This window comes from Kaistia granuli DSM 23481 (genome assembly GCF_000380505.1).
Lineage (GTDB): Bacteria > Pseudomonadota > Alphaproteobacteria > Rhizobiales > Kaistiaceae > Kaistia > Kaistia granuli.
The window spans coordinates 1-57,475 of sequence record NZ_AQYH01000004.1; the positions used below are offsets into that span (position 1 = coordinate 1).

Consider the following 57,475-nt stretch of genomic DNA (forward strand, 5'->3'; position numbering starts at 1 on the left):
CGGCTTCGGCCCTGTCGTCGCGCGCAGCCTACTGGCGCTGATGCCGGAACTCGGCACCCTCACCCGGCGACAGGCCGCGAGCCTGGCCGGCTTGGCCCCGCATCCGCGCGATTCCGGCAACACCAGCCGGCACCGCACCATGCGCGGCGGACGCACCGAACTCAGGCCTTTGCTGTTCATGGCCGCCCTCAGCGCGGCCAGGGCCAACCCCGGCCTGCGCGACTTCTACCGAAGCCTATGCGCCGCCGGAAAGCCAAAGCGCCTCGCGCTCGCAGCCGTCGCCAGAAAACTCGTCGTCCTTGCCAACGCCTTGCTCAAACCAGATGCAACAGAACTGACTTGATGACGACGAGCGCGTGGCTTGCATCGTTGCTCGCGTGCAGGCCCTCGCCCGCTAGCGGGAGAGGGCCTCGTGAGGAGCCTTACCCCGGGAACAGCGTCAGGCCGCCGTCGACGCGGATCACCTGGCCGTTGATGAACTTCGAGCCGGGGCCGGCAAGGAAGGCGACGGCGTCGGCGATCTCGGACGGCTCGGCATAGCGGTTGAACGATATTCCCGACGAATCCATCTTGGCCGGATCGACGACGCGGGTCGCCTGGAAGCGGGCCGACTTGGTCGGGCCGGGGCTCACCGCGTTGATCCGGACGCCCTGTTCGTAGAGCTCCTTGGCGAGACAGCGCGTGTAGTGCACGACGGCCGCCTTCAGGGTCGAATAGACCACTTCCGGCGAGCAGCCCATATGCGCCGCCGCCGAGGCAATGTTGATCACCGAGCCGCTGCCGGCCTTAACCATCGCCGGCACGAAGGCCTGGCAGACCAGCATGGTGCCGATCAGATTGTTGTTGGTGAGGACCTGGATGTCCTCGAACGAGATGTTGAGCGCATCGTTCGGCTTCGGCTTGTTGCCCGAGGCGCCGATGTCGCCGCCGGCGCAATTGACCAGCACGTTGACCGTGCCGAGCTTGGCCTCGATCTCCTGCTTCATCTTCTGCACGGCGGCCGGGTCGCCGATATTGCCGGTGACGGCGACGGTGCGCACGCCATGCTTGGCGATCTGCTCCGCCACTTCGCCCATGTCGGCGGCCTCGCCATATTTGGCGGGACCCGTCCATTCGAGATCGTGGATGGCGACATCGGCGCCGAGGCTCGCCAGCTTCTCGGCCATGGTGCGGCCGAGACCACGGCCGGAGCCGGTGACGAAGATGACCTTGCCGGAGAGTTCCTTGCTCATTGGCGAGCTCCTTGCTTGCCGGCCCCGAGGGGCCGCTGTGTTGAAAGGGAGGGAGGACGGATGGTGATGGTCAGGCCATGACGCCGATCGCCTTCATGTTGGCGACGCTGCGCCGGATCATGTCGAGCTCGTAGGAAACGAGCGCGCCGTCCTCGCCGCGTTCCCAGGGGGTGCGGTAGTCGGCGTCGTCGGCGAGGCGGTTGCGGCGGGCGGCCTGCAGACAGGCGGCAAGCGAGCGCGCCGAGCGCGGCGGATAGCCGTTCCACCAGTCCTGCGTCAGCAGGCGGACATGGCGGACGTCGAGCGCGCCGGGCTCCAGCACGGCGGTCAGCTTGTCGTGATGCTCCGCGAGGATGGCGAGCACCTCGCGGAACGGCACGAAACCGTCGCCGATGGCGCAGCGGACGAGACGAAAACCCTCGTCGGTGAACTGGACGTTGTAGTCCTTCAGATGCACGTGCCGGACCCAGGGCGCGATCCTTCGGGTGAAGTCGAGCGGCGCTTCGCCGACCGGCAGTGTGTTGCCGGTGTCGTAGCAGATGCCGACGCCGCCCTCGGTCTCCTCGCAGAGGCCGACCAGCTCGTCCGCGGTGAAATCCTGGTGGTTCTCGATCACCAGCGTCCGGCCTTCCGAGACCGCGCGCGGCGCACAGTCGGCGAGTGCTGCGTGCACGCCGCGCACCAGCTCGTGCCATGTCTCGCCGGCGGCGTTGCGGTCGCCGCAGAGCACCGGCGTCAGGCAGACGCGGATCAACTTGGCGTCGAGCCGCTCGGCCGAGCGAAAGGCGCCGTCGAGCGGCCCGTGGTTCAGCCCGCTGCTCACCACCGGCGTCATGCCGAGCGCGGCGAGCCTCGCTTTCAGCGCCGCCACCGCGTCGTCGTCGAGTGCCGCGATCCACGGCTCGAAGATCTCGATCGTCTTCGCGCCCAGTTCCTCGGCAAGCTGGATGAAGCCCTCGAGCCCGCGCCCGTCCGGATTGGCGCGCGGCGTGCCGTGGCCCTGCAGGCCGAGATGGTAGGTCAGTCCGTAGGGGTTCAGTCCGACTTGCAGCATGGCGCTTCCAATCTGGCGACGGGATGGCGGGGCGGGGCGAGGCTAGCTCAGCCCGCCATCGACGATGATGGATTGCTTGGTGATCATCCGGCTGTCGTCGGCGCCGAGGAACAGCGCCGTGCGGGCGATTTCCTCGCCGCGCAGCACGGTGCGGATGCATTGCCGGCTGACCAGCGCGTCGACGCTTTCCGGCGTCTTGTACCAGAGCGCATATTGCTTCTCGGTCATCACCGCGCCGGGCTCGATCGAATTGACGCGGATGTTGTCGGCGCCGAAGGCGCGCGCGAGGCTGCGTGTCAGGCCGAGCACCGCCGCCTTGGCCGTGGTGTAGGCCGGCATGTTGGGCGCGCCGCCGCGCCAGGCAATCGACGAGAAATTGATGATCGAACCGTAGCCGAGCTCTCGCATCTGCGGTCGGACGGCCTGGGCGGTGAAGAATTGCGGGCGCAGATTGATCGACTGCGACCAGTCCCAGTAATCCGGCGTGACGTCGTCGACCTCGCGGCGGTCGTCATTGGCGGCGTTGTTGACGAGGACGCCGATCGGGCCGAGCTCGCGGCCGATCTCGGCGATGACAGCCTGCGTCGCCTCGGTGTCGGTCAGGTCGCAGCGGCGGAAGATCGGCCGGTGCGCGGATCCCGCCAGTTCGTCGGCGAGCGCCTGCCCGACCTCGTCCTGGATGTCGACGAAGGCGACCTTCGAACCGGTTGCGGCAAAGGCGCGGACAATGTCGGCGCCGATGCCGGAGGCGCCGCCAGTCACAAAGACGACGCGCCCGGAAAGGCTGGGATATTGGGCAAAATTCATGGCATGCGGCCTGTGGGATTGCGTCGGGCGGGGAGGACGATCCGATCGTCAGATCAGGTTTCTGGTGGTCGGGTCGAACAGGCAGGCATGCGACATGTCGATGCCGAGCGTGATCGTCTCGCCCATGCGCGGCGCCTCGTCCGGATCGAAGCGGCCGGTCACTTCGAGATCGCCGAAGCGCATCAGGCCGATCGTTTCGGCGCCGGTCGGCTCGACCATCTCGACCGGGGCGTCGATGCTGGCGATGCTCTTCTTGGCCGCCTTCAATTCCGGCGAGTAGCGGAAGATGTGCTCCGGGCGGACGCCGAGAATGACGTCGCGGCCGGCAGCGCCGGGCGAGATGCCATCCTGCAGCGAAAGCACCGCGGTGCCGCCGGTTGCCTTGAACGAGACCGCCGGCTTGCCGTCGGGGCCTGTCGTCAGTTTCGCCGGAATGAAGTTCATGGCCGGCGAGCCCATGAAGCCGGCGACGAACATGTTGGCCGGCCGGTCATAGACCGCCTGCGGCTCGTCGAACTGCTGCACCTGGCCCTGGTGCATCACGGCGATGCGGGAGGCGAGCGTCATCGCCTCGACCTGGTCATGCGTGACATAGACGGTCGTCTTGCCGACGCGATGATGCAGCTTCTTGATCTCGGTGCGCATGTCGACGCGCAGCTTGGCGTCGAGGTTGGAGAGCGGTTCGTCGAACAGGAACAGTTTTGGATCGCGCACCAGGGCGCGGCCCATGGCGACGCGCTGGCGCTGGCCGCCGGAGAGCTGGCCGGGCTTGCGGCCGAGCAGCGGCTCGATCTGCAGCAGCGCGGCGACGCGCTTCACCGCCTCCTCGCGTTGCGGCTTCGGCACGCCGCGGCTTTCCATGCCGAAGGTGATGTTCTCGCGCACCGTCATGGTCGGGTAGAGCGCGTAGGACTGGAACACCATGGCGATGTCGCGGTCCTTCGGCGCCACCGAATTGACCAGTCGGTCGCCGATCCGGATCTCGCCCTCGGTCACCGTCTCGAGGCCGGCGATCATGGCGAGCAGGGTCGATTTTCCGCAGCCGGACGGGCCGACCAGGGCGATGAACTCACCGGTCCGCGCCTCGATGTTGATGCCCTTCAGCACCTCGACGGAACCGAAGCTCTTGCGCAGGTTGCGGATGGTCAGCGACGACATGAGAGCCTCATCGGATTGCAGCCATGGTCATGGGAGCGCGTCATCACTTGATCGCTCCCTGGGTGAGGCCCCGGACGAAATATTTGCCGCCGAGGAAGTAGACGAGCAGCGGCGGCAGCGCGCCGATCAGCACGGCCGCGCTCATCACGTCATAGGCGCGCACATTGGTGCCGCTCGCCGTCAGGGCGACGAGAGCGGCCGTGATCGGCTGCTCGCGTCCCGAGGTGAAGACGACGCCGAACAGATATTCGTTCCAGATGCCGGTGAACTGCCAGATCACGGTCACGATCAGGATCGGCGGCGACAGCGGCAGGATGATCTTGCGGAAGATGCGCCAGAAGCCGGCGCCGTCGATGCGCGCCGCCTTGATCAGATCGTCCGGGATCGAGACGTAGTAGTTGCGGCAGAACAGGGTGGTGAAGGAGATGCCCTGCACCACATGGATCAGGATCAGCCCGTAGGTCGAATTGGTCAGGCCGAGCTTGCCGAGCAGGAAGGCCCAGGGCATCAGCGCGATCTGGCCGGGCATGAAGACGCCGAGCAGCATCAGCGTGAACAACACTTCCGAGCCCTTGAAGCGCCATTTCGACAGCACGTAGCCGTTCATCGCGCCGAGCAGCGTCGACAGGATCGTCGCCGGGATCGCCATCCAGAGCGAGTTCAGGAAGTTGCGGCGCATGCCCTCGCAGGTGCCGCCGATGCAATAGGTGCTCCAGGCATCGGCCCAGGCATGGAAGGAAAAGCTGCGCGGGAAGGCGATCAGGCCGTTCTGGGCGATCTCCGGCTGCTCGCGGAACGAGTTGAAGACGACGACCAGCAGCGGCACGAGATAGATGATCGCGAAGATCGAAAGCAGGCCGTAGATCACCACCCGGCTCAGGAAGTGGCGGCGGAAGGCGGCCGAGGCTTCCCGGTCGTGGACGCGGGCGAGGGCTGCGTCAGCCATGATGGCTCTCCCTGCGATGGCGCCAGACGACGAAGAAGGAATAGGGCACCAGCACGACGGCGAGCGCCGCCAGCATCATGATGGCCGCGGCGGCGCCTTCGCCGATCTGGCCGCGCTGGAACATCAGATCGTAGACATAGATGGCCGGGAAGGTGGTCGAGATGCCCGGGCCGCCGCGCGTCAGCGCCGCGACGAGATCGAAGGTCTTGATGGCGAACTGGATCTGCACGACGGCGACCGCGAGGAAGATCGGCGCGATCACCGGCAGGATCACCCGCCGATAGGTGCGGAAGGTGGAGGCGCCGTCGATCTGTGCCGCCTTGACCAGATCGGGGTCGACCGATCGCAGGCCGGCGAGGAACAGCGCCATGGCGAAGCCGGAGCTCTGCCAGATGCCGGTGATGATGATCGCGTAGATCGCCGTGTTGCGGTCGGAGGCGAGGGCGAAGTTGAAATTGGTCCAGCCGAGGCTGCGGACCAGCATCTGGATGCCGTCGACGGGATTGTAGAGCCAGCTCCAGACCGTGCCGGTGACGATGAAGGATACGGCGAGCGGATAGAGGAAGATCGTCCGCCAGGCGGCCTCGCCGCGCACCTTCTGGTCGATCAGGATGGCGAGCAGCAGCCCGATCGCCATGGCGCCGACAATGTAGAAGGCGGAGAACAGGAACAGATTGCTGTAGGCGATGTTCCAGCGCCGGTTGCTCCAGAGCGAGGCGTAGTTGTCGAGGCCGACAAAGCCGTAGCTGGGCAGGAGCGAGGAATTCGACAGCGAGATGTAGAGGGTCCAGATTGTGAAGACGAAGACATAGATGAACGACGCCGCCAGCGATGGCGCGAGAACGAGAATGGGGGCGATCCGGGTCAGGCGCTCGCGCCAGGATGGTCCGGGGCTCGCCGGCCCGGGAACCCGGGCGGCATCCGCAGCGGTGGTCGACATGTCTGGCCCTGTCATGAAAACGAAGGATCGGGCGCGGCGCGGGGCACCGCGCCCGACAAGGCGGTTCGTTACATCTGGGCCTCGACGGCATCCGCGATCGCGGTCGCCGCCTGTTCCGGCGTCATCGAGGGCGTGTTCACGAACTCGGTGACCGTATCCATGATCGCGCCGCGATATTTCTGCGGGATGGTCATGTTGTGGGCCATCGAGCGGACCAGCGTGCCGCCTTCGATCGAGGCCTGCAGGTCCTTCTGCGCCAGCTGCTGGCAGGGGTTGAAGCCGGTCGACAGGTCAACGTCGAGCCGGGCCGGGATCGAACCCTTGGCCTGGTTGAACACCGTCTGGAATTCCGGCGACAGGATCGTCTTGGCCAGGAGCTCCTGGCCCGCGACGTAGTCCGGATCCTTCTGCTTGAAGAAGACGACGGAGTCGGCGTTCAGGATGAAGCCGGGCTTGCCCCAGTCGGTCGGCGCCTGGCTGCAGGTGTAGTCGGTGCCTTCCTTGAAGCCGGCGGCGGTGAGGAGACCGATGGTCCAGTCGCCCATGATGTGGAAGGCGGCGTCGCCGCGGCCGACCATCGCCGACATCGTATCCCAGTCACGGCCGACCATGCCGGGATCCATGTATTTCGACGTCATCAGGCGAAGCTGGGTCAGGGCCTTGACCATGCCGTCGCTGCGCAGGGCGTCGACGTCACCCTCGACGAAGGCCTTGCGGTAGAGGTCGATGTCCTGGCCGTAGACCACGACCTCGAAGACGGTCGAATCCGTCCAGTCGGCGGTCGAATGCGCGATGCAGATCTTGCCGGCGGCGACGACCTTCTCGCAGGCGGCGTTGAATTCTTCCCAGGTCTTCGGCACGGCGTCGACGCCGGCTTCCTTCATCACCTTCGGCGACGACCACAGCCAGTTGATGCGGTGGATGTTCATCGGCGCGGCAACCCAGTTGCCGGTCGGCTTCATCACCGGCAGCAATTCGGGCGCGACCACCTTCTCCCAGCCCTCGGCCGCGGCGAGTTCGTCGAGATTGGCGGTCATGCCGGTCTCGTTCCACTCGGCGATCTCGGGGCCCTTTAGCTGCACGGCGGGCGGCGCGTTGCCCGCGATCACGTCAGCGCGCAGCTTGGCCAGCGTGTTGGCAGTGTGGCCGGCGATCGAGGTCTGTTCCCACTTGCCGCCGGCCGCGGTGTACATCTCGCCGAGCTTGGCGATCGCCGCGGCGTCGGAGCCGGTGGCCCACTGGTGCAGCAAATTCGTCTTCGGTTCGGCTAGCGCCGTTCCGCTCAGGAGAGCAAAGGTCAAAAGACCAGCGCTCGCCTTCCAAGTGAAGGTCATGATTTCTCTCCCTGGGTGTACCGCCCGATACTTGCGACCGTTTTGCGCGGCGACTTGTTCTTGTGGTTTTCAGTGCGTCTCCCCGTGTTCTGACGCTCCTTTTTTTCTAGGACGAACATATTTCACTGTCAACGCAGCTAGGGCATTGGCAACGGTTACGCTGCACTGCCAAAATGACCGCTTGAATCGCCGATCAGAGGCGAGGATCTTCAAGATTAACATCTTGTCGATCCAACAAGATTGGCCGATGTTGCATTGCCCACTCGGTCGGGAGCGGTTCGGCCGAGCAGCGACAGGCTTCTTGCATTAAAAGAAGGCAGTGGACCGAACCATGGGACCACGCCGGATTTGGCCGCCTGCCTGGCCGTGGAAGAGGGGACAAGGATGTCGGATCGCATGACGCCATCGCGGCAGGGCCCGGTCGCCGAGACTTCCGTCGAACGCGCGGCCTACCAGCCGGCGGGGCAGAATCTGCTCCATGCCGCCGATCACAATCTGCGCGTCACGCTGGAGGCGTTGCGGCGCAAGGGGCCGATGAGCCGGCTGGATCTGGCGCGGGTCACCGGCCTGACCGTGCCTGGTATCACCAACATCGTCCGCCGCCTCGCCGCCGACGGGCTGGTGGCGGAGGAGGCCGGGCCGAGCGGCTCGCGCGCCAACCGCTTCGCCATAATGCCGGACGGCGCCGTCTCGCTCGGCGTTGATGTCGTCGGCGGGCGGGCGAACCTGGTCGCGATCGATCTCGACGGTCGCGTCGTGCTGCGCGACGCCTGCGAAGTCGATGTCGACGATCCCGCGCCGGCGGTCGTGCGCCTCGCCTCCGAGGCGCTGGCGCGTCTCGCCGCGCGATCCGCCGGCCGCGTCCTTGGCCTCGGGTTGACGGCGACGGACTGCGCCGAGGCTGTGCGTGCCGCGCTGGCGCCGCTGCCCGTCGTCGCCGAGCCCGACACCATCGCGGCGGCGCTCGGCGAACGCCAGTTCGGCGCGGCGACTGCCGATGACAGCTTCGTCTACATCCTGCTCGGCCCCTCGACACGGGCCGGCATGGTGATCGGCGGCGCCGTCTTCAATGGCGCCGAGCACAAGGCCGGCCGGGTCGGTTTGATGCGGACCGGCGAGGATGGCAGGCTGCTCGACGAGGCGCTGTCGACGACGGCTCTGGCCGGACTGGAGATCGACGATCCGGAGGTAGCGCGCTGGATCGAGGATGCCAGCGCGCATCTGATGGATTCGATCATTGCCATCTCGGCCTTCATCGCGCCGCGCGTCATCTTCATCGGCGGCCGGTTGCCGGTCACCTGGCTCGATGCGCTGATCCAGCGGCTCGGTGCGCGGCGGCAGGAGCGGATGATCGAACCGACCCAGCCCTACTGGCTGCCCGAGCTGGTGCGCGGCTCGCTGGCCGAGGACGCGGCGCTGGTCGGCATCGCCGCGATGCCGTTCCTGGAATTCTTGCTGCCCGACCCGCGCCGGCCGTTCCGGCCGCGTGCTATGGCGTCGGCGGATCCGGCGTCGTGATCCAGTGACGCGTCGTGGCCCGTCCGGGCCGGTCGGCATTGCCGCGCAGCGGCGCACGGGTCAATTGGGCGGGATCGGCGGATTCGAGCCTGAGCGCATGCGAGAGCGGCATCGTCGCCGCGCCGAGGGCCGCCGCGTCCTCGGAGCCGGCGGCGCGGTGGATGCGCGGCGTCGGCCGCGGATCGCGCGATAGCGCCTCGCGCACATAGAGCAGCAATTCGTCGAGGATGGTCACCGGGATTCGGCCGCCGATCAAAACCGCGTCCGGGTTGATCAAGAGGCCGATGTCGATGGCGGCCTCCGCGATGTGCCGGGCGGCCATGCGCAGCCAGGACGTCAGCAGAGCCTTGCCGCGCGCATCGAGGTTGAGCAGGTCCTGCGGCTTCGACACCAGGATGCCGTGGCTCGCCAGGAAATCATACAGGATGAACAGCGAGACGAGCTGGCCGAGCGGCTGCACGCGCTCGCCGGCCGGCGCCTCCGGCAGTGTCACCGGCAGCCAGCCGATCTCGCCGCTGATGCCGGTCGTGCCGTGATAGCAGGCGCCGTCGAGCACCAGGCCGCCGCCGAGGCCGGAGCCGAAGAAGATATAGAAGAAGCTGCGGATCTCGGCGCCGAGGCCGTAGGTCAATTCGCCGATCGCCGCCGCGGTGGCGTCGTTGTCGATCAGGATCGGATGGTCGGTGAAGCGGGCGAAGCGCGCCCGGATGTCGACGCTGCGCCATAGCCGGTAGGCATCGGGCATGCCGATGAACGGAATTTCGCCGAGCCAGTCGGGGATGGCGACGCCGATGCCGGCGAGCCGTGTCTCGTCGATGGCGCGGCGGCGGCGAAACGTCGACAGCGCCTCCTTCATCTCGGCGAAGAAGGCGTCCGGCAGCATGAAGCGCTCTTCGCGATGGATGCGGTCGCGCACGGTGCCGACGGCGTCGATGGCGACGATGGTCAGATGATCGCGGCCGATGCCAGCGCCGACGGCGAAGCAGCCCTCGGGGTTGATTTCCAGCTCGATCGCCGGCTGGCCACGCATGCCGTAGCGCCGGCGCGCTTCGACGACGAGGCCATCGTCGATCAGCTTGCCGGTGATGCGGGCGACGGCCTGCTTGCTGAGGCCGGAGCGCAGCGCGAGTTCGGTGCGCGAGATCGGCGCATGCCAACGGATCGTGCGCAGGATGACGGCCAGGTTGTGGGTCGCCGCCAGTTCGGAATTGGAGCCGGCGAGATCGCCTGGAGCCGTCAGGGATGAAGTCAAGATGTCGTTGCCGCCGGGGGAGATCATGGGTGATCCTCCGCCGGCGGATAGAGGGCAAGGGTTGCTATCTTGTCAAGGATGGGCGTCGCCTATCTCTGCTTGATGAGCCAGCTTCTCACTTCGAAGGGATGCAGGTCGGCGCCGGCCTTGCGGTCGTCCGCCTCCTCCAGGATGTTGACCGGTCCCGACAGCAGCCAGCCGTCCTTCGGCAGCACGTCGAAGCGACCGCGGCCGCCGGCCGGCTCGTAGACGCGCAGCACCAGCGCCTTGCCGTCCTCGCTCGCCTTCAGGCCGCCGAGGCCGGCCGGAATGCCGGAGATGGCGATCGGCGTTTCCACGCCCGGCCGCAGGTCCGAGGCGCGGGTGGCGAGCAGGGGCTGGTTCAGATCCAGCGCTTCCTCGCGCACGCCGCCCTCGTGCCAGGCGCCCTGATGCGGCATCAGCGCATAGACGAAGCTCTGTTCGCCCTCGTCGGCCAGCGGGTCCGGATAGATCGGCGCGCGCAGCAGGCTGAGGCCGAGCATGTTGCCCTTGATGCTGTGGCCGTATTTGCCGTTGTTGAGCAGCGCCACGCCGAAGCCCGGCTCCGACAGATCGGCGAAGCGATGCGCCGGCACCTCGAACTTCGCCTCGTCCCACGAGGTGTTGTTGTGGGTGGTGCGGCGGACGGCTCCGAAGGCGCATTCGAACGTGGCGAGGTCGGAGCGGACATCGACCGGTGTCTGGGTGCGAAGCAGGACGCGGCGGTCGTGCCAGTCGAGATCCGTCTTGATGTCGAGGCGCGGCGCGTTGGCGAGGAGCTGCAGCGTCTGCGTGATGGTCGAATCGCGGAATTTCCGGACGATCCGGATCGAGGCGCGATGCGGCCCCGTCTCGATCACCTCGAGGCTCTCGAACGAAGTCAGTTCCTGGCCGTTGGCGGTGTAGTCGTCTTCGAGGTCCCAGGCGTCCCAGTTGCGCGGCTTGTCCATGGGATAGACCCAGAGCTGGTTGCCGCGGCCGGCGAGCGCCTCGCGCCCGGCCCGCTTGTCATAGAGGCTGGCCAGCGTGCCGTCCGGATTGAGGATGACGCGGATCAGGCTGTTTTCCAGCTTGCTCTTCGAGACGCTGAGGCCGGATGAAGGCGCCAGGGCCTTGCCGTCCAGCACGACGATGCCCAGTGGCGGCACGGTGACGTCGAGTGCCAGTGGCTTGCCGTCGAGCTCGACCCGAACCGGACGGGCGTGCAGGTCGGGATTGACGACGACCAGCGCGTCCTTGGCGTCGCCCTTCGGCAATAGGCCTGCCAGGGCCTTGAGCCCGTCGCGCTGCGCGTCGAGGCCGGTGTCCAGCGCTTCGCCCAGCTCGCGCTCGGCATCGTCGTATATCTCGCGAATGCCGGAGCCGGGCAGGATGTCGTGGAACTCGTTCTTCAGCACCTTGCGCCAGGCGGGTTCCAGGCTCTGCGGCCGTGCGGCGCCCAGCATGTTGGCGAGCGAGGCGACCGTCTCGGCGGTGATCAGCGCGCGCTCGGCGTGGCGATGCAGCCGCTTGGTGTGGCTCTGCGTCGTCAGCGTGGCGCGGTGCAGCTCGAGATAGATCTCGCCCTGCCAGACCGGCACCTGGGCTGCGGGGATTTCGTGCATGCGGGCGAACACGTCCTCGACGCGCGCCGGCTTCAGCGACGGCACGGCCGGGAATTCGGCGAGCTGCGCCTGGCGCTCCAGCATCTCCGGGGTCACGCCGCCGCCGCCGTCGCCATAGCCGACGGCGAGCAGGCTTTCGTCGTGGATGGTCTTGCCGCGGAAATTGCCCCACGTGCCGAGGATCGCTTCGGGTTCGGTCGAGCCGTTATAGCCGCGCACCGGATTGTCGAAGGTGTGCGCCAGCACGCGGCTGCCGTCGAGGCCTTCCCAGTAGAACAGGTCATGCGGGAATTTGTTGGTCTCGGACCAGTTCACCTTGATGGTGAAGAACGAATCCATGCCGCCCTGCTGGAGGAGCTGCGGCAACGCCGGCGAGAAGCCGAAGCAGTCGGGCAGCCAGCAGACGCGATGGCGGACGCCGAACTTCTCCTGGAAGTAGCGCTGGCCGTAGAGGATCTGGCGCACGAAGCTCTCGCCGGTCGGCATGTTGGTGTCGGGCTCGACCCACATGCCGCCGATGGTCTCCCACTGGCCGCTCTTCACCGCTGCCTGGATTTCCTTGAACAACGCCGGATCGTCTTCCTCGATCTGCGCATAGTAGGCGGCTGTCGACTGGTTGAAGACGAAGTCCGGAAAACGCTCCATCAGGCGGAGCGCGGTATTGAAGGTGCGCCGCGCCTTGCGCCGCGTTTCGTCATAGGGCCAGAGCCAGGCGAGATCGATATGGGCGTGGCCGGTGATGCCGAGGCTACCCTGCTGCGGATAGCGTGCCTTCAGGCCCTTCAGCGTCTCGCGCAGGTACTCGAGCGCGCGCTGGACGCTGGCGCGGTGGTCCTGGCGCAGGCCTTCCGGGTCGGCCTTCAGCGGCGGCAATTGCCAGATCTTCTGCTGGCCGCGCTGCGGCGCCGTGCGGGCGACATAGTCCTGCGTCGCCGACGGCCAGTCGAGCGCGGCGAAGGTGTGCTCGGCCGCGGTGATCAGATGCGGCACCACGTCATGCGCGCCGAGCAAGCGGGCGGTCTCGGAAACCTGGCGCAGCAGCAGGGCGAGCTCATGCACCGGCTGGTCGATCCAGGCGAGATGGGCCCGCGTCAGGCGCGGCTCGCGCACCGGTTCGCCAAAGGGCAGGCGGGCGACGGCGTCGACATGGATCTTGAAGCGGCGGCCGGGGAGCGGGAATTCCTGGTGGAAGGGGTCGAGGCCGAAGCGGGTTTGCTCGCCCTTGCCCTGGGGCGTCAACGTGATCAGGCTCTCGCCGCCGACATCGATCAGGAGGCGCGCGTCGTCGAGCGACCAATGCTCCGGCACCGTCGCTTCCGCGTCGAGGGCGATGGCGCCGTCCTTCTTGGGCCAGAAGCCGCCCATGGCGAGCGGCGCGCTGTTGAACTGCCAGCCTTCGACGGCCACGGTCTCGCGCTCGCGCCAGAACCCCAGTTCCTCGACGCGCACGTCGATGCGGTCGAGCCGCTGCTGGAGGGTCAGGGACATTCCAATTCTCCGTCTCAAAAATAGCTCGATGAAAGCGATGGATGGGTTCGGTTCAGCCCTTTACGGCGCCGGCGGTCAGGGCTCCGACGATCATGCGCTGCAAAAGGAGGAAGGCGACGATGGCCGGCACCACGGCGACCAGACAGGCGGCCGCGAGCACTTGCGTCGACGAGGCGTTCGACGTGCCGGCGAAGTTGAAGATCGCCACCGAGATCGGCAGCTGCGCATCCTTGTTGAGCAGCAGGAACGGGATCAGGAACTGCGACCAGTTCAGGATGACGATCAGGATGAAGGCCGAGGCGAGGCCGGGGGCGGCGAGCGGCAGGGTGATGCGCCAGAAGGTGCCGAAGCGGCTGCAGCCGTCGATCGCGGCAGCTTCCTCGAGCGATTTCGGGATGCCGTCGATGGCGCCCTTCACCAGCCAGGTGCACATCGGCACGCTGATGGCGATGTAGACCATGGTGACGCCGAAATGGCTGTTGATGAGGCCGAGCGCGCTCATGTAGCGGTAGAGCGGCACCAGGATGACCAGCGGCGAGATCATCTGGAAGGCGAGGATCACCATCATCAGCGCCGACTTGCCGGAAAACCAGAAGCGCGAGAAGGCGTAGGCCGCGGGGGCCGCCACCAGCAGGCAGCCCAAACCGCCCAGTGCCGACAGCTTCAGCCCGTTCCACAGATAGAGCAGGAAGGTCGGGTCCGAGAGGATCTGGGCGAAATTGTCGAGCGTCGGCCGCTTCGGGATGAAGCGGCTGGCGCCGAGGAAGACTTCCTGTCGGGTCCTGAGCGACAGCGACAGCAGCCAGGCGAGCGGCGTCAGGAAGAAGGCGGCGATCAGGATCGCCATCAGATAGGTGAGGGCGTCGCCCCATTTCTCGCGGCGTTCGGCGGTCATTCGGAAGCCTCCCTGCGCGGCAGGAACGACGCATAGACCAGCGCCAGCACGAGGCTGATGGCGAGCATCAGCACGGAGAGCACGCTGCCGCCGGCGAGGTCGTAGTTGCGGAACACCGTGTTGAAGGTGAACAGCGACAGCACCTCGGTGGCGCGGCCGGGGCCGCCGCCGGTCAGCGAGATGATCGCGTCGAAGGTGTTGAGGGTCTGGATCGTCACGAGGATCGAATTGACGAGGATGGCGGCGCGCAATTGCGGCAGCGTGATGAAGCGCAGCTTCTGCGTGCCGCTGGCGCCGTCGACGCTCGCCGCCTCGTAGAGCGTCGGGTCGATCGCCTTCAGCGCCGCGTAGAAGACGATCATCGAGAAGGCGGTGCCGCGCCAGACATTCGAGAGGACGGCCGAGACCATGGCCATGTTGGGATCGGACAGCCAGGCGACCGGCGAGATGTGCATCAGCCGCAGCACGCTGTTGATGGCGCCGAACGGCGCCTCGCTGAACAGCATCTGCCAGATCAGGCCGTTGGCGATGCCGGGAATGACCCAGGCGATCAGCACGATGGTCCGGAGCGCGACCATGCCGGGCAGCTTGCGCCGCTCGCCGCGCATGACCAGCAGCGCGATGGCGAGACCGAAGACCTGCTGGCCGACGACGCTGCCGAAGGTGAAGAGGAAGGTGGTCCAGAGGATGTCGACGAGAGCGGGGTTCTCGAACATCGCCCGGATCGTGGCGAGCGTGTAGCGCTCCTCGTTGCCGACCAGGCTCGCATTGGTCAGGCCGAGACGGAACACGTCGATGATCGGGTAGAGGTAGAACACGCCGAGCATGACCGCGACGGGTACGAGCCATGTGAACGGATTGGCTTCGAGGCGTCGGCCAAGGCTAGGGCCGGCCACGCGCCGGCTTATTGCCATCGCGGCCGTCTGTGTCGTCTGCATGCTGTCGCTCCTGCCCAGACGCGGCGATCGGTATCCCCGGCCGATCTCGCTGGCCGGGGATGTCGCTGCGCTTTGCCTCAGAGCCGCGCGAAGGCGGCCTGGACAGCGGTGTTGGCGGCGTCGAGGGCGGCTTCCGGCGTCTTGGTGCCGGAGAGGACGTCGCCCATCATGATCTGGATCTGGTTGGAGATCTCAGGATAGATCGGCACGCCCGGACGGGCCTGGCCGTTGACCAGCGCCTTGGCGAAGGTCTCGTTGGCCGGCGTCTTGAATACGTCGTACTTGCCGTAGAGGGCTGCGGCCGTCGGCAGCTGCTGCTGCAGCGCGTTGCCGGGGCCGGCATAGATCTCCTTGATCACGGCCGCGCACATGGCGACCTTTTCCGGATCGCTGGAGAAGGCGCCGAAGGTCCAGCCGCCGGTGCCGGTCGAACGCTGGTCCGGCGTCGGCCCGGGGATCTCCGAGAAGGTCCACTTCTCGAACTCTTCCGGCTCCAGCGTGTTCTTCAGCTGGCCGTACTGCCAGTTGCCGCCGATGAAGAGCGCCGCCGTGCCGGCTGCTGCCGCCGCGTTGAACTCGTCATAATTGACGATGGTGGCGACGCGCTTCGGCGCAGCACCCGAATCGACGAGATCCTTGAAGTAGTTGACCGCCTTCAGGAACTTCTCGCGGTTTTCCCCCTCGGCGAAGATCGGCTTGCCCTTGTCGTCGACAAGCTTGCCGCCCTGCGCCCAGAAATTGGCGAGCCAGTCGAAGGTGGTGCCTTCCCAGCGGCCGCCATTGAACAGAACGCCTTCCATGCCCTTGTCCTTGGAGGCGATGGCGGCGGCCTTCAGCTCGTCCCAGGTCTTGGGAGCGTCCGGCACGATGTCTTTGTTGCGGTAGAGCACGCGCAGATCGGTGTTCCACCACCAGGCGTAGATCTTGCCGTCGGGGCCGGTGATGCCCTCACGGATGAACGGGAAGAGATCGGCCACTTCTTCCTTGGTGAAGTATTCGTCGAGCGGCTTCAGCACGTTGGCGCCCTTGAACAGCGCCAGCACGAAGCTGTCTACCGCCGCGCAATCCGGGCCCTGGCCGGACTTCGCCTGCTCGAGCATGCGGGCCTGTTCCTGGCCGATATTGTCGGACATGCGCTCGAGGTCGATGCGCCAGCCCGGATGGCGCTGGATGAACTCGCTGAACAGCTTCTGGTAGCCCTCTGCCCAGACCGGATCGGTGCTGGTCGGGCCATCATTGGTCAGGCGGAGCGTGAAGGATTTCGGGGCGTCGGCAGGACCGACGCGGTCCTTGGTGACGAGGTTCTGGGCTTGGGCAGAGACGGCGACGAACGCGGCGGCGGAAGCCAGCAGCGCGGTGACGAGACGCAAGCGCATCATGAAATCTCCCGTGGGGTGTTTCCTCGAATGGACGGCTCTGGCGGCCATCTCGTTCTCCGGCACGTCCTTGTTTCGGGTGCCTGACAAAGATTAAATCACATCGATTTTATATCGACAAGGGGGCGATGCCCGCATCGGATCGGCCGCAGGGAATCGACCGCCGCGAGCGATCAACGGGAAGGCCTCGTCGGGCCAACGTGGCGGGAAGGGGGACTCGCGGTTCCTGCCCTTTGCGCTCGCTGAGGTCCGGTAGGCAGCGGCGGGTGATCGACCGGGGATCGCGCGTCCGAAGCCGTCAGGAAGCGATGGCCCGATGCTCGCGGAACGCGGCGGCCAGCGTGCGCAACGCCTCGCGCGACTTGGTGTCGGTCAGCGTCGAATGCAGCATGATCTCCGAGGACGGCAAGGTCGGCAGGCCGAAGCGCTGGCCGACTTCGACCGTGCCCGGCGGGGCGAGGCGGCAGGGAAACGCGCCGATGGCTAGACCCGCGGAGACGGCGGCTGTCACCACCGAGGAGCCGCCGCCGAGAAAGACGTCGATCCACGGGATGCTGATCGCGTCGAGGGCGCGGGTGGCCATGTCGCGCACGCCGCAGGAGGGGGCGTGGGTTGCAAGGCGGATGGGCTCGCCCTGACGGTGCTCGAAATGCGGCACGGCGAACCAGCCGAAATCCTCGGGCCCGAGGATTTCGGCGTCGCGGCGATCATCTTCGCGGCGGACGATGGCGGCATCGAGCTCGCCGCGATCGAAGGCGTCGAGCAGGGTGCGCGAATTGTCGAGCCGCACTTCGATGGTCAGGCCGGGATCATGTGCATTGAGGCGCGCCAGCAGGGTCGGCAGTTCCGGCCCGGCGACATGGGCGGCGATGCCGAGCGTGAAGCGGCGCCGGCAATCCGTCAGCCCGGCCAGCGCCCGCTCATGCGCGGCGAGGAAGCCGCGCGCACCGTCGAGGAACAGCGCGCCCTGGGCCGAGAGACGCACCGAGCGCGGCGTCCGCTCGATCAGCCGCTGGCCGATCCGGTCCTCCAGCCGCTTCAGCTTGACGCTGATGGCGCCCTGGGTCGTGCCCAGCGCCTCCGCCGCGCGGGTGAAGCTCTGGAAGTCGGCGATGGCGACGAAGGCCTGAACCGAATCGACATCGAGGATGGTCATGGCAATCATCCGTATTTGTTGTCTCTGAAATAGAGAGCCATCCGGTTTCGATGTCGTCAAGCGCCCGTTAAAGTTCGGCCCCGAATCCAGCGCGGCCCGAACGCACGTCGCCTCCACTCCGAAGGCAGCACGGTCGCCCCTCTCGAAAGTCCGAAGCATGCCCATGCCCCCGACACCGTCCGGCTCGCGCCTCGTCGCCCTCGCCGCCGTCTGTCTCTCTTCGTTGATGTTCGGGCTGGAGATCTCCAGCGTTCCGGCGATCCTGCCAACGCTGGAAAAGGTGCTGGGCGCCGATTTCGTCCAGCTGCAATGGATCATGAACGCCTACACGATCGCCGTGACCACCGTGCTGATGGCGACCGGCACGCTCGCCGATCGCTATGGCCGCAAGCGCATCTTCCTGATCGGCATTGTCGCGTTCGGCGTCGCCTCGCTGATCTGCGGGCTGACGGAAAGTGTGTCGGTGCTGATCGCCGCCCGCTTCGCGCAGGGCCTGAGCGGCGGCGTGATGCTGATCTGTCAGGTCGCGGTGCTGTCGCACCAGTTCCAGGAGGGCCGCGCGCGCGGTCTCGCCTTCAGCGCCTGGGGTATCATCTTCGGCATCGGTCTCGGTTTCGGCCCGATCGTCGGCGGCGCGATCGTCGCCGTCTGGAGCTGGGAGTGGGTGTTCCTGATCCACGGCGCGCTGAGCCTGGTCACCTGGCTGCTCGCGCTCGGCGGCGTCGAGGAATCGCGCGATCCGGACGCCACCCATCTCGATGTTCCGGGCATCGTCACCTTGTCGCTGGCCGTGTTCGGCCTCGCCTATTTCATCACCCAGGGGCCGGATCTCGGCTTTGCAAGACCGACCGCGCTCGTCATTCTCGGCCTGACCGCGGCGAGCTTCGTCGCCTTTCTCGTCGCCGAGAAGCTCAGCCCGCGGCCGATGTTCGATTTCACCGTGTTCCGGATCCGCCCCTTCTCCGGCGCGGTGATCGGTTCGGCCGCCATGAACATCAGCTTCTGGCCATTCATGATCTACCTGCCGATCTGGTTCCAGGCCGGCCTCGGCTATGACAGCGTCGCCGCCGGATTGGCGCTTCTCGCCTATACGCTGCCGACCCTCGCCGTGCCGCCGTTCGCCGAGCGGCTGTCGCTGCGCTACCGGCCCGGCCTCGTCATCCCGGCCGGCCTCGGCCTGATCGGGCTCGGCTTCTTCGCGATGATGCTCGGCAGCGGCGCCGAGAATGCCAGCTGGCTGACGATGCTGCCTGGCTGCGTCCTCGCCGGCATCGGCCTCGGCTTCACCAACACGCCCGTCACCAATACGACGACGGCGGCCGTCTCCGCCAATCGGGCCGGCATGGCCTCCGGCATCGACATGAGCGCCCGCATGATCTCGCTCGCCATCAACATCGCGCTGATGGGGTTCCTGCTCGTCGAAGGCGTGCGCGCCTCACTGCAGGCTGCGCTGCCGGGCATCGCCGACGCGGAGCGGATGCGGCGCCTCGCCCAGCAGGTCGCGTCGGGCGCCGGCGTGCCTCCCGGTGAAGGCATTTCGGATGCCGTCGTCCACCAGGCGCTTGTCGACGGCTTCGGCTGGATCCTGCTCTATGGCGGCATCGGCGTCTGGCTGCTCGCCGCGGCGAGCTATTGGGTCTTCGGGCGCAAGGCGAGCGCCCCGGCCTGCCCGGCGCATCCAGCAGTGCTCTAGGGCAAGCTGGTCATCCGGTGAGGGCGTGGATCCTCACCGGCCGCCCTCGGCCTTCTCGCTCAGTACGGCGTCTCGCCGGCGTCGGCGTTGACGGCCTGGCCGCGCACCAGCATGGCATCGTCACCGAGCAGGAAGGAGGTCAACCTGGCCACCTCGACCGGCTGGATGTGACGCACGAGCTGCGCCGCCACCATCTTGTCGAAGATCTCGGGCGCCGGCTCGGCGGTGAACTCCGAATAGGCTTCCGACACTTCCTTCAGCATCGGCGTCGCGACGCCGCCCGGGCAGACGCAGTTGACGTTGATGTCATAGGCGGCCAGCGCTTCCGACAGCATGCGCGTCATCGAGATCATGCCGGCCTTGGAGGCGCTGTAGGCGAGTGACTCGACATGGCCCTTCTTGCCGGATTCCGAGGCGATCGAGACGATGGCGCCGGGGATCGAATGCTCGATCATGTGGGCGGCCACCAGCCGCGACACGTCATAGGCGCCGAACAGGTTGATCTCGAACTGCCTCTGCCAGTCGGAGCGCGAGATCGACATCGGATCGGCATGCAGCACGATGGCGGCGGAATTGACGAGGCCGTCGACGCGGCCGAGCAACTCGATCGATTTTGCCACACCGGCCGCTACCGCCGCCTCGGAGGCGACGTCCATGACGACGCCGAAGCAGCCACCGGCGGCGCCGCCCAGCGCTTCTACCGTTTCGTCGACGCTCTCTTGCTTCAGATCGGCGATGACGACCCGCGCCTCCTGGGCGATCAGGAGCTCCGCGATCGAGCGTCCGATGCCGCCCGTACCTCCGGTGACGAGGAAGCCCTTGCCGGCATGGACGGGGAAGGCGCGGCTCTTGCGGATCGGCAGCGGCCTGTCCGGGCGGCGGGTCTCGTATTTCGACATCGGGGTTCCTTCGCCGGCTCGTGCCGGTCCTTCCAGATCGCGGGGCGCGGGGTAGGGCGATCGGGGGGATATCGCCTGCGCGCAGAATAGGCGGGATCGATAGGCGGTCAATCGCAGTTGTGGCGTCATCCCTGAGTCGATATCTTCCGGCCATTCAACATTGCAGGAGATTGCAGATGAGGCTTCGGGGTCTTTTGGCTGGCGCGGCTGCGCTGATGGCGGTGTCGGCGGCCGAGGCTCAGGACGCGAAGCCGCTGATCGTCTTCGTCTCGCCCAATCCGGTCGGCGTGAACGACTTCCTCAAGCTCGCCAAGGCGGGCACGGAAAAGGCGGCGGAAGCCGTCGGCGCCACCGCCAAGGTCTATGAGAGCACGGATCCGACGACCATCCGTCAGAATCTCGACGCCGCCGCCAAGGAAGGCGCCAAGGTGGTGATCGCCGTCGGCTTCGAGTTCAACGACGTGCTGCCGGAAGTCGCCAAGTCCTATCCCGACACCAAGTTCCTGCTCGTCGACAGCTGCCCGCAGACGCCGGGCCCGAACGTCCATTGCTCGGTGTTCCGCGAATATGAGGCGAGCTTCCTCGCCGGCGCCGAGGCGGCGCTGACCAGCGAGACCGGCAAGGTGGGTGCCATTGGCGCGCTCGATATCCCCTTCATCCATCGCTACACGGATCCCTTCGCCGAGGGCGCCAAGCATGTGAAGCCGGAGATCGAGATCGCCCCGACGCTCTGGATCGGCGGTAACAATCCGTTCTCCGATCCGGCCCGCGGCCAGCAGCGCGCCAGCATCATGGTCTCGGACAACACCGATCGCATCATGGCAGGCGGCGCCGGCTCGAATGGCGGCATCTTCAAGGCGATGGAAGACCTGCCGGGCGCGGCGGCCTTCGGTGTCGACAGCAACCAGTGCCCGCAGGCGCCGGGCCTCGTCATGGACAATGTCCAGAAGCGCACCGACATTGTCATCGAGAAGGGCGTCGCCGGCCTGTTCAAGGGCGACCAGCCGGCCTTCGCTACCTACGGCCTCGCCGAGGGCGGCATGACGCTGACCAGCCTGGAGCCGGGCCTCGAGGAATCGGGCTGCCTGATCGTCAAGTTCCCGGACGTCATCGCCAAGGTGAAGGCGCTGCGCGACGAGGTCGTAGCCGGAACGGTGAAGGTCGCCGATCCGATGCAGCTCGCCAAGTAACGGTCGTTGTCGTTGAAGGGTCGCGCGGATCCGCCGCGCGATCCCCTTCCGATCCGGGCTTGACCGGATTGGCATTCGGACCGATAGGCTCCGCCCGATTGTGCCCGCGCTCGGCGGGGCGAGTGGCGTTTCCGCAGCCGGAGCGCGATTTCCAAAAAAAGATCGAAGCTGGGATGACGATCGAGCTAGAAGCCACCGGCATCGTCAAGCGCTACGGGCCGCTCGTCGCCAATGACCATGTCGACCTCTCCGTCCTGCGCGGCGAGGTCCACGCCGTGATGGGCGAGAACGGCGCCGGCAAGTCGACGCTGATGTCGATCCTCTACGGCATGCAGCAGCCGGACGCCGGCCGTATCGTGCTGCGCGGCGCCGAGATGCACTACCGTTCGGCGCTGGATGCCATTGGCGCCGGCATGGGCATGGTCCATCAGGCATTCAAGCTGTTCAATTCGCTGACGGTCTGGGAAAATGTCGTCTATGGCATGGAGCCGACCCGCTTCGGCTTCATCGATCGGCGCGAGGCGGCGCGGCGCGTCGCGGCTCTGGCCGAACGCTATCGCCTGCAGGTCGACCCCAACGCCGTCGTCGGGCGCCTGTCGGTCGGCGTGCGCCAGCGCGTCGAAATCCTGAAGGCACTCTATCGCGACGCCCGGGTGCTGATCCTCGACGAGCCGACCGCCGTGCTGACGCCGCAGGAGCGTGACGGCCTGTTCGACATCATCCGTTACCTGACCGCCGACGACCGAACCATTTTGTTCGTCACCCACAAGCTGCATGAGGTGATGGCGATCACCGACCGCGTCACCGTGCTGCGCGATAGCAAGGTCGTGGACCGCATGGTGACTTCAGAGACCTCGGCCCGCGAGATCATCCGCGCCATGACCGGCCGGGCGGTCAATTTGACCGTCGAAAAGAGCCCCGCCAATCCTGGCGCGGTCGTGCTCGAGGCGCGAGGCCTGACGGTCGCCACCGATGGTGGCAAGCCGGTGGTCGATCGCGTCGATCTCGCTATCCGCGCGGGAGAAATCGTCGGCATCGCCGGCGTCGCCGGCAACGGCCAGACCGAGCTGATCGAGGCGCTGACCGGCCTGCGGATTTCCGATGGCGGCACGGTTTCGATCCACGGCACCGACGTCACGGCGCTTGATGTCGAGCGCCATCGCGACGCCGGCCTCGCCTATATCCCGGAAGATCGCGCCACGACCGGCACGGCGCTCGCCGCCTCGGCCGCCGACAATCTCGCCATGGGTTTTCAGCGCAAGCCGCCGCTTTCGAACGGCAGCCTCCTCGACCGAAACGCGGTCACCTCGCATGCGAAGACGCTGATCGAGCGTTTCGGCGTCAAGATCGGCTCCGAACAGCTCGCCGTCGGCACGCTCTCGGGCGGTAATCTGCAGAAGGTGGTGGTCGCGCGCGAGCTGTCGCATCGGGCGCCGCTCTTGATCGCCGAGCAGCCGACGCGTGGCGTCGATGTCGGCGCCATCGAATTCATTCATGGCCAGCTGGTCGCCGAGCGTGATCGCGGCGGCGCCGTGCTGCTGGTGTCGGCCGAACTGACCGAGATCCTGGCGCTCGCCGATCGCGTGCTCGTCATGTTCGACGGCCGCATCCTGGCCGAACTGCCCGCCGCCGAGGCCGACGAGGAAACGCTCGGCCTGCTGATGGCCGGCCGCGTCCGCGACGCGCATCTGACTGACGGAACGGAGGCCGCATGAGCGAGCGTAGCGTGCGGACCACAAGGCTGCCGCAAATCCCGGCGGTGCCGCTGGCGATCGGGATCGGCATCCTCATTGGCGGACTGCTGGTGCTCGCCTCGGGCGGCGATCCGATCGCCGCCTATCGCGAGATCCTGATCGGCGCGCTGGCACCGGCGAACTGGCCCAACACGCTGAACTGGGCCGTGCCGCTGGTCGGCATGACGCTGGTCGCGGCGCTGCCCTTGCGCGGCGGCATGGTCAATCTCGGCGGCGACGGCCAGCTCGTCATCGGCGGCCTCGTCGCGGCGCTGGCGGCACTCTATCTGCCGCTGCCTGGTCCGCTTTTGATCACAGCCAGCATCCTCTGCGCCATGATCGCCTCCGGCCTCTATGCCTCGCTCGCCGCCTGGGGCGAGACGCGATTCGGCATCCCGATGCTGATCTCGACGCTGCTCTTGTCCTATCCGGCGATCGGTGTTGCCTCCTATCTTGTCGGTTTCCCGCTGCGCGACATGGCGACCGGCCTCGCCCAGACCCGGATGATCCCGGACGCGGCTAGGCTTCCGGTGATTTCCGGCCCGCTCAATATCGGCCTGATCCTGATGATCGTCGTCGCCATCGCCGTCGTCTTCTACGATCGCCGCACGGTCGGCGGCTACGAGTTGCGCATGCGCGGGCTCAACGCCAAGTTCGCCGGCTATGGCGGCGTTCGCTTGGCTTCGCAGCAGGTGCGGGTGATGTTCGCCAGCGGCGCAATCGCCGGCCTGGTCGGCGCCATCCTCGTGCTCGGCTCGCTCTATCGCTACCAGGATGGCGCGCTGCTGACGCCGGGCTACACCTGGTCCGGCCTGATGGCGGCGCTGCTCGCCGGCGGCGCCCCGCTCGGCGCCATCGCCGCCGGGCTGTTCTTCGCCGGGCTGCAGACGGGCGGCTTCGCCATGCAGCGAGAGACGGCGATCCCGCGCGTCCTCACCATGGTGTTGCAGGCCGTCATCATCCTCTTCCTCGCCATACGCCACGGCGTCGGGAGGAAGTCGTCATGAGCCTGATGAGCTTCATCACGCCGTCGCTGGTCAATTCCGCCGTCCAGTCGATCACGCCGATCCTGCTGGCAGCGCTCGCCGGCACGCTTTGCGGCCGGGTCGGCGTCTTCAACATGGCGATGGAAGGCCAGCTGCTCGTCGGCGCCTTTGCCGCCGTCGTCGGCTCCTACGCCACCGGCAGCGCGCTTGGCGGCGTGCTGTTCGCCATTGTGTTCACCGTGCTGTTCTCGCTGATCCTCGCCTATGGCGCGACCTGGTTCAAAGGCGACCCCGTCGTCATCTGCATCGGCATGAACCTGCTCGCCTCCGGCCTGACGGCCTATCTGCTGCGGCAGATGTTCGGCGTTTCCGGCACGTTTTCCGACCCGGCCATTGTCGGGCTGAGCAAGATCCGCATCGACGCGATCAACACCATCCCCTGGATCGGCTGGATTTTTTCGCGGCAGACAGCGATCACCTGGCTCGCCTGGATCCTGACCGCCGCCGTGACCATCATGATGTTCCGCACGCCGGTGGGCCTGCGCCTGCGCGGCGTCGGCGAGGATGCGAGCGCCGCCGGCACGATGGGCATCGACGTGCTGCGCTACCGCGTGGCGACCGTCTTGTTCGCAGGCGGCCTGACCGGGCTTGGCGGCGCGCAGCTCTCGCTCGGCACCGTCAGCATCTTTTCCGAGGACATGAGCGCCGGCCGCGGCTGGATCGCCGTCGTCGCCGTCATGCTCGGCCGCAATCATCCGCTCTGGGCGGCACTCGCCTGCGTGCTGTTCGGCGTTGCCGACGCGCTCTCCGTCCGCCTGCAGAGTCAGGGCCTGCCCAACCAGCTGACCGACATCGTGCCCTATGTGGTGACGCTTCTCGCCCTGGCGCTCAGCCATCGCAAGCGGCTGAAGCGCCGCGCCGCCGAGACCCTTACCGCGCACGCCTGAGGCGTGCCCCTGCAATCAAGGACCCCGCCATGACCGAAACCTGCCGCATGATCCTCGACGTCGACACCGGCGTCGACGACGCCATGGCGATCTTCTACGCAGTGCGTCGCCCGGGTATTAAGCTCGAGGCGCTGACCACCACCTTCGGCAACACCGACACGGTGATCGCGACCGAGAACACGCTGAAGATCCTGGAACTGCTCGGGCGTCCCGAGATCCCGGTGGCCCAGGGCGTCGCCCGCTCGCTGATCCGCCCCTACCAGCGCATGGCCGATCATATCCATGGCTCCAACGCGCTCGGCGATGTCGAATTGCCGAAGCCGAAGATCAAGGCTGTCGACGAGCACGCCGCCGATCTGATGATCCGCCTCATCAGGGAGAACCCCGGCGAGATCACGCTCTGCCCGGTCGGCCCGATCACCAATGTCGCGCTCGCCATCACCAAGGCGCCGGAGATCGCCAAGCTGGTGAAGCAGATCGTCGTGATGGGCTCGACCGTCCTGCATCCGGGCATTCATGGGCCGATCGCGCCGATGGTCGATGCCAATTTCGCCAATGATCCGGAAGCGGCCCACATCGTCCTGCAGGCCGGCGCCAACGTGACGCTGGTCGGCATGGACGTGACCATGACGACCCTGCTCTCGACCGCCATGATGGCCGAGATTTCGCGCGAGGGCGATCACGCCGCGCAGACGCTGATGCAGATCACCCAGTTCTACGTCGACGCCTACAAGACGATGTATCCGGGCATCCAGGGCTGCGGCCTGCACGATCCGCTCGCCGTCGCCGTCGCCGAGGATCCGACTTTGGTCGGCCTGGAGCGGATGTATGTCGATATCGAGCTGCATGGCGAACTGACACGCGGCTCGACGGTTGCCGACCGCCGCCGCACGGCGATCCCGTTCCACAACGCCAATGTCGCCATGACCGTCGACCGCCCCCGCTTCGAGGCCGACTTTATGGCGCTGATGAAGGGTCGCTGAGGCCGTTTGCTGACCCCAGGCAACGCGATTTCGGAACCCTTTCGGGCTTCGTGTTGCGAACCAGATTGAACAGAAGACCGGGAGCCCTATTGTAGACCGGTGTCGCCGGCAGCAATTCTCCCGCTCTTCTGATCTTTCGGGCGCAGAGTTCGCTCTCGTTTCCGTCGCAGGAACCGCAACAATTCGGAGGCGCCGAGAGTGCCGAAATTTGTTGTCAATCCGCCGGTGTTTTTCGGTTCCGTTGCGATTGTTGTTCTGTTCGTCGGGATCGGCGTCCTATTCCCCCGGCAGGCCGACGATATCTTCAGCGGCATGCAGGCCGCGATCCTGTCGGGGTTCGGCTGGCTGTACCTGCTGGCGGTCGGCATCTTCCTGATCGCCATGATCCTGCTCTCGTTCGGCCGCTACGGCGATCTGAAGCTGGGGCCGGACGACGCCGTGCCGGACTTCCGCTTCCGCTCCTGGCTGTCGATGCTGTTCGCCGCCGGCATGGGCATTGGCATGATGTATTTCGCCGTCGGCGAGCCGATGACCCATTTCGCGTCGCCGCCGGAAGCCGCGCCGCTGACGATCGCCGCCAAGCGCGAAGCGATGAGCGTGACCTTCTTCCATTGGGGCATGCATGCCTGGGCCATCTATGCGGTGGTCGGGCTGTCGCTCGCCTATTTCGGCTATCGCTACAACCTGCCGCTGACCATCCGCTCCGGCCTCTATCCGATCCTGAAGGAGAGGATCAACGGGCCGATCGGCCATGCCGTCGATATCTTCGCCATCTGCGGGACCATGTTCGGGCTGGCGACATCGCTGGGTTTCGGCGTGCTGCAGATCAATGCGGGCCTGAATTTTCTGCTCGGCGTGCCCGTCTCGCTGTCGGTGCAGATCCTGCTGGTAGTCGTCGTGACGGCGATCGCGACCATGTCCGTCATATCCGGGCTCGACAAGGGGGTCCGCATCCTGAGCGAGCTCAATCTGTCGGTCGCCGTTCTCCTGATGCTGTTCGTGCTGGTTGTCGGGCCGACCCGCCTGCTGATGCGGGACTTCGTGCAGAACATCGGCCTCTATCTCGACAGCATCCTGTTGCGCACTTTCAACATCTACGCCTACGAGCCGCGTCCCTGGATCGACAAATGGACGCTGTTCTACTGGGCCTGGTGGATCTCCTGGTCGCCCTTCGTCGGCATGTTCATCGCGCGCATCTCGCGCGGGCGGACGGTGCGGGAATTCGTCGTCGCCGTCCTGTTCATGCCGGCGGGGTTCACCTTCTTCTGGATGACGGTGTTTGGCAACACGGCGATGGAGATCGACACCACCGTGGCCAATGGCGCGCTGGCGAAAGCCGTGCAGGCGGATCTGTCCGTGGCGCTGTTCCAGTTCTTCCAGTATCTGCCTTTCGCGGCCGTGACGTCGGGCCTGGCGGTGGCGCTGATCGTCATCTTTTTCGTCACCTCGGCGGATTCCGGCTCGATCGTCATGGATACGATCGCCGCCGGCGGGCGGACGGATACGCCGTTCCTCCAGCGCATCTTCTGGTGCCTGCTGAGCGGGGCCGTCGCCGCCGTGCTTCTGGCTGCCGGCGGTCTCTCGGCGCTGCAGTCCGCCACCATTTCGACGGCGCTGCCGTTCTCGATCGTCATGCTGGTTCTCGTTTGGGCGCTGTTTGCCGGCATGAAGGCCGATGTGGCGAACAGCCAGACCCAGATGGCGGCGGTCCCCCAGGCCTATCCGGCTTCCGGCATGGCCTGGCAGAAGCGGCTGGCGCTGTTGCTGCGCGCGCCTGACGCCCGGGATATCGACCGTTTCCTGGAAAACGCGGCGAGCCCGGCGCTGCATGCCGTGGCGAAGGAGCTGCAGGCGCGCTCGCGGGCAGCGGAGGTCGAGTTTGATCGCGAGGCCGGCACGATCGCGCTGACGGCGCCGGCCGATGATGTCCGCAACTTCATCTATGGCGTGCGGCGGGTCGAGCACAAGCTGCCCGCCTTCACCGCCTATGACGCGACCCGGACCAATTTCCGCTACGAGGCTTACACGTTCTTTTCGGACGGCAGCCGCGGCTACGACATCATGGGCATGTCGCAGGAGCAGATCATCAACGATGTCCTCGCCAAGTTCGAGCGCTACATCGCCCAGTCGCAGTCGCCGGCGACATCGCTCCTGACGGCGGCCCCGGAGCACTAGGCGCCGTTCAGCCTCGCGCATTCTCCAGGATCCCCTCAACGGCTTTGGCGTGCCTAGCCGCCGGCGCTCGCGATGTCGCGCCATGAGCCGGATTGCCGATAGGGCATGACCAACGTTTTCACCGACATGTCCCTGGCGGATCGCTCGCATCGTGCCGGCCGGAACGGCTGGAACCGGAGGATAGCGAACGGTTTGGTACAAGACAGCGCTGCAAAGCGGCTGGAAAAGCCGGCGCGTTCCGACGAATCCTGCTTGACGGCTGCAAGGGTAGCATGTTGACGTTTACATGAGGACGGGGCGCGGTGAGGGCGCCTCGATGGCATCGCAGGATGCCGGGAATGGGGAGGAGTGCACATGCGCCAGAACGGCGGATTGATTGTCATGGCCATCCGGACGGGGGCGATCTGATGTCGCATTCCCCGATCGTCGATACGCATCTGCATCTCTGGGATCCGGCGAAGCTTCGCTATGCTTGGCTCGACGGCAATCCCGTGCTCGATCAGGCCTATCTCCTCGACCGCTACAATGAAGCGACCGAGGGTCTCGGTGTCGAGGCCATGGTGTTCCTGCAGTGCGAGGTCGATCCCGCGCAGTACCAGGACGAGGCGGACTGGGTCGCCGAACTCGCCAAAGTCGATCCGCGCATCAAAGGCATGGTCGCCTGGGCGCCGCTGGAGAAGGGGCGCGCCGTCGCCGACGATCTCGAGCGCCTCGCCCGGCACGACATCCTGCGCGGCATCCGCCGTATCATCCAGTTCGAGCCGGACGTCGATTTCTGCCTGCGTCCCGATTTCATCGAGGGCGTGCGGACACTCGCCGATTTCGACCTCTCTTTCGATATCTGCGTCGATCAGCGCACCATGGCGAATGCCCTGAAATTCGCGGCGCAGGTGCCGGAAGTGCCGATGATCCTCGATCATATCGGCAAGCCGCGCATCAAGGCCGGCGAGATCGAGCCGTGGGCGAGCCAGATGCGCGAGCTGGCGGCGATGCCGCATGTCGTCTGCAAGATCTCGGGCGTCGCCACCGAGGCCGATCACGCCAACTGGACCGACGATCAGCTGAAGCGCTACGTCGAGGTCGCGATCGACGCCTTTGGCTTCGACCGCGTGATGTTCGGCGGCGATTGGCCGGTGGCCGTGCAGGCGATCGAGTATCGCCGCTGGGTCGGCCTTCTCGACGACATCCTCGCCTCCGCCACCGATGCCGAGCGGCAGAAATTCTGGCGCGACAACGCCGTCCGCTTCTATCGCCTGGAGCCGGCGCGATGACAGAGTTGAGGCCGCTCGTTTCGGCGCGCGGCATTTCGAAATCCTTCGGCGGCGTCGAGGTTCTTCGCAATGTCGACCTCGATCTGTTGCCGGGGGAGGTGCATGCCCTGCTCGGCGAGAACGGCGCGGGAAAATCGACCTTTGCCAAAATCCTCGCCGGGGTGCACCGGCCGACGCGCGGCACGATCGAACTCGGCGGCAAGCTCGTCGAGATCGGTTCGCCGATTGGCGCGCAGCGGCTCGGCATTACGCTGATCCACCAGGAGCCGATCTCGTTTCCCGATCTTTCGGTGGCCGAGAACCTCGTCATCGGCCAGGTCGGCGGCAAGCCGCTCGGCCGCGTCCGCTGGGCGGAACTCGCCAAGGAGGCGCGCCGCTTGATGGGCCTGCTGAACGTCCCGATCGACGTCACCGTGCCGATGCGCGGTCTTTCGATCGCCGACCAGCAGATGGTCGAGATCGCCCGCGCCCTCGCTTCCGACAGCCGGCTGATCATCATGGACGAGCCGACCGCCGCGCTGACGCCGAAGGAGGTCGAGACGCTGTTCGGCATCGTCCGTCGCCTGCGCGAAGAGGGCCGGACCATCATCTTCATCTCGCACAGGTTGGAAGAAGTGCGCGCCATCTGCGACCGCGTCACCATCTTTCGCGATGGCGACAAGATCGAGACGGCGGCGACGACGAACCTGACCGATGCCGACATCATCCGCCGCATGATCGGCCGCCCGGTCGCCGACTATCTGCATCGCGGCGTTGGTCATGTCGGTGACGTGGCTCTGTCGGTCCGTGCGCTGACCCTGCCGGGGCGGTTCGAGAACATCAATTTCGACGTCCGCAAGGGCGAGATCGTCGGCCTCGGCGGCCTGGTCGGCGCCGGCCGAACCGACGTCGCCCGCGCCATCTTCGGCGTCGCGCCGGCCGCCTCGGGCGTCATCGAGATCGACGGCAAGCCCGTCACCATCCACGAGCCGACCGATGCCATCGGCCTCGGCATCGCGCTGGTGTCGGAGGATCGCGCCATTGCCGGCATCTTCCGCTCGCTCTCGGTCGAGACCAACATCACCGCCGCTGTGCCGAAGCAGATCGCTCCCAATGGCATCATCCGCCGCGCCGTCGAGAAGCGGCTGGCGCAGCAATCGGTCGAGAAGCTTCGCATTCGCCTCGCCACCGTACGCCAGCCGATCGGCGAGCTTTCCGGCGGCAACCAGCAAAAGGCGATCCTCGCCCGCTGGCTGCTGGCCGAGCCGGATATCCTGATCCTCGACGAGCCGACGCGCGGCATCGACATCGGCGTCAAGGCCGAGTTCTACGACATGATCGGTGAACTCGCCGCCGGCGGCCGCGCCATCCTGCTGATTTCCTCCGAATTGCCGGAGTTGCTCGCCTTGTCCGACCGCATCCTCGTCATGTCCGAAGGTAAGCTGACGGCGGATATTCCGCGCGCCGAGGCGAGCCAGGAGGCGATCATGCATGCCGCCGTGCCGCGCACCGGGCGCCATACAGTCTCGGGAGCGGCGGCATGAGTTCGATCGCACGCCTGTTCCGCGCCCGCGAGGCCGGCATCCTCGTCATGCTGGTGCTGTTCGTCGTCGTCGTCGGCCTGATCCAGCCGCGCTTCCTCTCGACTGAGACGCTGCGCATCGTGCTGCTCGCCGTGCCGCTGATCCTGGTCGCCGCCATGGGCCAGATGATGGTTCTGGTCTCGCGCAACGTCGACCTCTCGATCGGCTCGATCCTCGGCTTTTCGGCCATCGCCGCCGGCATGGTGTTTCGGGACTACCCCGACCTGCCGCTTGCCGTCGGCTTCGCCGTCGGCGTGCTGTCGGGCGCAGCGCTCGGCTTCGTCAACGGCCTGGTCGTCACGCTGTTCAAGCTGCCGTCGATCATCGTGACGCTCGGCACGCTCAGCCTCTATCGCGGCCTGCTGTTCATCCTGTCGGGTTCGAAGCAGATCGATCCGAACGACATCCCCGAGCCGCTGATCCGCATGGCGCAGACCTCGCCAATCGACGTCCCCTGGATCGTCATCATCGCCTTCGCGGTGGCGTTCGCCACCTGGCTGTTCGTCACCTATGCACAGGTCGGCCGGCAGATCTACGCGATCGGCTCCAATCCTTCTGCGGCACCCCTGAGGGGCATCCGCGTCATGCCGGTGACGATCCTCGTCTTCACCCTCTCGGGCGCGCTCGCCGGCCTTGCCGGTCTGATCTACGCCGCTCGCTTCGGCTATGTGAATCCCGGCATCACCGGCGTCGGCTTCGAGTTCACTGTCATCGCGGCGGTGGTGATCGGCGGCGTCTCGATCAATGGCGGCGTCGGCTCCGTGCTCGGCACGGTGCTCGGCGTGCTGCTGCTCGGCTCTGTCCAGGTGGCGCTGCCGATCCTCGGTGTCTCCGGCTTCTGGCAGAACGCCATCTATGGAGGGATCATCCTGATCGCCCTCGTCATTGACCGCACCGTCCGCCAGGGCGGTCTGCGCGGCCTGCTTGCCCGGGGTGGCGCATGAACTCCATCGACAAGAACCCAGTCGCCGCCGCCCCGTCGACGGTCGTCGTGCGCGAGGCGGCGGCCCCTCGTCCGCGCTGGCAGGTGTTGCTGATCCGCCCCGAGACGGTGACCCTCATCCTGTTGGTTGTGGCGACAATCGTCGCCAGCCGGCTGTCGCCCTTCTTCGCCGATCTCGGCTTCATTCTGGAAAGCTCGACCTATTACATCGAGTTCGCCATCGTCGCGCTGGTGCTGACGCTGGTCATCATCTCCGGCGAGATCGACCTGTCGCCGGCGGCCCAGATGGCGCTTTCCGCCTGCCTGTTCGGCACCGCCTTCAAGGCCGGGCTGCCGATCCCCGTCGCCATGGGCGTCAGCCTGCTGGCAGGGCTGGTCATGGGCGCCTTCAACGGCTTCCTCGTCACCGTGCTGCGGCTGCCGTCGATCATCGTCACCATTGGCACGTTGATCCTCTATCGCGGCCTCGCGCAGGTGTTGGCCGGCGACAAGTCGATCGGCGGTTTGCCCAGCTGGTTCGTCGGCATTGACTACCGCATGGTCGGCATCGTGCCGGTTCCGGTGCTCGTTTTCGTCGCCGCCTCGATCGCCCTCGGCCTGTTTCTCGGCATCACCATCTATGGCCGCCAGATCTACCAGATCGGCACCAGCGAGATCGCCGCCATCCATGCCGGCATCCGCGTCCGGCGCATCAAGATGGGCCTGTTCATCGCTTCGGGGATCACGAGCTCGATCGCGGGCCTGATGGTCGCCTCGCGGCTCGGCTCGGTCCGCTACGACCTCGCCTCCGGGGCCGAGCTCACCATGGTGCTGATCGTCATGCTGGGCGGCACCTACATCTTTGGCGGCCGAGGTTCGATCCTCGGCACCTTCCTCGCCGCCTGGCTGCTGGTCATCATCGCCACCGGCATGACGGTCGCCAACATCGCCATCAATGCACAGCTGACCGTCATGGGCCTGCTGCTCATCGTCTCGATCATCATGACCAACGCCATCTACGCCCGCAGCCAGCGCTAGCGGGATCCGTCTGTCAGCAACTGGGAGGTACTGAACATGCTGAGAAGAAATCTGATGCTCGCCGCCGCTTTTGGCGCCGTCCTGTTCGCCGGCGCGGCCCAGGCGGCCGATCCGGTCTCGATCGTCTACATCCCGAAGAACACGGGCAACCCGTATTTCGATTCGATCATCAAGGGCTTCGAGGACGGCTGCAAGAAGCTCGGCTGCGAGTTCACCACCGTGGCGCCTGCCTCGGCCGAGGCGACCTCGCAGATCCCGTTCGTCACCGCGCAGATCCAGCGTGGCGTCAACGTCGTCGCCATTTCGCCGAACAGCCCCGACGCGCTCAACCAGGTGTTCGACCGCGCCCGCGCCAAGGGCACGCTGATCCTGTCGGTCAATTCCGACATGCCCGGCAACGAGGCGCACCGCGACGCGGCCATCCTGCCGGTCGACTTCACCAAGACCGGCCCGTCGCAGGTCGAGCTGCTCGGCAAGCAGATCGGTTATGAGGGCGAGATCGCCATCCTCTCGGCCACCACCGACGCCCCGGACCAGAACGTCTGGATCGCGGCGATGAAGGACACACTCGAGAAGGATCCGAAATACGCCAAGATGAAGCTGGTCACCATCGCTTACGGTGATGATGACCCGCAGAAGTCGACCACCGAGACGGAAGCCCTGCTCGCCAACTTCCCGAACTTGAAGGGCATCATCTCGCCGACCACCGTCGGCGTCGCCGCGGCCGCCCAGGTTGTCGAGACGGCCAAGAAGGCCGACCAGGTCAAGGTCGTCGGCCTCGGCACGCCGAACCAGATGCGCCGCTTCATCGAGAACGGCACGGTCGAGGCGTTCCAGCTCTGGAGCCCCTACAACCAGGGTCTGCTCGCAGCCCACTTCGCCGTCGGCGTCAAGGACGGCTCTATCAAGAACGAGGCCGGCACCGTCTTCGAGGTCGAGGGTCTCGGCAAGGTCACGGTCGACAAGGACAGCGTGATCAAGACGCAGGCCGACCTCACCACCTTCGACAAGGCGAATATCGCCGACTTCAACTTCTGATCCTTCCGACCCGTTTCTTGCCCGCGGCGCGCTTCGGCCCGTCGCGGGCTTTTTCGTAACCACCGGCAGGTCGGCGCAGCATTCGCGCTGACCACCCGTCGTCGCAACGGAACCACCATGAACAGCTATGATTTCAAGGACCGCGTCGCCATCGTCACCGGCGGCGGCCAGGGCATCGGCCGCACCGTCGCCGAGCGCATCCTCGCCTCGGGCGGCAAGGTCTCGATCTGGGACCGCGACGCGGCACTGCTGGAGAAGACGATTGCCGAGATCGGCAGCGCCAATGTCGAGGGCCGTGCCGTCGATATCGGTGATCTCGCCTCGGTCGAGGCGGCGACCGCGGCGGTGATCGGCCATTTCGGTCAGATCGACATCCTGGTCAACAATGCCGCCATTGTCGGCCCGAACGCGCCGACCTGGGAATACCCGCCGCAGGCCTTCAGCGACGTCGTCCATATCGGCCTGACCGGCACCTTCCACTGCTGCCGCGCCGTCGTCCCGCACATGATCGAGCGCAATTATGGCCGCATCGTCAATGTGAGCTCGGTCGCCGGCAAGGAAGGCAATCCCAACGCCGTCGCCTATTCCTCGACCAAGGCGGGCGTTCTGGCGCTGACCAAGTCGCTCGGCAAGGAGCTGGCGACGCAGAACATCTCCGTCAACGCCGTGACGCCGGCGGTCGCCAAGACGACGATGGCGCTGAGCCAGGCGCCGGAATTCCTCGCCTATATCCTCGCGAAGATCCCGCGCGGACGGATGCTGGAACTGTCCGAAGCCGCGTCGATGATCTGCTTCCTGTCGTCGGAGGAGAATTCTTTCACCACCGGCGCCACCTTCGACCTCTCGGGCGGTCGCGCGACGTATTAAGTGGCGTCGCTCCCTCTCCCCGCACGCGGGAGGGGGAGCGAGCCCGAGTTCTACGGCGTCGGGGCGTCGGCGCGGATCAGGCCTTCATGCTTCAGCTCGGCCCAGAGGTCCCCAGGGATCTCCATGCGGACCAGGTCGAGATTGGTCGTCACCTGTTCCGGCTTGAATGCGCCGGGGATGACGGACGCGACGGCCGGGTGATGCAGCGGGAACTGCAGCGCGGCTGCCGGCAGCGGCACGTTGTGGCGCTTGCAGACCTCAGCGACGCGGCGGGCCTTTTCGAGGATCTCGGGCGTCGGCTCGAAATAATTGTACTTCGCGCCCGGTACAGGGCCGGTGGCGTAGAGGCCGGAAGAGAACACGCCGCCGATGATGATGCCGACATTGCGCTCGACGCAGAGCGGCAGCTCCTTGGTCAGCGTCTCCTGCTCGCCGAGCGTGTAGCGCAGCGCCAGCAGGAAGAAGTCCATGTCGAACATCTCGAGGAAGCGCGGGATCAGTCCGAGCTCGTTGATGCCGGCGCCGATGGCGCGGATGCGGCCGGCCGCCTTCAGATCGGCCAGCGCCCGCCAGCCGCCATTGGCGAGCTGCGCGAAGCCGGCCTGCACCATCGGCTCCGAGCCGCGATGCCACCAGTCGAGATCGTGGATCACCAGAGTGTCGATGCGGTTCATGCCCAGGCGCTGGAGGCTGTCCTCATAGGCGCGCATGACACCGTCATAGCTGTAGTCGAAGTAGTGGTCGAAATGCAGGCCGCCGGACCAGAAGCCGGTGTCGAACTCGTCCGGCTTCTGCAGCGGCGCGCGCAGGATACGGCCGACCTTGGTCGACAGGATCACGTCCTCGCGCGGCTGCTTGTAGAGGAAGCGGCCGACGCGGTGTTCGCTCTGGCCCCGCCCGTACCAGGGCGCGGTGTCGTAATAGCGGACGCCGGCGTCCCAGGCCGTCTGCAGCGTCGTCTCGGCATCAGCGTCGGTCACCTTGGTGAACAATTCGCCGAGCGGCGCCGCGCCGAAGCCGATCTGCGGCAGCATCACGTCGGTGCGGCCGAGCTGGCGGCGCTTGAATGGATCCATGGTCATGTCTCTCCCTGTGGTCAAGCCCGCCGGCGCGCCGAAACCATGACGTGAATCGACAGCCCCTTTGGCGAGACGCTTTTGCCATAAAACGGCATCACTATGTAAACGTCAACATGGCTGCCGCATCCTGGTCTGTGCACATCGGCAATGTGTAGCGGGCGCAATAACCCTTGATTCACGACGGGCCGAATGGCAGCCTGCCCGGGATGAAATCTTCTGGCGGCCCCAGGTCAGTGTCCCTCATCCGGCCGAAGACTGGAGAAGGATGTAAACGTTATGTCAGGGAAGATGCCGGCCGGCGGCCGGCGGCAGCCGACCATCCACGAAGTAGCGGCGACGGCGGGCGTGTCGATCGGTACGGTGTCGCGCGTCGCCAGCGACAGTCCGCGCGTCGCGCCCGAGACGCGGGCCCGCGTGCAGGCCGCAATGGCCGAACTCGGCTATCAGCCCAACGCCGCGGCGCGCGCCATGCGCACCAACCAGACCAAGACGATCGGCTTCCTGATCCCGGATATGACCAACCAGGTCTTTGCCCGCGTCGCGCAAGGGGCCGAGGCGGTGTTCGCGCCGGAAGGCTACATGCTGTTCGCCTTCTCCTCGAACCGCTCGCCGGCGCGCGAGATCGAGTTCCTGCAAGCCGCCCGCCAGCGCCGGATGGACGGCTTGATCGTCACGCTGTCGGACGAGACGGCGACAGGCACGATCGAGGAGTTGAAGCGCATGGGCGTCCCGGTCGTCGTGCTCGACCGTGACATCCCGGTTGAGGCGGATGTCGTCTACAGCGAGCACATCCAGCCGATCGAGACTGTGGTCGGCCAGTTGCTGCAACTCGGCCATCGTCGCATCGGCCTGATCACCGCCTCGCACAATATCCGTCCCGGCCGAGACCGGGTCACCGGCTTCAAGCGGGCGTTGGAAAAGGCCGGCGTGCCGGTCGACGAATGGCTGATCCGCGCCCGCACCCAGAGCGCCGAGCGCGGCGCCGCCGAGGCACATGATCTCCTTACCGGGCCGAACCCGCCGACCGCCATTCTGGCCGCAGGCAGCGATATCTTCTATGGCGCGCTCAAGGCCGTCCGGCTGCTTGGCCTGTCGATCCCGGACGATGTTTCTTTCGTCGGCGCCGACGATGCGCTGCTCGGCGAGCTCGTCTATCCGCCGATCACCGTGATCGACCGCGACATGGTCGAGGTCGGCCGCCAGGCGGCCGGGCTGCTGATCGAGCGGCTGAAGGGGCTCGACATGCCGCCGCGCCGGATCATGCTCGGCAGCAGCGTGATCCTACGCAGCTCGATCGCCGCGCCCAAGGGGATGCCGGAGCGCCGCTGAGACCGGTTGCCGGTCCACAGACACTCCCCGAAACGAAAGAACCCAGGCGATGCGAGGCACGGCCTGGGTTCCTTGTTGTTGCGGTCTATGCCCGGAGCGCTATGCCGGCTTCTGGCTCGCCTCCACCGCCGGCACCGCCGGCTGCGGCTTCTTCTTCTCGCGCCCGCCGATCAGCTTGTAGAACAGCGGGATGAAGAAGATGGCGATGAACGTCGCCGCCAGCATGCCGCCGATGACGCCGGTGCCGATCGAATGGCGGCTGGCCGAACCGGCGCCCGTCGAGATCGCCAGCGGAACCACGCCGAGGATGAAGGCAAGCGACGTCATGACGATCGGGCGGAAGCGCAGCCGCGCCGCCTCGAGCGCCGCGTCGAAGGCGCTCATGCCTTCCTCGCGCTTGATCACCGCGAACTCGACGATCAGGATCGCGTTCTTCGCGGCAAGGCCGATCAGCGTCACCAGGCCGATCTGGAAGTAGACGTCGTTGCTGAGCCCGCGCAGCCAGATCGCCAGGAAGGCGCCGAACAGGGCGAACGGCACCGCCAGGATGACCGCGAAGGGCAGCGACCAGCGCTCATACTGGGCGGCGAGGATCAGGAACACCATGACGATGCCGAAGATCAACGCCTGCGAACCGGTGCCGCCGGTGGCGATTTCCTGGTAGGCCGAACCGGTCCAGGCGACCGTGTAGTCGGCCGGCAGCGCTTCCGCCGCGACCGCGCGGATGGCGGCGAGCGCCTGGCCCGACGAATAGCCGGGGGCCGGGTTGCCCATCACCTTGGCGGCCGGGAAGTTGTTGAACCGCTCCAGCAGGTCCGGACCGATCATGCGCTCGACGGTGACGAGCGTGTCGAGCGGGATCATGTTGCCGCTTTCGGCGCGGACGAAGACCTGCCTCAGGTCGTCCGTCTTCTCGCGGAAATTGGCCTCCGACTGCAGCTTGACCTGGAAATTGCGGCCATAGAGCGTGAAGTCGTTGACGTAGAGGCTGCCGAACGTCGCCTGCATGGTGGCGAAGATCGAGGTCAGCGGTACGCCGAGGGCCTTGGCCTTGTCGCGGTCGACATTGAACTTGTACTGCGGGACGTTGGTCGTCAGCGTGGTGCGGACACCGGCGAGTTCGGGCCGCTTCGCCGCGGCATCGACGAGCGCCTGCGTGGCGACGACGAGCTTGTCGGTGCCCGAGCCGCCGCGGTCCTGGATGTAGAGCTCGAAACCGCCGGTCGTGCTGAGGCCCTGGATCGGCGGCGGGTTGAAGGCTAGAACCATGCCGTCCTGGATGCCGGCATTCACGCCGATGATCTGGCCGGGCATGGCGCGGGCGTCGAGTTCGGGAGACTTCCGCTCGGACCAGTCCTTCAGCTTGATGAAGCCGGCGCCGGCGCTGGGCGACTGCGCTCCGGCCAGCAGGTCGAAGCCCGAGAAGGCGAGCATGGTTTCGACGGCGGGCAGCTTCGAGACGTTGTCGTTCACCGTCGACATCACGTCGGCGGTGCGCGTCAGCGCGGCGGCCGGCGGCAGGATGCCGACGACCATCAGCACGCCCTGGTCCTCGTCCGGCACGAGCGCGCCGGGGATCTTCGTCGCCAGATGGACGGTGGCGCCGATCATGACCGCGAACAGGGCGACAGCGACCAGGGCGCGCTTCAGGAAGAAGCGGACGCCGGCCGTATAGCCGCGGGTGATCCTGTCGAAGCCGCGGTTGAACCAGCGGAATGGGGCCCAGGGCTCGTGATGGCCGGGCTTCAGGATCGCCGCGCAGAGCGCCGGTGTCAGCGTCAGTGCGACGATGCCGGAAATGGTCACCGAAACGGCGATGGTGATGGCGAACTGCCGGTACATCTCGCCCGCGAGGCCGCCCATGAAGGCGACGGGCACGAACACCGAGACCAGCACCAGCACGATGGCGATGACGGGGCCCGTCACTTCGCTCATCGCCTTGATGGTCGCCTCGCGCGGCGGCAGCTTCTCCGTCGTCATGATGCGCTCGACGTTCTCGAGCACGACGATGGCGTCGTCGACGACGATGCCGATGGCGAGCACCAGGCCGAACAGCGTCAGGAGGTTGATCGAGAAGCCGAGCAGATACATGCCGGCGAAGGTGCCGAGGATCGAGACCGGCACCGCGATCAACGGTATGAGCGTCGCCCGCCAGTTCTGCAGGAAGATGAAGACGACGACGCTGACCAGGAGCAGCGCTTCGATGAAGGTCTTGATCACCTCGTGGATCGACTGATCGACGAACAGCGTCGTGTCGTAGGGGATCGAGTAGCTGACGCCTTCCGGCATCCGCGTGGCGATTTCGTCCAGCTTTTCCTTCACCAGCGCGATCGTGTTGAGCGCGTTGGCGCCCGGCTGCAGATAGATGCCGATCGGAACGGTCGGCTGGCCCTTCAGGATGGCCTTGAAGCCATAGTCCTGCGCGCCGAGATCGATGCGCGCGACGTCCCGCAGGCGCAGGGTTGCGCCGTTGGGGTCGGAGCGCAGGATGATGTTGCCGAAGGCCTCTGGATCGGACAGTCGCCCGTCCGTCGTCACGGCGTAGGAGAAGACGAGTTCGCCCGCGGTCGGCGGATCACCGACGCGGCCAGCGGCGTATTGCTGGTTCTGCTCGCGGATGGCGGTGGCGACGTCGTCCGTCGTCAGTCCGAACTGCGCCAGCTTGTCCGGCCGGAGCCAGACGCGCATCGCGTAGTTCTCGCGGCTGAACAGGTTCGCCTGGCCGACGCCCGGAATGCGCTTCAATTCGTCGATGACGTTGAGTAGCGCGTAGTTGGCGAGATAGACGGAATCGTATTGCGGATTGTCGGAAGCCAGCGCGGCCACCGCCAGGATCGAGCTCGACTGCTTGTTGACGGTGACGCCGAGGCGCTGGACTTCCGTCGGCAGCGCCGAGACGGCGCGCTGCACGCGGTTGTTGACGTTGATGGTCGCCTGGTCGGCGTCGGTGCCAGTGGCGAAGGTCACGGTCAGCTGCATCGAGCCGGAGCTCGAATTAACCGACTGCATGTAGAGCATGTCCTCGACGCCGTTGATCTGTTCTTCGAGCGGGGCGGCGACGGTCTGCGTCAGCACTTCCGCGCTGGCGCCGGGATAGGTGGCGCTGACGACCACCTGCGGCGGCGTCAGTTCGGGATACTGGGCGATCGGCAGGGCGCGCATGGCGAGGACGCCGGCGAGCACGATGATGATCGAAATGACGGCCGCGAAGACCGGCCTGTCGACGAAGAAGCGGTTCATTACGGCTGCGCCTGCGTGTTCTGGGCCGTCGCTTTGCTCGGCGCGACGGGGGCGCCGGCGCGCACCTTGATGACGCCGGATGTGACGATCTGGTCGCCGGACTTCAGGCCGTCGAGCGCGATCCAGCCGCCGTCGACCGACTGGCCGAGCGTGACGGGCGTGATCGCGGCGACATTCTCCGCGTCGATCGTGTAGACGAAGGTGCCCTGCGGGCCCTGCATCACGGCGATCTCGGGCACGACGATCGCGGAATCGAGCTTCATGCCAGAGAGGGTGATGCGGACGAACTGGCCGGGGATCAGTGCCAGATCCGGATTGTCAAAGACCGCGCGCGAGCGGATCGTGCCGGTCTGCACGTCGATGCTGGCCGAGGTGAAGTCGATCTCGCCCGTCCGGTCATATTGGGTGCCGTCGCCGAAGGTAAGGCTGGCGGTCAGCTTGACGTCGGCGTCGGACTTGTCGCCGCCGGTGAGCTGGCGCATCGCAGGGGCGTTGGCGTCGGCGACGGAGAAGTTGACATAGACCGGGTCGAGCTGGGTGATCGTCGTCAGCAGGCTATCGGCGCTGCCGACGCCGACGAGGCTGCCTTCCGGCACGACGTCGAGGCTGGTGATGCCGTCGATCGGCGCGCGCACGGTCGCATAGTCGAGATTGATCTGGGCCGATTGCAGCTGCGCCTTGGCAGCGGCCACCGAGGCTTCCGCGAGCTCGACCGCCGAAACCGCGTCATCGCGCGACTTCTGCGAGCCGACCTTGCGATCGAACAGCTCAACGGCGCGGGTCTGGTCGCGCGTGGCCTGGGCCAGTTGCGCCTCGGCGGTCTGCAACTGCGCCTTCGCCTTGGCGACCTCGGCCTCATAGGTCATGGGATCGACGCGGAAGAGCACGTCGCCGGCCTTGACGCGGGCGCCCTCGACATAGGTGCGCTCCTTGAGGATGCCACCAACCTGGGCGCGGACCTGCACCTCGCGGAAGGCCGCGATACGGCCGGAATAGGTATAGCTCAGCGGGACTTCGCGGGCTTGAAGAGTGGTGATTTCGACGCTGGGCGGCGGCGGCGCGGCCGGCGCCTGAGCCAGGGAAATCGCCGGAACTGTCAGCAGGCTGGAGCCCATCAGGAGGATTGCGAGGGATCGACGGGCGACGAAGGGCAATCGCATGCTATTGCACCGCAAATAAGAGAAGACTGGATTTATTGTTGCACGGTATATATACAAACACTCATGTATGTAAAGGGAGCGGGGACCGTGCGGCGAACAAAATCTGAATCTGAGGAAACTCGGCAACGCATTCTGGACGCGGCGGAAACCGTGTTCCTCGACGTCGGCGTATCCCGCGCCTCGCTGGAGCGGATCGCAACGGAAGCCGGCGTTACACGGGGGGCGATCTACTGGCATTTCGCCAATAAAAAGGAGCTGCTGGAGGCGATCATCGGTCGCGTCCACGGCCGGCATCAGGCGGTGGTGGCCCGCACATTCGAGGGCGGCGCCGAGCCTTTGCAGAAGGTGCTGGATTGGGCGCTCGAGGTGATCGAGGCGTTCGCCACCGAGGAGCACACGCGCAAGGTCTACACGATCATCGTCACGCGCTGCGAATATGTCGGCGAGATGCAGCAGGCCCGGCGCCTGCAGCAAACGATGCACGACACCATGGCGGCGAACTTCCAGAGCGCTTTCGAGGCGGCCGAGGCGGCCGGTCAGCTGGCCGAGGGCTGGAACGCGGCCTCGGCCTCGATCACCCTGCAGTGCTTCATGTCCGGACTGCTGGACAATTGGCTTCGGTATGATTTCGATGCCGATGTCGCCAAGAAGCTGCGGGCCGGACTGGCGAGCCTCATGGCGAGCTTCCGCGCCGGGGCAGGCCTAGCCGCTCTGGCTTCCGTGAGCCCGGACGAAGGGGGCGGCACAACCTGAAGGTGCCGCCCCTGATGTATATTGACGTAAGGTAATGTGCGGGATATTTTGAAATTTGGAGTATCTTTGGCTGCTTTACCGGGGGTGGAATCTATCCTTGCAGTCACGCCGTTTCGCTGAGGGGTTGAGCGGCGGCATTCTCGTGAATATCCAAGGCAATCCGAGCATTCAGGACGGTACTTGTTTCGAGCGAGGCGGTGTCCGGGTGGAATGTCGTGTGCGAATTCAGTCGGAAAGCAACTGGCGACCGATCGCCCACCACACCAAGATGCTGACGGCGATCAATCCGGCGTAGACGGCCGTGCGCAGCAATGCCCTGCCGATCACGCCGGGTTCGAGCGGCGCCGCTCTGGGGTCACGTCCCTCGGAAGTTTTAGGGCCGAAGGCCGGCTTATCGGCGGTCATCAGGCGCATTCCAGCATTGGCGGGGCGAATCGGGGAAGCATTTCAGACGACGTGCCAGATGAGACTTGGCAAGCAGGCCTTGTCAATTCCTCTGCGCGAGGGGGGCGAAAATGGGATCTCCATCAATTCGGGTGACGAACACCGAGCCCGGTGTGCGACCGCCCGTTTCGGGCGATGTCGATCTACGCTCGGTGCCGCGCGGCTATCCGCTCAAGCGGATCATCGACATCGGCATTGCGGGCTTTGCCATCCTCCTCCTGCTGCCGGTCGGCGTGATCATCGCCCTGTTGGTCGCAACGAGCGGTGGTCCCGTCTTCTATGTTGCCGACCGACGCGGCGCTGGCGGCCGTATCTTCCGGATGTACAAGTTCCGCACCATGGTTCCGGGCGCCGACGCCGTTCTTGACGCCTATCTGCAGGGCGATCTGGAAGCGCGCCGCCAATACATGCGAACCTACAAGATCAAGGACGACCCGCGGATCACCGTGATGGGCGGGTTCCTGCGGCGGTTCAGTCTGGACGAGCTGCCGCAGCTGATCAACGTCGTGCGCGGCGACATGAGTCTCGTCGGCCCGCGTCCCCGGGGCGAGGTCGAATTCGCGGCCATGTCGGGCGATCGCCTGTTCGCGGCCTACTATCTTTGCCGTCCGGGCATGACCGGGCCTTGGCAGGTTTCGGGGCGGTCGGGGACGGACTACCAGACGCGCCTCGAACTCGATGCCGATTATGCGAGGGAGCTGAGCCTCGGTGGCGATCTGCTCATTCTCGCCAAGACGGTGCCTGTCGCCCTAGTCGGCACCGGGGCCTACTGAGCCGCTGGTTCCGGCACCGCGTCAACGCTTCTCCAGCAGCGCCTCGTAGAGCCTGGCATGCGCGGCCGAGCCGATGCTGCGCAGGTATCGTTCGGCCACCAGCCGGCGTCCGTTCTGCGCGAGGCGGGCGTAGAGTTCCGTGTCGTCCAAAATCTCCCGGATCGCCGCCGCATAGTCGTTCGGGTCGAAGCCGTCGATCAGGCGGCCATGCTCGCCATCGGTCAGGATCTCGCGGGTGCCGCCAATCTTGGAGGCAATCACCGGCACTCCGAGATGCAGCGCCTCGATCGGGGCGATCGGCAGGCCCTCCCAGAGCGACGGCAGCACGAGCAGCCGCGCCGATCGAAGCGCCCGCAGCACCTCGCGGCGCGGCAGCGCGCCAACCCAGGTGATCCGGTCGCGCGCCGGGCTCGTGGCGATGCGGGCGCGCAGGGAGGCTTCCAGCGGGCCGCCTGCGATCATCAGCAGCCGGATGCCGGTTCCGGCGAGGCTCTCCAGGATGTCGACCATGAAGAGCGGGTTCTTCTGCGGATGGGCGCGGCCGGCGAAGATCAGATCAAAACGCTCGGCGCCGGGCTCCATTTCGACGAAATCGGCGGGGTCGATGCCGTTTAGAATGCTGGAGGCCTTCGGTGCCGTCCGGGCCAGGATGGCTTCGCGGTCGGCGCGATCCCGGTCGCCTTCCGAGACGAAGATCACCGCGTCGGCCCGCGCCGCGATGTGGCGCTCGGCGAGGCGGCCGAGCCAGCGCAGCGGTAGCATCTTGTTAGCATGGTGGTAGCCGTGCACGGTGTAGACGAGCGGCGCCGCGGCTGGAGACCCAAGGCCGGCCAGGGGCAGGCCGGCACGCGCGCCGTGGGCATGCACGATATCCGGTTGGAACCGCTCGATCTGCTTGGCGAGGCGGGGGCGCAGGCGCGGGTCCAGCCGCGCGGTGAAGAAGTCGAGTGCCGCCGTCCGGATGCCCTCCTGTTCGGCGCGCTCGAGGAGCGCCGATCCCGGCGCCGTCACCAGCGAGACGTCGAAGGCGCCGGTCGCGAGCAGGTCCCGGCAGAGACCGAGCACAGCGGTGCTGCCGCCACCGGGGCTGCCGTCGGGCAGGACGTGCAGGATGTGCCGCCGCCGGCTCATGTCGTTGTCTCGGCGATCGCCGCATCGGGCTGACGGTGCCGAGCAAGGGCGACAATGCGGCTGGTGAGGAGCAGCAGCGCCGTCGCGATCATGGCGAGCGCCGTGCCGGTCAGGCCGAAGGCGCCGATCAGCCACAGGCTAAGGGCGACCGAGGCGACGCCGCCGCCGATATTGATGATGGCGAGCGCACGATCCCGGCCGAGGCTGTACAGCCCGTAATTCACCGCGTCGGCCAGCAGGCGGATGATCATGGCGATCAGCATCAGGCCGAGCAGGGGGCCGTTGATCGGCGTTGCGGGCCCGAGCAGCCATGGCAGGCCGACGAGGGCGGCGGCCCAAACGAGGCTGGCCAGCACGACGGCCGCGACGAGAACCCGGGCGGCCATCGAAGTCAGAGCGCGCCGCCAGCTTTCCACGCCGCCGTCGCGCCAGGCGGTGACCAGGGCAGGCAGAGACACCTGCACGATGGCGGCCGAGACGAGGACGTGCAGGGCATTGGCGATCGACCAGTGCAGGACGAAGACGCCGGCGGCGCCGAGATCGAGTTTGGCGTTGACGATATAGCGATCGAGATAGGTCATGCCGACAAGGGCGAGGTCGTTCAGATAGATCAGCCATCCGCCCCGGATGCGGCGGCCGATCCAGCCGGCGTCGAGCGGGGACCGGAGGATGGCGGCGAGCGGCCAGCCGCGCAGGACGATCCAAAGGCCGGCTACATTGGCGGCGAGCGCCGCCAGCCAGCAGAGAAGCACGAAATCGAGCGTTCTCAGCGCCGGAAAGGCGATGCCGAGTAGCGCCGCCGGCACGACCCAGGCGCCGGAGCGGATCAGGAGCAGAAAATTGGCGGCGAGCGGCTTGCCGACGCTGATCAGGGCGATGTGCAGATCGAAGGCGAAGGCTTCCAGCGCCAGGATCGCGGCGATCACCGGCAGCGGACCCGGCGATGTCACCAGGCCGGCGAATATCAGCGCGCCACAGGCGGCGCCCGCTACCGCCAGGCTGAAGAGGGTCAGGATCAGTCGGTCGCGCACCCGCCGCCCGGCCTCGAGACGGGGCAGGCCGACGATCTCGCGGCCGAGGAAATAGGTGACGCCCCATCCGAGCATCACCGGCGTCAGGCCCGCCGCGCCCTGGATCAGGCCGAACTGCCCGACCGCGTCGATGCCGAGATAGCGGGCGAGATAGATAAGGAGAGCCAGGCGCATGGCGAGGCCCATGCCGCGGATCGCCAGATTGGCGGTCGGCGCGAACAGGGGATGCCGGCCGATGGCCCGTTGCTCCGGCAGGCCGGATGAGCCTCCTTGCCGGTGCCGGGGGCCGGTCAATTCGGCTGGCCGGCGCCGAGGCCAGCGCGGCTCGCCTCGCCCGGCCGGGCCGGGCCGGCGATCTGGCATTCGAGTGTGGCGACGAGGATCGTCCAGTCCAGCGCGGCCGCCGCGGCGCGCCCGGCGTCGGCATGGCGGTGCCACAGGTCGAGCGCTGCCTCCGCCGCCTCTGCCAGGGCAAGCGGCTCTGGCCGGGCAACCGCTCCGCAGCCGGCGGCGCGGACGATGTCCTTGGCGCCATTGCCGGGATCATCGGTGGTGACGACCGGCAGCCCGCTCGCCATCGCCTCGGCGACGACGCGGGGAAATCCCTCGCGCTGGCTGGTCAGCATCAGCAGGGCATGCTCGGCCAGCAGCCGGATCTTGTCGTCGTCCGAAACGGCGCCGAGAAGGTCGATCGCGGCGCGGGCCGGCGAGGCGTCGATCCGCTGGCGGAGCTCGGCCAGCGCCGGGCCGTCGCCGGCGATGGTCAGCCGGTCAGGATAGCCGCGCTCCCGCAGGCATTCGAAGGCCGAGACGAGCAGCGGCAGGTTCTTGTGGGCGGTGATGCGGCCGAGCGACAGGATACCCCGGCGCAGCTGGCCGGGCGGTGCGCGATAGGCCTTGAGATCGAGGCCACTCGGCAGCACGAAGACGGGACGACCGGAGGTTCGGCTGATCGCCGTCGCCACGCTATCGCTGATGGCGGCGTTGTGCGCCGTGGCACATGGCAGGAGGCGCTGGATCGCGGCATGGAAGCGGTCGCTGCGAACCTCGCACCAATGCAGCACGGCGCGTTGGCGCAACGCGCCCGGCAAGGTCACCGCGTGCAGCAGCGGCCATTGATTGAGGATGACGAGGTCATAGTCGGCTTGCTGCAGGCGGCGCCGGGTCCAGAGCGCGTAGCGCAAGATGGCCGGCCAGCTCCGCCGCATCCAGGCGCGCGGCGGCGACGTATAGCGCGGCGCGACCGGGTGGCGGTGAACCCGGACGCCGTCCTGCTCTTCTTCTCCAGCGAGCCCGGCCGCATGGGCGACGCAGAACAAGTCGACCTCGTGGCCGCGCGCGGCGAGCGCCCGGCCGAGGCCGGCGAAGAACAGCTCCTGTCCGCCGAGGCTCGGCGGATACAGCTCGGTCAGGAGCGCGACGCGCATCAGCCGACGCCGGCCGGCTCGGCCGCTCTCCGAAGTAGATGCGGGCCGAAATCCGGTTCCTGCCAGAGATCGCGCAGGCCGTCGTCGAGTGTGCGGGCGGGCTGCCAGCCGAAGCGCTTGCGGATCCTGGAGATATCGGCGGCGAGAAAAGGCCGGTCGACGGCGCGGCTGCGTTCGGGATCGCGCGTGACCTCGAAATCAAAGCCGGCGATCGCCCGCATCTTCTCGAGGATCTCGGCGACCGAATGGCAGTGCGAGGTGCCGAGATTGACGGGAAGCCATGTGCCGGGCGCCACCGCGCCGCCAAACGCCAGGGCGGCGAGGCCGGCGGCCGCGTCGTCGACATGGATATAGTCGCGCCTCGGCCAGAGATTGCCGAGTTGGACCTGCCGGCGCCCGGCCTTCAGCTGGCTGACGATCTCCGGCACCAGATGCGGGTTGGTCTCGCCGGGGCCGACGACGTTGAACAGCCGGACGGCGATCCCCACCAGGTTCCGGGCTGCGGCGAAATGGGCGAGATATTGCTCGGCCTGCAGTTTGGTGAGGCCGTAGAGGTCGGTCGGCCCCAGCGCCGAGCGTTCCTCTACATGCGGGCGCGCGTCGGGGCGGTAGACGGCGCCGCTGCTGGCCAGAAGGAAGCGGCAGCCGGTCGGCGCCGTCCGCAACAGATTTACCGTGCCGGAAAGGTTCACGGCCAGCGCCCCGAGCGGATCGCGGTCGCATTCCGGAATGAAGTGGATGGCGGCGAGATGGAGGATGATCTCGGGCATGAAGGTGTCGATGGCATGGGCCACGACGGCGGCGTCCCGGATGTCGCCGCGCAGCAGCGTCATCTGTGCCTGTTCGGCGACGCTGAAACGCTGCGCGCCGAAATGGAGCGTGTCGAGGACGAGCAGGTCGTGCTCCGGCGCTAGCAGGCGCACCAGCGCCCTGCCGACAAAGCCCGAACCGCCCGTCACCAGAATCCGGCTGCGACGGCTTGCCATTGAGCTCCCCCCGGAGGCTCAACCCGGCCGATCGACCTGCGTCGCCGGCGTGGCTTTCATTTCAAGGCTGGCTGCGTATTCGCGACGAATGCCTCGATCGCTCTCCCCCACTTTCGATGCCGCAGACATGTTGATCAAGGCCGGATTTCTTTAGCACGAGGCTGGGATTTTCCCTAGTCCGGCCGGAATACCCGGTCGCCGAAGCTGAATCCGGAACAGGGCTCCGATCGCGACAGGGCGGCCGGTCGCGCCGAAGACCCGCTTCGCCAGTGAACAGTTCAGACGAATTATTTATATAACCTTATTGTGTATTCCTTTGCGGAATGCACCCAGGAATTGCTGCGGCGCGAGCAGAGCGACAGCAGGGCGGCACAATCGGCAGCGATGGCCGAGTCGAGACTTTCACGCCGGAAGTCGCGGAATGCGGCGATTATTCGGTGTCTTGTCGGCAATGTCGGCGGATTCTTGATTTAGTTGTGGAGATATTGTGGCGGGCCGGTTTTGATGCATTGCATTCAAACTCTGGCTGTGTCCTCGCGACAACAGTAATTCGGTCGGGCTGTGATATAGCTAGCTCACGTTCTTAACTGGAGCCCCCCGCCAATGAACCTTCTTCGTATCTCCGCTCTCGCGTCCGCCTCGCTGCTCGCTCTGGGCGTCACCGCCCAGGCCGCCGACCTGACCTACGAGCCCGCCCCGGTCGTCGAGGCTGCCCCGGCTGCCTTCAACTGGACCGGCTTCTACCTCGGCGTGCACGCCGGCGCTGCCATCGTTGACGGCGACTACTCGGTTGTTGGCACGGACATCGGTGGCGACAACGCTACCGGCTTCATCGGTGGCGTCCAGGCTGGCTACAACTGGCAGTTCGACAACATCGTGATCGGCGCCCAGACGGACTTCGCCTACACCTCGGCCAAGATCTCGTCTTGGGACAACACTGCGACCGCTGGCAGCTCGGCTGAGAACAAGCTCGAGTGGCTCGGTTCGACGACGGGTCGCGTCGGCTACGCCTTCGACAACCTGCTCGTCTACGGCAAGGGCGGTGTCGCCTACGGCCAGTCGAAGATCGACGTCAACACCCCGGTCGGCTCCATCGATGACTCGAAGTGGCATGTTGGCTGGACGGCTGGCGTTGGCGCTGAATACGCCTTCACGCAGAACATCACCGGCCTGATCGAGTACAACTATGTCGACCTCGGCTCGGAAGACTACTTCGACAACGCCGTCAATGCCGACCTGACGACGAACGTCATCAAGGCTGGCCTGAACTACAAGTTCTGATCCGCTTTTCTCGGATCGGTTACGGAAAGGCGGCCCATCGGGCCGCCTTTTTTCGTTTCCAAGACCACAGGGGTCGCGCTTGCGTGGCCCCTTTTTCGTTGAACGCCACCCGTCGCATTTCGACGCGAGGGTGCTTGTCAGGCGGCGGATCGTCTCGTAAAAGCGTTATGTTATAACATAACATATGGAGCATCCGATGCGGATCCAACGTCTTCTCCTCGTCTCGACCCTTCTCGGTCTCGGCACCGTCGCCGCCTCCGCGCATGGCATCTGGACGGCGGAGCGCTGGGGCGAGACCGGCATCGTCTACGGCCATGGCGCCGAGGACGGGGCCTATGAGCCGGCGAAGGTCAAGCAGGTGAGGGCGGTCGACAAGGAAGGCAAGCCGGTCGAGGCCAAGATCGCCGGCCGCAAGGGCGGTGCCGTGGTCGAGGCGGCCGATGAAGCGGTCATCCTGCTCGTCGATTTCGCCAACGGCATCTATTCGAAGGGCGCCGACGGCCAATGGGTGAACAAGCCGAAGCGCGAGGTTCCCGGCGCCACCGAGGCCGGCGACAACTGGAAGCACAACGTCACCATCCGCCATCTGCATGGCGATGCGCTGCCGGAACTGCCGCCGCAGAAGCTGCAGATCGTGCCGCTGGCGAACCCGACCGAGCTGGCCGCCGGCGCCTTGTTCAAGGTCCGGGTTCTCTTTGACGGCAAGCCGCTCGCGGGTGCCGCCATCACGCCGGACTATGTCAACGCGTCCGAGGCGACCCTCGGCAAGACCGATGCGGACGGCGTCGCCGAGGTGCTGATCCGCAATCTCGGGCTCAACGTGATCGCGGTCTCGCATTCCGTGCCGCTCGCCGATACGCGCGATGCCGACAAGGCGAACCATTTCGCCACGCTCTCCTTCGTCAACGAGCCGCACCACGAACATTGAGGTGCCGGTGGCCGGGGCGGGGTGTCCCGGCCACTTTCGACGAACGCTTCATCACACGGATGCCCTTCATGCCCGCCATCGACGCCGACGGCCGCCTGCCCGTCACCGTGCTTTCCGGCTTTCTCGGCGCCGGCAAGACGACGCTGCTCAACCATATTCTCAACAATCGCGAGGGACGGCGCGTCGTCGTCATCGTCAACGACATGAGCGAGGTGAACATCGACGCGGCGCTGGTGCGCGACGGCGGCGCCGATCTGTCGCGAACCGAGGAGCGGCTGGTCGAGATGTCGAATGGCTGCATCTGCTGCACGCTCCGCGACGATCTCCTGGCCGAAGTCCGCCGGTTGGCGGCGGAGGGCCGGTTCGATTATCTGCTGATCGAAGGCACCGGCATCGCCGAGCCACTGCCGATCGCCGCGACGTTCTCGTTTCGCGACGAAGCGGACGTGTCGCTCGCCGACGTGGCGCGCCTCGACACCATGGTCACGGTCGTCGATGCGGTGAACCTGCTGCGGGACTATTCCAGCCCCGACTTCCTGCGCGATCGCGGCGAGACGGCTGGCGAGGGCGACGAGCGGACACTCGTCGATCTCCTCGTCGAGCAGATCGAGTTCGCTGATGTCATTGTGGTCAACAAGGCCGACGATGTCCCGGCCGAGCAGCGCGACCTGGTCGCCACCATCGTGCGGGCCCTTAATCCGGATGCGAGGATCGTCTTTGCCGCTTTCGGTCAAGTCGCGATCGACACCGTGCTCGGCACCGGCCTGTTCGATCCGGACAGGGCCGAGGAGCATCCGCTCTGGTTCAAGGAGCTGAACGGCTTCCGCGACCATGTGCCGGAGACAGAAGAGTACGGCATTTCGAGCTTCGTCTACCGGGCGCGGAGACCCTTTCACCCGGCCCGATTTCAGGCGTTTCTCGATGCGGGCTGGCCGGGGCTTATCCGGGCGAAGGGCCTGTTCTGGCTGGCGACGCGGCCGCAATGGGTGGGCGACATGAGCCTTGCCGGCGCGATCTGCCGAACCGGGCCGATGGGCTTCTGGTGGGCGGCGGTGCCGCGGGAGCACTGGCCGGACGATGCAGAATGGAGCGCGCGGCTGCGGCGCAACTGGGCTCCGGTCTTCGGCGATCGCCGGCAGGAGCTGGTGTTCATCGGCACGGGCTTCGACGAAATGGCGATGCGGGCGGCGCTCGACGCCGCGCTCGTCGGCCCGGCCGATCCCGCCCGTTTCGACCTTTCGGCCTTCCGCGATCTCGAGGATCCGTTTCCCGCCTGGCGGCGCGACCGGGCGGCCTGAACGGTGCGGTTCCCCAATCCCTTCGCGCCGCGCGAACCATCGCAGAACGCGGAGGCCGCGGCCCGCATCAAGGCGTGGACCCGGACGGCGCTCGGCCTCGACGAGGCGACGCGCGTCCTGGTGCACGAGATAGCCTGCGCGCGGCCAGGATGTGCGCCGCGCGAAACCGTGGTGCTGGTGGTGCCGGCCGAGGCGCCGCCGTTCCGGATCGCCCTGCACAAGTCGATGCGGGATCTGACCGAGGCCGAACTCGCCAGGGTCTGGCGGGCCCGGTCTTCGGCGATCGACGGGGAAGGGCCGCCCGGCGACGGGCGGCCGGCTTCGTCGGACTAGATGCTCTCGGGCGGCGTGGCGGACGCCGTCTGGCTCTGGTTGCTGTCGAGGACGACGACCTTCGAACCGGCGGGAACGCGGTTGTAGAGGTCGAGGATGTCCTGGTTCATCAGCCGGATGCAGCCGGACGAGACGGCCTGGCCGATCGACCAAGGCTGGTTGGTCCCATGGATGCGGTAGAGCGTGTCCTGGCCGTTGTTGAACAGATACAGCGCGCGGGCGCCGAGCGGATTTTCCGGGCCGCTCTCCATGCCGTTCGCCCATTTGGCGTTGCGCTCGGGGTCGCGCTTAATCATGTCCTGCGTCGGCGTCCAGCGCGGCCATTCGCGCTTGTACTGGACGGTCGCCGCGCCGGTGAATTCGAGGCCGGCCTTGCCGACGCCGACGCCGTAGCGCATCGCCTGGCCGTTTTCCTGGACGAGATAGAGGAAGCGGTTGGCCGGATCGACGACGATGGTGCCGGGCTGCTCGCCGGTCGGGTCCTTGACGACCTGGCGCATGTAGCGCGGCTTCAGGTGCTTCAGGTCGACGGCCGGAATCGGGAACTTGTCGTCATCGACCGCCGCGTAGCGGCTGACGGTGGCCGGGTCGAGACGCGGCGGCGCCTCGGCGACCGGGCCGGTGGTGGCGCAGGCGGTCACGACCGGCAGGAGCAGCAACAGGGCGGGGATGTTCAGTCGGCGCGCCAGGCGCGACGGTTGGGGGGAAAGCGACATGGCGCTTCTTTCTGCTGGGATGGGCATGGGCGAAGGAGGATGGACTTCGATTATTCGGCCTGACGCGCGCGGGCGTCGGCGACGACCTGCTTGAAGCCGGCATAATCGAGCGTGGTGGTGCGGAACGGCCCGACCAGATAGGTCGGCGTTCCGGTCAGTCCCAGCGAATCCGCCTGGGCGAGATTGCGCTGGAGGAGGGCGGTGATCTTCGGGCCGTGGGCGTCGAGATCGGCTTCCAGGCGGGTCATGTCGATGCCGGCGGCCTTCATGGCCTTGAGCATGGACTGCTGGTCCGCCTTGCGGCCGGAGATCCCCATCAAGGCGTGATGGGCCTTCTCGTAGCCGCCCTGGTACTTGGCGCCGAGCGCCAGCTGGGCGCCGAGAATGGAGGACTCGCTGAGGATCGGCCAGTCCTTGTAGACAAGGCGGATCTTGCCGTCTTCCTTGACGACGCGCTCGAGGTCCGGCGCCGACTTCTTGCAGTAGATGCAGTTGTAGTCGAGATAGGCGACGATGGTGACGTCGCCCTTCGGATTGCCGCCGACCGGGGCCTCGGGATCGTTGAGGATCGCATTGACGTCAACCTGCTGCGCCCAGGCTGGGCTGGCCAGCAACGGGGTGACGGCAAGGGCGGCGGTGCTCAAGGCGATAAAGTCGCGACGGTTCATCATGGTATTCCTTATAGCGATGGGATGAGGCGAAGTTCAGATGCCTGCGCGTCCCAGATTGCTTCCAAACGCCGCAGTCGTGATCGCCCCGATGCTGCGTGTGCCCTCGATCTCGCGGCCGGTCGCCGGGTCGATCAGCAGCATTGTCGGCGGCCCGACGACGTCGAAACGCTGCATCAGCGCCTGCGTGTCCGGGGTGGTTTCGGTGACGTCGGCGACGATCACCGAGGCGCGGGCGAGGCGGGCCACGATCGCCGGATCGCGGAACACGGTGCGGTCATGCGTCTTGCAGACCGTGCACCATTCGGCCGTGAAGGAGACGAAGATCGGCTGGCCCTGCTGGCGGGCGCCGGCGATGGCGGCGTCCATGGCGGCCGGCGAATTGACGCGGATCGCGGTCTCGGCCGCGATCGCCGCCGGTGCCGCCCGGCCTTCGGTCAGGAAGGCGAGCGGGCGCAACGGGTCGCTGGCGCCGGCGCTGGCGCCGATGATCAGCACCGCGCCATAGACGAGCGCGGCGAAGCCGAGCGTCTTGCGCGGGTGGTCCAGGAAGGGGCGGACCGGCTCCGATGGTGTGGCGGCGGTGAAGGCGACGCCGGTGCCGATCGCCAGCAGCGCCCAGAGCGCGAGCGTGAGTGAACCGGGCATGACGCGGCCGGCCATCTCGATGGCAAGCCCGAGGAAGACGATGCCGAAGATCCCCTTGATGCGGCCGAGCCACGGGCCGGCGCGCGGCAGGATCCGGGCGCCGAAGGTGCCAACGGCGATCAGCGGCAGCCCCATGCCGAGGCCGAGCGCGAACAGTGCGCCGGCGCCGCGCCCGACATCGCCGGTCTGCGACACATAGAGAAGGGCGACGGCGAGCGGCGGCGTCACGCAGGGGCCGACGATCAGCGCCGATCCGAAGCCGAGCAGGGCGGCGCCGGCCAGCGAGCCGCCGGAGCCGGCCGTGGCCGGCTGGAGGAAACGCCCGAGGAAGGCCGGCGCCTGCAATTCGTAGAGGCCGAACATCGACAGGGCGAGCGCGACGAGGACGACGCTCATCAGGCCGAGCGCCCAGGGCGTCTGCAGTGCCGCCTGCAGGTTCTGGCCGGACCAGGCCGCGACGACGCCGAGCAGCGCATAGGCTGCCGCCATCGCCAGCACGTAGGCGAGCGACAGCGAGAAGCCGCGCCGCGCCGACGTTCCCGCGCCGGAGCGGGCGATGATCCCGGAAAGGATCGGGATCATCGGGAAGACGCAGGGCGTCAGGGCCAGCAGCAGGCCGAAGCCTAGAAAGGCGGCGATCATCATGGCCGGATTGCCGGCCATCAGCGAACTGGCGGTCGCCGGCGTCGCGATATCGGGCATGGCCGTCGCGATCGGGGCGCTCGCGGCAGCGGAGGCCGCCGGCTCGTCCTCGGCGACGATTGCGGCCGCGTCGAGCTTCGGCATGGCCAGGCTGAGCGCCGGACCAGCGGCGCTGACCGCGAGCGTCGCGAGGTCGACGGTCCTGTGGGTTGGCGGATAGCAGATGCCGGCTTCGGCGCAGCCCTGGAAGGTGACGGTCAGGGACGGACCGGTGCCGAGATCCGCCGCCGCAATGCGCGCCTCGGCCTTGCCGTAATAGACCTCAGTCGGGCCGAAATTCGGATCGTCCTTCATCTCGCCGGCCGGCGTCACGGCGACGAGCGTCGCGCCGCCCGCGTCGCGGACGCCGATTTTGTCGCGATAGAGATAATTGCCGTCGGCGATGGTCCAGGCGAGACGGAGATCCCCGCCGGCGTCGCGGCTGGCGGCGAGATTGAATATGGCGTCGGCGCGCGGCGGCGATTGCGCGCCGGCGGGCAGGGCGGCTAGGACGATCAGCGCGGCGAGCGCCAGCACGCGCAGGACGGCGCGCCGGATCGACGGGAAAGGCAACTGGCAGGGGTTCACGATATTCGTCATGGACCCACCCATCTGAATTCCACCTTAAGGCAGCCTTAAGCTGGCAAGGCAAGATCGGGGCAAAGGAGACACAATGCGCATTCTGGTGGTCGAGGATGATCCGATCCTGGCGGACGGGCTGAAGGTCGGGCTGGGGCTCGCCGGCGCCACGGCCGATCTGGTCGGCAGCTGCGGGGACGCACGCTCGGCCCTGGCGGCGCATGACTTCGACGCCGTCGTGCTCGACGTGATGCTGCCGGATGGCTCCGGCCTCGAGGTGCTCAAGGAAATGCGCGGCGCGGGCGATCGTACCCCGGTGCTGCTCTTGACCGCGCTCGACGAGGTTTCCGATCGCATCCGCGGGCTGGATGGCGGCGCCGACGACTATCTGAGCAAGCCCTTCGACCTCGACGAGCTGGCGGCCCGGATCCGTGCCATCGCGCGCCGTGCCAGCGGGCGGGCGGCGCCGCTACTGGTGGCGGGCGATCTGGTGCTCGATCCGGCCTCGATGTCGGCCGCGCAGGACGGGGCGGAGATCCCGCTGTCGCGGCGCGAATTCGCGGTGCTGTCGCTGCTGATGGAGCGGCCGGGCATCATCCGCTCCAAGGGCGAGATCGAGGATCGCCTCTATGGCTGGCACGAGGAAGTCGAGAGCAACGCGGTGGAAGTGCATGTCCATAATCTCAGGGCCAAGATCGGCCGCACCGCCATCGAGACCGTGCGCGGCCTCGGCTACCGGATGAGGGATGCGGGATGATCTCGCTTCGCCGCCGCCTCTTCCTCATCCTGCTGGTCGCGACCGGGGTGATCTGGCTCTCCGCCGTCGCCTGGATCTATCAGGTCAGTCGCGCCGAGGTGGAGCATGTGCTGGACACGCGTCTGCAGGAGGCGGCGCGCATGGTGGATTCGCTCGTTGCCGGGCATATGCCGGCCTCGCCGGCCGAGCCCGTCGTCATTCCGGGCGGCGAGACGTCCAGCTATGAGCGCCAGCTTTCCTGTCAGATCTGGTCACTCGATGGCCGGCTGATCGCGCGCTCTTCCGGCGCGCCGGACGAGCAGCTCGCCGGCCCGGCTCCTGGCTTCTCGGAGCGCGTGGTCGATGGCGAGCGCTGGCGGATCTTCACGGTCGACGATGCCGCCAAGGGCGTCCGCGTCATGGTCGGCGACCGGCTCGGCCTGCGCGACCAGCTGATCGCCGATCTGATCAAGGGCCTGCTGTGGCCGACGCTGCTGGTCGCCCCACTGCTGGGACTGCTAATCTGGGTCAGCCTCGGACGGGGACTGCGACCGCTCGGCGATATCACGACGGCGCTGAAGGCGCGCGATGCCGAGGATATGCGCCCGATCGACGCCGGCCACGCGCCGGCGGAGATCCGGCCGCTCGCCGACGCGCTCAATACGTTGTTCGCCAAGGTCGAGGCGGCGCGCCAGCAGGAGCGGGAGGTGACGGCCTTCGCCGCGCATGAGCTGAAGACGCCGCTCGCCGGTCTGAAGACGCAGACGCAGATCGCGCTGGCTGCGTCCGACGAAGAGATCCGCAACGGCGCGCTGCGCCAGATCCTCTCCTCCGTCGATCGGACGACGCGTCTGGTGCGCCAGCTGCTGGTGCTGGCCAAGCTCGATGCCGGCTCCCTGACGATGCCGGTCACGCCCGTCAGCCTCGGCGACATCATCGACGAGATCTGTGCCATCAGCGGACCGACGCCTGCCTGCCGGATCGTCGTCGATCCGCTGCTCTATGACCGGCGGGTGCCGACCGACCGCGAGATCCTGACGATCGCGCTGCGCAATCTGCATGAGAACGCGGTCCAGCACAGCCCCGCCGGCGGCACCATCAGCTGGCGCTTCACGCCGGACGGTTTCGGGGTCGTGGTCGAGGACGAGGGGCCGGGGGTCGATGCGGACGAACTCCCGCATGTGCGCCAGCGCTTCTATCGCGGCCGCAGCCGCAGCCCGGTCGGCAGCGG

49 protein-coding genes (1 of these 49 cut by a window edge) are annotated in these 57,475 nt (G+C 66.8%); 24 read left to right on the forward strand and 25 right to left on the reverse strand.

The genetic code is table 11. The annotated features are described in order from the left end of the window. Positions 1-343: IS110 family transposase (locus G342_RS0103990; RefSeq protein WP_018181813.1), on the forward strand; the 343-nt coding region annotated here is incomplete at its 5' end. 79 nt (positions 344-422) lie between these two features. Here the strand turns inward: G342_RS0103990 and G342_RS0103995 are convergent. The 7 genes from G342_RS0103995 to G342_RS0104025 all read right to left on the reverse strand — a co-directional run bounded on the left by G342_RS0103995 (position 423) and on the right by G342_RS0104025 (position 7,471). Next, a complete protein-coding gene (locus tag G342_RS0103995; protein ID WP_018181814.1) occupies positions 423-1,232 on the reverse strand; it encodes an SDR family NAD(P)-dependent oxidoreductase in 810 nt (269 codons plus the stop codon). A 70-nt stretch (positions 1,233-1,302) separates the two neighbouring features. Beyond that, positions 1,303-2,286: a sugar phosphate isomerase/epimerase family protein gene (locus G342_RS0104000; RefSeq protein ID WP_018181815.1), complete on the reverse strand. Its 984-nt coding sequence runs from the start codon at positions 2,284-2,286 to the stop codon at positions 1,303-1,305. A gap of 42 nt (positions 2,287-2,328) precedes the next feature. Further along, entirely contained in the window at positions 2,329-3,093 is a 765-nt protein-coding gene (locus G342_RS0104005; protein ID WP_018181816.1) for an SDR family NAD(P)-dependent oxidoreductase, read from the reverse strand. 48 nt (positions 3,094-3,141) lie between these two features. Beyond that, the gene (locus G342_RS0104010) at positions 3,142-4,251 is read right to left on the reverse strand and encodes an ABC transporter ATP-binding protein (RefSeq protein ID WP_018181817.1); all 1,110 of its coding nucleotides are present in this window, start codon (positions 4,249-4,251) and stop codon (positions 3,142-3,144) included. A 43-nt stretch (positions 4,252-4,294) separates the two neighbouring features. Next, a complete protein-coding gene (locus G342_RS0104015; RefSeq protein ID WP_018181818.1) occupies positions 4,295-5,197 on the reverse strand; it encodes a carbohydrate ABC transporter permease in 903 nt (300 codons plus the stop codon). Then, complete coding sequence (locus G342_RS0104020; RefSeq protein WP_018181819.1) at positions 5,190-6,137, reverse strand: carbohydrate ABC transporter permease; 948 nt, start codon at positions 6,135-6,137, stop codon at positions 5,190-5,192. Before G342_RS0104020 ends, G342_RS0104015 begins: the two co-directional genes overlap by 8 nt. A 68-nt stretch (positions 6,138-6,205) precedes the next feature. After that, positions 6,206-7,471, reverse strand: coding sequence for an ABC transporter substrate-binding protein (locus G342_RS0104025; RefSeq protein WP_018181820.1), 1,266 nt, complete (start codon positions 7,469-7,471; stop codon positions 6,206-6,208). Positions 7,472-7,867: 396 nt separating this feature from the next. Here G342_RS0104025 and G342_RS0104030 point away from each other — a divergent pair, with 396 nt between their 5' ends. Continuing rightward, positions 7,868-8,989, forward strand: a complete 1,122-nt coding sequence (locus tag G342_RS0104030; RefSeq protein WP_198010740.1) for an ROK family transcriptional regulator — start codon at positions 7,868-7,870, stop codon at positions 8,987-8,989. Here the strand turns inward: G342_RS0104030 and G342_RS0104035 are convergent. From G342_RS0104035 to G342_RS0104060, 6 genes are all read right to left on the reverse strand, one after another. Then, entirely contained in the window at positions 8,961-10,268 is a 1,308-nt protein-coding gene (locus tag G342_RS0104035) for an ROK family transcriptional regulator (RefSeq protein WP_018181822.1), read from the reverse strand. The two genes, G342_RS0104030 and G342_RS0104035, sit on opposite strands and share 29 nt — an antisense overlap. Positions 10,269-10,330: 62 nt before the next feature. Next, entirely contained in the window at positions 10,331-13,354 is a 3,024-nt protein-coding gene (locus G342_RS0104040; RefSeq protein WP_018181823.1) for an alpha-mannosidase, read from the reverse strand. 52 nt (positions 13,355-13,406) lie between these two features. Next, a complete protein-coding gene (locus G342_RS0104045; RefSeq protein WP_018181824.1) occupies positions 13,407-14,249 on the reverse strand; it encodes a carbohydrate ABC transporter permease in 843 nt (280 codons plus the stop codon). Further along, the gene (locus G342_RS0104050; protein ID WP_040878254.1) at positions 14,246-15,163 is read right to left on the reverse strand and encodes a carbohydrate ABC transporter permease; all 918 of its coding nucleotides are present in this window, start codon (positions 15,161-15,163) and stop codon (positions 14,246-14,248) included. Before G342_RS0104050 ends, G342_RS0104045 begins: the two co-directional genes overlap by 4 nt. Before the next feature lie 101 nt (positions 15,164-15,264). Further along, complete coding sequence (locus G342_RS0104055; RefSeq protein ID WP_026304101.1) at positions 15,265-16,563, reverse strand: extracellular solute-binding protein; 1,299 nt, start codon at positions 16,561-16,563, stop codon at positions 15,265-15,267. A 298-nt stretch (positions 16,564-16,861) separates the two neighbouring features. After that, complete coding sequence (locus G342_RS0104060; RefSeq protein WP_018181827.1) at positions 16,862-17,719, reverse strand: LysR family transcriptional regulator; 858 nt, start codon at positions 17,717-17,719, stop codon at positions 16,862-16,864. A 163-nt stretch (positions 17,720-17,882) separates the two neighbouring features. Between G342_RS0104060 and G342_RS0104065 the strand changes: the two genes are divergently transcribed. Continuing rightward, complete coding sequence (locus G342_RS0104065) at positions 17,883-19,412, forward strand: MFS transporter (protein ID WP_018181828.1); 1,530 nt, start codon at positions 17,883-17,885, stop codon at positions 19,410-19,412. A gap of 59 nt (positions 19,413-19,471) precedes the next feature. Here the strand turns inward: G342_RS0104065 and G342_RS0104070 are convergent, their stop codons facing one another. Then, positions 19,472-20,311, reverse strand: a complete 840-nt coding sequence (locus G342_RS0104070; protein WP_018181829.1) for an SDR family NAD(P)-dependent oxidoreductase — start codon at positions 20,309-20,311, stop codon at positions 19,472-19,474. Between the two features lie 176 nt (positions 20,312-20,487). Here G342_RS0104070 and G342_RS0104075 point away from each other — a divergent pair, with 176 nt between their 5' ends. From G342_RS0104075 to G342_RS0104130, 12 genes are all read left to right on the forward strand, one after another. Next, positions 20,488-21,501 (forward strand): BMP family ABC transporter substrate-binding protein, encoded by a 1,014-nt coding sequence (locus G342_RS0104075; protein WP_026304104.1) that lies wholly within the window; start codon positions 20,488-20,490, stop codon positions 21,499-21,501. Positions 21,502-21,674: 173 nt separating this feature from the next. After that, positions 21,675-23,216 carry an ABC transporter ATP-binding protein gene (locus G342_RS23195; RefSeq protein ID WP_018181831.1) on the forward strand — a complete coding sequence of 514 codons (1,542 nt, stop codon included), beginning with the start codon at positions 21,675-21,677 and terminating at the stop codon, positions 23,214-23,216. Further along, positions 23,213-24,241: an ABC transporter permease gene (locus tag G342_RS0104085; protein ID WP_018181832.1), complete on the forward strand. Its 1,029-nt coding sequence runs from the start codon at positions 23,213-23,215 to the stop codon at positions 24,239-24,241. The genes G342_RS23195 and G342_RS0104085 overlap by 4 nt, the downstream gene beginning before the upstream one ends. Next, complete coding sequence (locus G342_RS0104090; protein ID WP_018181833.1) at positions 24,238-25,167, forward strand: ABC transporter permease; 930 nt, start codon at positions 24,238-24,240, stop codon at positions 25,165-25,167. The genes G342_RS0104085 and G342_RS0104090 overlap by 4 nt, the downstream gene beginning before the upstream one ends. Before the next feature lie 29 nt (positions 25,168-25,196). Further along, positions 25,197-26,150, forward strand: a complete 954-nt coding sequence (locus tag G342_RS0104095) for a nucleoside hydrolase (protein WP_018181834.1) — start codon at positions 25,197-25,199, stop codon at positions 26,148-26,150. A gap of 198 nt (positions 26,151-26,348) precedes the next feature. Beyond that, entirely contained in the window at positions 26,349-28,325 is a 1,977-nt protein-coding gene (locus G342_RS0104100; protein ID WP_018181835.1) for a BCCT family transporter, read from the forward strand. 407 nt (positions 28,326-28,732) lie between these two features. Continuing rightward, positions 28,733-29,596: an amidohydrolase family protein gene (locus G342_RS0104105; protein WP_018181836.1), complete on the forward strand. Its 864-nt coding sequence runs from the start codon at positions 28,733-28,735 to the stop codon at positions 29,594-29,596. Beyond that, positions 29,593-31,119, forward strand: coding sequence for a sugar ABC transporter ATP-binding protein (locus tag G342_RS0104110; RefSeq protein WP_018181837.1), 1,527 nt, complete (start codon positions 29,593-29,595; stop codon positions 31,117-31,119). Before G342_RS0104105 ends, G342_RS0104110 begins: the two co-directional genes overlap by 4 nt. After that, positions 31,116-32,102, forward strand: coding sequence for an ABC transporter permease (locus G342_RS23200; protein ID WP_018181838.1), 987 nt, complete (start codon positions 31,116-31,118; stop codon positions 32,100-32,102). The genes G342_RS0104110 and G342_RS23200 overlap by 4 nt, the downstream gene beginning before the upstream one ends. Beyond that, on the forward strand, positions 32,099-33,118 hold the full coding sequence (locus G342_RS23205; RefSeq protein WP_018181839.1) for an ABC transporter permease: 1,020 nt from the start codon (positions 32,099-32,101) through the stop codon (positions 33,116-33,118). Before G342_RS23200 ends, G342_RS23205 begins: the two co-directional genes overlap by 4 nt. Positions 33,119-33,154: 36 nt before the next feature. Beyond that, a complete protein-coding gene (locus G342_RS0104125; protein WP_083931074.1) occupies positions 33,155-34,156 on the forward strand; it encodes a substrate-binding domain-containing protein in 1,002 nt (333 codons plus the stop codon). Positions 34,157-34,273: 117 nt separating this feature from the next. Then, positions 34,274-35,023, forward strand: a complete 750-nt coding sequence (locus G342_RS0104130) for an SDR family NAD(P)-dependent oxidoreductase (protein WP_018181841.1) — start codon at positions 34,274-34,276, stop codon at positions 35,021-35,023. 50 nt (positions 35,024-35,073) lie between these two features. On the opposite strand, the gene G342_RS0104135 is transcribed toward G342_RS0104130, so the two are convergent. Continuing rightward, entirely contained in the window at positions 35,074-36,105 is a 1,032-nt protein-coding gene (locus G342_RS0104135; protein WP_018181842.1) for an aldo/keto reductase, read from the reverse strand. 273 nt (positions 36,106-36,378) lie between these two features. On the opposite strand from G342_RS0104135, the gene G342_RS0104140 reads away from it, so the two are divergent. Further along, entirely contained in the window at positions 36,379-37,431 is a 1,053-nt protein-coding gene (locus tag G342_RS0104140) for a LacI family DNA-binding transcriptional regulator (RefSeq protein ID WP_018181843.1), read from the forward strand. Positions 37,432-37,530: 99 nt separating this feature from the next. Here G342_RS0104140 and G342_RS0104145 read toward each other — a convergent pair whose 3' ends face one another. Next, complete coding sequence (locus G342_RS0104145; RefSeq protein WP_018181844.1) at positions 37,531-40,671, reverse strand: efflux RND transporter permease subunit; 3,141 nt, start codon at positions 40,669-40,671, stop codon at positions 37,531-37,533. Further along, positions 40,671-41,831 (reverse strand): efflux RND transporter periplasmic adaptor subunit, encoded by a 1,161-nt coding sequence (locus tag G342_RS0104150; protein ID WP_245557215.1) that lies wholly within the window; start codon positions 41,829-41,831, stop codon positions 40,671-40,673. Before G342_RS0104150 ends, G342_RS0104145 begins: the two co-directional genes overlap by 1 nt. A 63-nt stretch (positions 41,832-41,894) precedes the next feature. Here G342_RS0104150 and G342_RS26545 point away from each other — a divergent pair, with 63 nt between their 5' ends. Further along, the gene (locus tag G342_RS26545) at positions 41,895-42,584 is read left to right on the forward strand and encodes a TetR family transcriptional regulator (protein WP_083931076.1); all 690 of its coding nucleotides are present in this window, start codon (positions 41,895-41,897) and stop codon (positions 42,582-42,584) included. A gap of 225 nt (positions 42,585-42,809) precedes the next feature. Here the strand turns inward: G342_RS26545 and G342_RS0104160 are convergent, their stop codons facing one another. After that, positions 42,810-42,989 carry a hypothetical protein gene (locus G342_RS0104160; RefSeq protein ID WP_018181847.1) on the reverse strand — a complete coding sequence of 60 codons (180 nt, stop codon included), beginning with the start codon at positions 42,987-42,989 and terminating at the stop codon, positions 42,810-42,812. A 152-nt stretch (positions 42,990-43,141) separates the two neighbouring features. Between G342_RS0104160 and G342_RS23215 the strand changes: the two genes are divergently transcribed. Further along, the gene (locus tag G342_RS23215) at positions 43,142-43,801 is read left to right on the forward strand and encodes a sugar transferase (RefSeq protein ID WP_198010741.1); all 660 of its coding nucleotides are present in this window, start codon (positions 43,142-43,144) and stop codon (positions 43,799-43,801) included. Between the two features lie 21 nt (positions 43,802-43,822). Here the strand turns inward: G342_RS23215 and G342_RS0104170 are convergent, their stop codons facing one another. Genes G342_RS0104170 through G342_RS0104185 form a run of 4 tightly spaced genes read right to left on the reverse strand, consistent with a single transcriptional unit; the run spans position 43,823 to position 48,376 of the window. Then, positions 43,823-44,932 carry a glycosyltransferase family 4 protein gene (locus G342_RS0104170; protein WP_018181849.1) on the reverse strand — a complete coding sequence of 370 codons (1,110 nt, stop codon included), beginning with the start codon at positions 44,930-44,932 and terminating at the stop codon, positions 43,823-43,825. Next, the gene (locus G342_RS0104175) at positions 44,929-46,257 is read right to left on the reverse strand and encodes a lipopolysaccharide biosynthesis protein (RefSeq protein ID WP_156830797.1); all 1,329 of its coding nucleotides are present in this window, start codon (positions 46,255-46,257) and stop codon (positions 44,929-44,931) included. The genes G342_RS0104170 and G342_RS0104175 overlap by 4 nt, the downstream gene beginning before the upstream one ends. Then, positions 46,254-47,390 (reverse strand): glycosyltransferase family 4 protein, encoded by a 1,137-nt coding sequence (locus G342_RS23220; RefSeq protein ID WP_018181851.1) that lies wholly within the window; start codon positions 47,388-47,390, stop codon positions 46,254-46,256. Before G342_RS23220 ends, G342_RS0104175 begins: the two co-directional genes overlap by 4 nt. Continuing rightward, positions 47,390-48,376, reverse strand: coding sequence for an NAD-dependent epimerase/dehydratase family protein (locus G342_RS0104185; RefSeq protein WP_018181852.1), 987 nt, complete (start codon positions 48,374-48,376; stop codon positions 47,390-47,392). The genes G342_RS23220 and G342_RS0104185 overlap by 1 nt, the downstream gene beginning before the upstream one ends. Before the next feature lie 603 nt (positions 48,377-48,979). Between G342_RS0104185 and G342_RS0104190 the strand changes: the two genes are divergently transcribed. From G342_RS0104190 to G342_RS25925, 4 genes are all read left to right on the forward strand, one after another. Then, on the forward strand, positions 48,980-49,657 hold the full coding sequence (locus G342_RS0104190) for an outer membrane protein (RefSeq protein ID WP_018181853.1): 678 nt from the start codon (positions 48,980-48,982) through the stop codon (positions 49,655-49,657). A 196-nt stretch (positions 49,658-49,853) separates the two neighbouring features. After that, positions 49,854-50,585 carry a DUF4198 domain-containing protein gene (locus G342_RS0104195; RefSeq protein WP_026304107.1) on the forward strand — a complete coding sequence of 244 codons (732 nt, stop codon included), beginning with the start codon at positions 49,854-49,856 and terminating at the stop codon, positions 50,583-50,585. Positions 50,586-50,644: 59 nt separating this feature from the next. Continuing rightward, positions 50,645-51,883: a zinc metallochaperone GTPase ZigA gene (gene zigA, locus G342_RS0104200; protein WP_018181855.1), complete on the forward strand. Its 1,239-nt coding sequence runs from the start codon at positions 50,645-50,647 to the stop codon at positions 51,881-51,883. Between the two features lie 3 nt (positions 51,884-51,886). Then, positions 51,887-52,216, forward strand: a complete 330-nt coding sequence (locus G342_RS25925) for a hypothetical protein (protein WP_018181856.1) — start codon at positions 51,887-51,889, stop codon at positions 52,214-52,216. Here the strand turns inward: G342_RS25925 and G342_RS0104210 are convergent. Genes G342_RS0104210 through dsbD form a run of 3 tightly spaced genes read right to left on the reverse strand, consistent with a single transcriptional unit; the run spans position 52,213 to position 55,529 of the window. Further along, positions 52,213-52,932 (reverse strand): L,D-transpeptidase, encoded by a 720-nt coding sequence (locus G342_RS0104210; protein WP_018181857.1) that lies wholly within the window; start codon positions 52,930-52,932, stop codon positions 52,213-52,215. The genes G342_RS25925 and G342_RS0104210 overlap by 4 nt on opposite strands. Positions 52,933-52,982: 50 nt before the next feature. Then, positions 52,983-53,600, reverse strand: coding sequence for a DsbA family protein (locus G342_RS0104215; RefSeq protein WP_026304108.1), 618 nt, complete (start codon positions 53,598-53,600; stop codon positions 52,983-52,985). Positions 53,601-53,636: 36 nt separating this feature from the next. Continuing rightward, positions 53,637-55,529 carry a protein-disulfide reductase DsbD gene (gene dsbD, locus G342_RS0104220; protein WP_018181859.1) on the reverse strand — a complete coding sequence of 631 codons (1,893 nt, stop codon included), beginning with the start codon at positions 55,527-55,529 and terminating at the stop codon, positions 53,637-53,639. 73 nt (positions 55,530-55,602) lie between these two features. Between dsbD and G342_RS0104225 the strand changes: the two genes are divergently transcribed. Both G342_RS0104225 and G342_RS0104230 read left to right on the forward strand, forming a co-directional pair. Next, positions 55,603-56,265 (forward strand): response regulator transcription factor, encoded by a 663-nt coding sequence (locus G342_RS0104225; protein WP_018181860.1) that lies wholly within the window; start codon positions 55,603-55,605, stop codon positions 56,263-56,265. Next, positions 56,262-57,475: the 5' portion of an ATP-binding protein gene (locus tag G342_RS0104230; RefSeq protein ID WP_018181861.1), read on the forward strand. 127 nt of this gene lie beyond the right edge of the window; the window shows 1,214 of its 1,341 coding nt (coding positions 1-1,214); it begins with the start codon at positions 56,262-56,264; its stop codon lies beyond the right edge, outside the window. The genes G342_RS0104225 and G342_RS0104230 overlap by 4 nt, the downstream gene beginning before the upstream one ends.

Bases quoted from the DNA above. Each gene is read 5' to 3' on its own strand.
- G342_RS0103995 (WP_018181814.1), bottom strand. From the start codon at position 1,232: ATGAGCAAGGAACTCTCCGGCAAGGTCATCTTCGTCACCGGCTCCGGC.
- G342_RS0104000 (WP_018181815.1), bottom strand. From the start codon at position 2,286: ATGCTGCAAGTCGGACTGAACCCCTACGGACTGACCTACCATCTCGGC.
- G342_RS0104005 (WP_018181816.1), bottom strand. From the start codon at position 3,093: ATGAATTTTGCCCAATATCCCAGCCTTTCCGGGCGCGTCGTCTTTGTG.
- G342_RS0104010 (WP_018181817.1), bottom strand. From the start codon at position 4,251: ATGTCGTCGCTGACCATCCGCAACCTGCGCAAGAGCTTCGGTTCCGTC.
- G342_RS0104015 (WP_018181818.1), bottom strand. From the start codon at position 5,197: ATGGCTGACGCAGCCCTCGCCCGCGTCCACGACCGGGAAGCCTCGGCC.
- G342_RS0104020 (WP_018181819.1), bottom strand. From the start codon at position 6,137: ATGTCGACCACCGCTGCGGATGCCGCCCGGGTTCCCGGGCCGGCGAGC.
- G342_RS0104025 (WP_018181820.1), bottom strand. From the start codon at position 7,471: ATGACCTTCACTTGGAAGGCGAGCGCTGGTCTTTTGACCTTTGCTCTC.
- G342_RS0104030 (WP_198010740.1), top strand. From the start codon at position 7,868: ATGACGCCATCGCGGCAGGGCCCGGTCGCCGAGACTTCCGTCGAACGC.
- G342_RS0104035 (WP_018181822.1), bottom strand. From the start codon at position 10,268: ATGATCTCCCCCGGCGGCAACGACATCTTGACTTCATCCCTGACGGCT.
- G342_RS0104040 (WP_018181823.1), bottom strand. From the start codon at position 13,354: ATGTCCCTGACCCTCCAGCAGCGGCTCGACCGCATCGACGTGCGCGTC.
- G342_RS0104045 (WP_018181824.1), bottom strand. From the start codon at position 14,249: ATGACCGCCGAACGCCGCGAGAAATGGGGCGACGCCCTCACCTATCTG.
- G342_RS0104050 (WP_040878254.1), bottom strand. From the start codon at position 15,163: ATGGCAATAAGCCGGCGCGTGGCCGGCCCTAGCCTTGGCCGACGCCTC.
- G342_RS0104055 (WP_026304101.1), bottom strand. From the start codon at position 16,563: ATGCGCTTGCGTCTCGTCACCGCGCTGCTGGCTTCCGCCGCCGCGTTC.
- G342_RS0104060 (WP_018181827.1), bottom strand. From the start codon at position 17,719: ATGACCATCCTCGATGTCGATTCGGTTCAGGCCTTCGTCGCCATCGCC.
- G342_RS0104065 (WP_018181828.1), top strand. From the start codon at position 17,883: ATGCCCCCGACACCGTCCGGCTCGCGCCTCGTCGCCCTCGCCGCCGTC.
- G342_RS0104070 (WP_018181829.1), bottom strand. From the start codon at position 20,311: ATGTCGAAATACGAGACCCGCCGCCCGGACAGGCCGCTGCCGATCCGC.
- G342_RS0104075 (WP_026304104.1), top strand. From the start codon at position 20,488: ATGAGGCTTCGGGGTCTTTTGGCTGGCGCGGCTGCGCTGATGGCGGTG.
- G342_RS23195 (WP_018181831.1), top strand. From the start codon at position 21,675: ATGACGATCGAGCTAGAAGCCACCGGCATCGTCAAGCGCTACGGGCCG.
- G342_RS0104085 (WP_018181832.1), top strand. From the start codon at position 23,213: ATGAGCGAGCGTAGCGTGCGGACCACAAGGCTGCCGCAAATCCCGGCG.
- G342_RS0104090 (WP_018181833.1), top strand. From the start codon at position 24,238: ATGAGCCTGATGAGCTTCATCACGCCGTCGCTGGTCAATTCCGCCGTC.
- G342_RS0104095 (WP_018181834.1), top strand. From the start codon at position 25,197: ATGACCGAAACCTGCCGCATGATCCTCGACGTCGACACCGGCGTCGAC.
- G342_RS0104105 (WP_018181836.1), top strand. From the start codon at position 28,733: ATGTCGCATTCCCCGATCGTCGATACGCATCTGCATCTCTGGGATCCG.
- G342_RS0104110 (WP_018181837.1), top strand. From the start codon at position 29,593: ATGACAGAGTTGAGGCCGCTCGTTTCGGCGCGCGGCATTTCGAAATCC.
- G342_RS23200 (WP_018181838.1), top strand. From the start codon at position 31,116: ATGAGTTCGATCGCACGCCTGTTCCGCGCCCGCGAGGCCGGCATCCTC.
- G342_RS23205 (WP_018181839.1), top strand. From the start codon at position 32,099: ATGAACTCCATCGACAAGAACCCAGTCGCCGCCGCCCCGTCGACGGTC.
- G342_RS0104125 (WP_083931074.1), top strand. From the start codon at position 33,155: ATGCTGAGAAGAAATCTGATGCTCGCCGCCGCTTTTGGCGCCGTCCTG.
- G342_RS0104130 (WP_018181841.1), top strand. From the start codon at position 34,274: ATGAACAGCTATGATTTCAAGGACCGCGTCGCCATCGTCACCGGCGGC.
- G342_RS0104135 (WP_018181842.1), bottom strand. From the start codon at position 36,105: ATGACCATGGATCCATTCAAGCGCCGCCAGCTCGGCCGCACCGACGTG.
- G342_RS0104140 (WP_018181843.1), top strand. From the start codon at position 36,379: ATGTCAGGGAAGATGCCGGCCGGCGGCCGGCGGCAGCCGACCATCCAC.
- G342_RS0104145 (WP_018181844.1), bottom strand. From the start codon at position 40,671: ATGAACCGCTTCTTCGTCGACAGGCCGGTCTTCGCGGCCGTCATTTCG.
- G342_RS0104150 (WP_245557215.1), bottom strand. From the start codon at position 41,831: ATGCGATTGCCCTTCGTCGCCCGTCGATCCCTCGCAATCCTCCTGATG.
- G342_RS26545 (WP_083931076.1), top strand. From the start codon at position 41,895: ATGTATGTAAAGGGAGCGGGGACCGTGCGGCGAACAAAATCTGAATCT.
- G342_RS0104160 (WP_018181847.1), bottom strand. From the start codon at position 42,989: ATGACCGCCGATAAGCCGGCCTTCGGCCCTAAAACTTCCGAGGGACGT.
- G342_RS0104170 (WP_018181849.1), bottom strand. From the start codon at position 44,932: ATGAGCCGGCGGCGGCACATCCTGCACGTCCTGCCCGACGGCAGCCCC.
- G342_RS23220 (WP_018181851.1), bottom strand. From the start codon at position 47,390: ATGCGCGTCGCGCTCCTGACCGAGCTGTATCCGCCGAGCCTCGGCGGA.
- G342_RS0104185 (WP_018181852.1), bottom strand. From the start codon at position 48,376: ATGGCAAGCCGTCGCAGCCGGATTCTGGTGACGGGCGGTTCGGGCTTT.
- G342_RS0104190 (WP_018181853.1), top strand. From the start codon at position 48,980: ATGAACCTTCTTCGTATCTCCGCTCTCGCGTCCGCCTCGCTGCTCGCT.
- G342_RS0104195 (WP_026304107.1), top strand. From the start codon at position 49,854: ATGCGGATCCAACGTCTTCTCCTCGTCTCGACCCTTCTCGGTCTCGGC.
- zigA (WP_018181855.1), top strand. From the start codon at position 50,645: ATGCCCTTCATGCCCGCCATCGACGCCGACGGCCGCCTGCCCGTCACC.
- G342_RS0104210 (WP_018181857.1), bottom strand. From the start codon at position 52,932: ATGTCGCTTTCCCCCCAACCGTCGCGCCTGGCGCGCCGACTGAACATC.
- G342_RS0104215 (WP_026304108.1), bottom strand. From the start codon at position 53,600: ATGAACCGTCGCGACTTTATCGCCTTGAGCACCGCCGCCCTTGCCGTC.
- dsbD (WP_018181859.1), bottom strand. From the start codon at position 55,529: ATGACGAATATCGTGAACCCCTGCCAGTTGCCTTTCCCGTCGATCCGG.
- G342_RS0104225 (WP_018181860.1), top strand. From the start codon at position 55,603: ATGCGCATTCTGGTGGTCGAGGATGATCCGATCCTGGCGGACGGGCTG.